This is a genomic window from Pseudoalteromonas sp. S3785, assembly GCF_005887365.1.
GTDB lineage: Bacteria > Pseudomonadota > Gammaproteobacteria > Enterobacterales > Alteromonadaceae > Pseudoalteromonas.
Genome location: NZ_PNCT01000004.1, coordinates 1 through 57,671, shown reverse-complemented (window position 1 = coordinate 57,671; position 57,671 = coordinate 1). Strand labels below are relative to the sequence as shown.

Genomic DNA, 57,671 nt, shown 5'->3' with positions numbered 1-57,671 from the left:
AGTGGGTAAAAAGACCACCCTAATGACGCTGTTATATTGGTGGTTTTACCGTTCGGTAGTTGAAACGAATTTAATGCAATTGCTTGGCATAAATCAGAGGCATAACTGTCAATCATGTTGCACTTAAAGTCGCGCAGTAATAATAAAAATTCATCCCCACTCCAGCGTGCTACATAATCAGAGCCTTGGGTACGCGAATTAAGTAACGCTGCCATTTGTTGTAAGCAGCTATCCCCTGCGATTGGTCCATATGCATCGTTTATACGGCTGAAATTATCAAAGTTAATAATAAGCAGCACAAGTGACTTGCCTTGCGCTTGTAAAGACTGCGCATTACGTTGAAAGTGCTCAATATCTTTAGGAAGCTGATCAAATAAGAAGCGACGGCTACGAAGCCCTGTAAGCTCATCTGAGTGACTAACAAGTTTAAGTTGTGAGTTTACTTGGCCCAGCTTGTCATTGGCTTGGCGCAGCTCTAATGTACGCTCTGTAACCAGGGCTTCGAGTACTTCTTGCTTGCGTCGCTCTTGCGCTCTAAATACCCAAAAAATAAAGTAAAATAGTAAAATAAAGCCACTAACAATGAGTAGCCTAAAGTAAATAGTCTCGTCAAAACGCTGCGGTACAACAAATGCGTACTCGGCAGTTTGTGCTCTATCCCAATCTTCGCCTTGACGTTTTGCCTCAAGTTCGAATAAAAAAGCCCCTGCAGGTAAATTTGTATAAATGGCCTCTCGGCGTGCATTAGCATAGCGCCAATCGCTATCTAAACCACTTAACTTATATCTGAACTCAATACTGTTTGGTGCATAATAATCGATGGCGGTGTACTTTAACGTTATATCGCGCTCATCGGTATCTAGCAGAGGTTTTTCGCCTAATGCAGCGGTAGTTAACGCACGCAGTGGTGTGGTTAGTGTTTCTACTTTAGGCTTTAATACATTTAAGCCAAATAGCTCGGTATTTTTAGGTATTTCTACAATGCCTTGTAAGCTTGGGTACCAAATTGAATAATCTGTCATGGCAACAGCATCATGCCCTAAACCGTTACAACATTGGCTTGCTTTACCATCAAGTTGCCTGTCAAAAGAAGAAATAACCTCTTCCACTTTTAGGCTCGACACATCACCTTTAAATTGCGCTACTGGCATACGGTAAACACCTTTCATGGTACTTACCCATACACGCTTGTAGTTTTCGTCATACTCTAAGCTAAAAATAGAACCATAGGGTAAGCCGTTGGCTGCATCTAACTGTCGCCAATACCCTTGTAAACTTCTGTAAAATAGGCCGTCGTTAAGCGAGCCTATTAAAATACCTACCCCATCTATGTGTAATACGCTGGTGATGTATGCACTTTCGAGCGAGGTTTGGTCACCTATTTTTTCAATGCCACGGTCGGTAAAGTAATACGCGCCTTTACTGGTACCTATTACACCAAAGTTTGCTTTATCAAGCACATAAGTTATAAATTTACTGCCTAAAAAGGCATTGTATGCAAAGGGTGTTAACCCGCCATAACTCAGCCTATACAAGCCACGCCCTGTACCTATCCAAAAGCCCCCTTTGCTTGATGGACTAATAGCAAATACAGGGTTGTCGCGCAGGGCTCTGCCCGGAAAACTGTATAGTTTATCTTGCTCGTAAAAAAACAGCCCTCGTCCGGTTGCGATATATAAACGTGAGCCATCAAACTGTAAATCGTGTACGGTTGCACGCCCAAATTGCGCGCTGGGTATTTTATTGACAAAGTTTTTATTTAAATCGAAATACCCAATACCACTTTTATTTGCCACCCATAAATTACCATCGGGCGCTTGGCTGATTGCCATAACGGCCTCAGTCATTTGCGATAAAGCAGAGTGGCGTTCTATACGCCCTTCGTGTGCAAGCCATAAGCCTTCGCTAAAACTTGCAAGCCAAATATTATTTTGGCTATCGCGGTAAATATCGGCAAACCAAATACTTTGATCAAGCTGACTTGGCTCAACCCATTGCCACTCACCCGACTTAGCTCTAAAAAGCAGTCGTCCATACGTAGAAACCCATAAGCCACCATTGGTGTCGCTCATAAATTTATACACAGCTGAGTTATTCGCATTCGGCAGCGGGAAAGGTCTTAGCTCATCGTCTAAATCTAAAAAGTAGGCACCCAGTTCAGAGGCTAAGTATAAGTTACCATTTAAAAAAGACAGATCATGAACAATGGTTTGTGCTAACCGCTCTGGCAATGATACCTTGGCTGTTAACTCCAACCTGAGTTTTGAAAAATCAGAGGCGCTTTTAGTTAAGCGTAGTAAATGACGGTCGTTAACCAGCCAAATCCCCTCTGGAGAAAGCGCCATTTGACTAACCGACCCCACTATTTGGGTGATCACGGTGGCATTAACAATAGGAACGAGTTCGTTCGCTTTATCACGTAAATCGACTTGGTTGCGGTCTACATAATAAAGCCCATTAGCTGCAATCCAAATGCTGCCTTTGGCATCTTCTAATATGTCTCTAACTGGGCCTTTAATATTAAATTCTTGTGCGGCAAGCGTTTGCGGGTTTATAACCACCAAGCCACTTTTAGTGCCTACCCATAAATAGCCATTACTATCTATGAGCAATTTATTAATACCATTACTTGGTAAAAAAGGACTATTTTGTGTGTTGTAATTAGTAAAAGTTGTGCCGTCAAAACGGCTAAGACCAAATTGCGTTCCGACCCACATATAGCCTTGCTGATCTTGCACAACACTTTTAAGCGATTGCGAGGGCAAACCATCTTTAATATTCCATTGCTTAACAACGTAATCAGTAATAGAAGCCCAACTTGGCATGGCACACAACATAAGTACACATACCAGTAAAAATCGCATCATTTTGCTGCCACCTAATTAAACAAATAAAACACAAAAATTAAAAGGGTAGTAAACCTGCTTTTATTAACGCTTGCAAACAAATAAGTGAAAAAATACCGGCAAGTACATCATCAGCCATTATACCCACACCACCGTCCATTCGCTTATCGAGCGTTTTAATCGGGCCTGGTTTGGCAATATCAAAAAATCTAAATAATAAAAAGCCTACAAGCAAGGTTTGCCAACTAAGCGCTGCGCCGATCATCGTAATGTAATAACCTGCAACTTCATCCCACACTATGGCTGGGTGGTCGTGCACACCTAAATCATCGGCGGTTTTGCCACACGCCCAAATACCAAAAATACTAATAACCACAGCAAACACGATTTGTAGCCAAAGCGGAAAATACATGGTCATAAAAATAAATGGCAAAGCAGCAAATGTACCAAAGGTGCCTGGCGCAACAGGCGCAAGGCCAGTGCCAAACCCTAGGCCAAATAACTGGTGTGGGCGCTTTAAATTAAACTGTTTTTTGCTAGTCAAACCTGCTCCTTGGCAAAGTGCTCAAAGCCCTGTTGCTCAAAATTAAATTTTTCACCGTGGTGCAAAAGCTCAATGTGCCCTTCGCCACTTTTTATTTGCCCTATGCACGTTGCTTCTACGCCATATTGGCGTAATTTAAGCTCCAACATGCTTTTATTATCTTCAGAGACAGTAAAAAGTAATTCGTAGTCATCGCCATAGCCTAAAGTATACGGCAATTGCGCCTCAAAGCTCAGGCTTGAACGCATAGCGTCTGAGGTTGGGATGTTTTCGATATTTATACTGGCACTGACTTGTGACATATCAAGTATGTGGGTTAAATCCGCTATAAGGCCATCAGACACATCAATGGCTGATGAAGCAAGGCCTCGTAATACTTGCCCTGCAGCAACACGCGGCGTTGGGTAATCAAAGCGGCTATTTATGTACTTTAAGTGCTCAGGCTCAATACTAAGGCCACGCTTGCGAGATTCAATAGCCAAACCTGCATCACCTAGTGTGCCGGTTACACATACCCAGTCGCCCACTTTAGCACCTGCACGGCGTAAAGCTTTGCCCTCTGGCACTGTGCCTTTAGCGCATATAGTAACGGTTAAAGGGCCCTGTGTAGTATCGCCACCAATTATTTGTACATTAAAGTACTCAGCAATTTCGTGCATTCCCTCAGTAAATTCTTCAATCCACTGCTGGTTAATATTTGGTAGGGTTAATGCCACCGACACCCAAGTAGGCTCTGCTCCCATGGCTGCTAAATCACTTAGATTTACGGCCAGTGCTCGGTGTCCTAATGCTCGGGGAGAAATGTCATCAAAAAAATGAACACCCGATACAAGCGTATCAGTTGTTACTGCCAGTTGGCAGTTTTGCGGAACGGTAACTAATGCACAGTCGTCCCCTATTCCTAGGCTTACATCACGACGAGTTATACCACGACCTTTAAAGTAGCGGTTTATTAATTCAAATTCCTTCATACACAAAAAAGCCGACCTATGCCGGCTCTCCTTTTTAACGTGTACTAACTGTTAAAGCTAAGCTCTTAAGTAGAGCGCTTTAGCAAAGTTAGTATTACTTGCGTAAATGCTTAACAGCTTTATCAAGTACACCGTTTACAAATTTATGGCTGTCTTCAGCGCCAAATATTTTAGCAAGCTCAATGCCTTCATTGATTGCTACTTTGTATGGCACATCTTCGCGGAATTTAAGCTCATACGCGCTTAAACGTAAAATTGCACGCTCTACCATATCTAAATCATCAAATGGACGTGTTAAATGCGGAGAGACAGCTTCATCTAGTTGCTTATAATTAACGGCAACGCCACGCGCTAAATCTTTAAAGTATTCAACATCAATTTTAGTCACGTCGTTTTCGATCAACATTTGTTGCTCGATATCGGCAATTAAATTGCCACTTAATTGCCAAGAATAAACGGCTTGAAGTGCTAAGATACGTGCTTTACGTCTTGCTGCTGGTTTCACAAAAATTCCTTAAACTTAAATTTTATCTAACACATTAACCATTTCAAGCGCGCCTAATGCCGCTTCGCCGCCTTTGTTACCCATTTTGGTACCAGCGCGTTCAATTGCTTGTTCAATGCTTTCTGTGGTTAATACGCCAAATGCAACCGGGATATCATACTCAAGCGATACATTCGCAAGGCCTTTGTTAGATTCGCCAGCAACGAGGTCAAAGTGTGGTGTACCGCCTCTGATCACTACGCCTAATGCGATGATTGCATCATACTCTTTTTTTGCCGCAATGCGTTTTGCCGCTAAAGGTAACTCTACTGCACCGGGTACATACACAACGGTAATGTCATCATCGGCTACGCCACCAGTACGCTTTAGTTCATCAACAGCACCTTCAAGTAGGCTGCTACCAATAAAATCGTTAAAACGAGAAATAACAATAGCGAATTTTTTGCCTGGAGCGTACTTATTACCTTCAATAATTTTCATTTGATAACCCTAAAAATATGTTCAAGCGGTTGCGATTGCGCAAAAATTGCTGCGCATCATACCATAAAAATAAAAAAATAGACTAGTTAAAAGCACAGCCCTTATTGTGGCTCAACGTAATCAACCACTTCTAAATGAAAGCCCGAAAGTGCATGGTACTTTTTAGGACGGCTCATTAAGCGCATTTGCTTAATACCTAAATCAGCCAGTATTTGCGAGCCCACACCAACAGTACGTGATGTGCCTTTAAATTTACGCGGCGTAACATTCTCACCAGCGTCGGCAGCAGCAAATGCTTTTACCGTGGCCTCTAACTCTTCGGTGCTTTCTTGCTTGCCTAAAATAACCAATGCACCATTGTTTTGTGCAATGTGCGCCATTGCATCTGAAAGCCCCCAACTACGATCCGCACTTCTGTCCGAGAGTAAAATATCGTTAAAGGTACTTTGTAAGTGTACACGCACAAGAGTTGGCTCGTTTTCTTTAATTTCGCCTTTTAACAATACGTAATGCAGTTGGCCGTCAATGGTGTCTTTGTAAGTTACTAAATCAAACTCGCCGTGCTCGGTGGGCAACTTACACTTCGCCACTTGCTCTATGGTGGTTTCGTTAAGGTTTCGGTACTCAATTAAATCTGCAATCGTGCCAATTTTAATACCATGCTCTTTAGCAAAGACTTCTAAATCAGGGCGACGTGCCATAGTGCCATCGGCATTGAGAATTTCGACAATAACCGATGAGGCTTCAAGGCCCGCTAACCGTGCTAAATCACAACCGGCTTCGGTATGGCCTGCGCGCGTTAAAACACCACCAGGTTGCGCCATAATAGGAAAAATATGTCCTGGTTGTACTATATCGCTAGGTACAGCGCCTTTTGCTATTGCCGCTTGAACTGTACGCGCTCTATCAGCTGCCGATATACCGGTTGTTACGCCTTTGGCTGCTTCAATCGACATAGTAAAATTAGTAGAAAACGCAGCACCATTATTTTTTACCATTAATGGTAAATCAAGCTGTTGGCAGCGCTCTTGTGTCATGGTTAAACAAATTAAGCCACGGCCATGAGTGGCCATAAAATTAATGGCTTCGGCGCTAATATGCTCCGCAGCAATGATTAAATCGCCTTCGTTTTCTCTGTCTTCGTCATCCATTAAAATAACCATTTTACCGGCTTTAATGTCATCGATGATTTCTTGTGCGCTGTGTAAGTTCATAAATTTGCTCGTGTAAGTTATCAGTGTCGTTATTTAACAAAACCAGCTTTAGCTAGTAAGCTCATTGAAATGTCTGAGCCCGTTGGCTGCTCAGCCCCTTTAATAAGGCGCTCTAAATAACGTGCAATTTGGTCAACTTCTAAATTAACGCGTGTGCCCACTTTAAAATCAGCAATGGTAGTTTGCTCGCTTGTGTGCGGCACTATGGTTAATTTAAATTCATTACCTTGGACAGCGTTTACTGTCAGGCTTATACCATCTATACATACAGACCCTTTATAAGGTATGTACTTCATTAAGTTTTCATCTGTGCTTAACCAGTACTCTGTTGCGCGCGCATTACTCGTAATAGCGGTAATGGTGGCAATGCCATCAACATGACCAGAGACCAAGTGCCCCCCTAAACGCGAAACCGGCTGCATGGCTTTTTCTAGATTAACTGTTTGGCCAATATTATAATTTGCAAACCCAGTGAGGCTGATAGTTTCATTTGATAAGTCGGCACTAAAGCCATCAATGTGCTTATCGACTACGGTTAAGCATACACCGTTAGTGGCAATGCTATCACCTAGCTTTACATCGCTCATATCAAGGTTAGCGCTTTGAATGCGAATGGCTAAATCGCCTTGTTTTTTTTGTAATAGCGCAATTTTGCCTGTGGCTTCAATTATTCCAGTAAACATAGCCCTACTCTTTAAATTAAGTGGTTGGAATGTGTTTTATAGCGGTTATACGTAAGTCATCGCCTATTTTTACACACTCTGTAAACGTCAAATTAACGGTATTTTGCATATCTGTCAGCGGTGCAAAATTAACTAAGCTTTTTGCATCGCCCCCCATTAATTTTGGCGCTAGATAAAATATATATTCGTCTATTAAATTAAGCTCTGTCATTTTACCGGCAAGTGTAGCACCCGCTTCTAAATAAACATGATTAAATTGCAATTTAGCAAGGTGCGCTAAAACAGACGTTAAATTAACTTTGTTATTGTGCTGTGGCACTTCTATATGCCTTACAAAATGTGGCCATTGCGCTGATTTATCAACCTTGGTAGTAAATATTATTATATCACTTTGAGTATTGAATAATGCCAACTCTGGTGTAAGCCTATTTTGCGAGTCAATGATAACACGCACAGGTTGGCGAAGAGGTAATTCGGTAGGTAAAGCCTCTGGGAGTTCGTTTAACCTTACATTAAGTTTAGCATCATCCGTAATAACCGTATCGGCGCCGGTTAAAATAGCGCAACTTTGTGCTCGGTGTAACTGAACATCTTGTCGCGCAGCTGAGCCAGTAATCCACTTACTTTGTCCATTTTTAAGCGCAGTTTTACCATCAATACTAGCGGCCATTTTACACGTTACGTACGGCAGCCCCTGCTCCATACGCTTAAAAAACCCCAAATTAAGTGCGCGTGCTTGCTTCTCTAACAGCCCAAAAGCAACCTCAATACCAGCATCGCTAAGTATTTTAAGCCCCTTGCCTGCTACTTGCGGGTTAGTATCGACCATCGCAGCAATCACCTTTACTACACCTGCCGATTTTAAAGCTTCTGCGCAAGGAGGAGTCCGCCCGAAGTGACTACACGGTTCAAGCGTGACATAAGCTATTGCGCCTTTTGCATTTTCACCTGCTACAGCAAGCGCATTAACCTCAGCATGTCCCTGCCCCGCTAATTGATGAAACCCCTCACCAATTATGTGGTTATCTTTAACTAAAACACACCCTACATTGGGGTTCGGGGTAGTTGTAAATCGCCCTTTTTTCGCAAGTTCGATGGCCCGCGCCATATACATTTCATCTTGTTCGGTAAACGGTATTTGGCTTTGCATTACTACTCCCCTAAACGGGCAATTTCTTCACCAAATTCGCGTATATCTTCAAACGAGCGATACACAGAGGCAAACCGCACGTAGGCGACTTTATCAAGCTTTTTAAGCGCCTCCATTATGCACTCCCCCACCAAGTGGCTCGATATTTCTCGCTCACCGGTAGCACGCAACTGCGATTTGATAATATTAACCACTTCATCTACTTGCTCAGTACTTACAGGGCGTTTTTCTAGGGCGCGATTAAGGCCATTTAGTAGCTTGTCTTCGTTAAATGGTTCTCGGCTACCGTCTTGTTTAATCACACGAGGCATAACTAACTCGGCGCCTTCAAAGGTAGTAAATCGCTCGTGACACTCGTTACATTCACGACGACGGCGAACTTGGTGGCCTCCGCCAACAAGGCGAGAATCAATAACTTTAGTATCTTTTGCGGTACAAAATGGGCAATGCATAACTAGGTACTTCCGTTTTAAACAAAAAAGGCCGCTATTTAGCGGCCTTTTATCTTAGCAAAAAACTAAGTGGTTGTGATCTAAATTACTGCTGCTTATGCAATTAAGCGTATACAGGTAGTTTTGCACAAATTGCTTTAACTTTTTCTTTAACTTGCGCTTGTACTGACTCATCGTTGATGTTGTCTAACACGTCACAAATCCAGCCAGCAAGCTCTTTAGACTCAGCTTCTTTAAAGCCACGACGGGTAATTGCAGGTGAACCAATACGTAAACCAGAAGTAACAAACGGTGAGCGAGGATCGTTTGGTACAGAGTTTTTGTTCACGGTAATGTTTGCATTACCAAGCGCTGCGTCTGCATCTTTACCTGTGATATCTTTATCGATTAAATCAAGTAAGAATAAGTGGTTTTCTGTTTTATCTGAAACGATTTTGTAGCCGCGCTCTTGCATAACAGCAACCATAGCTTGTGCATTTTTAACAACTTGTGCTTGGTATGTTTTAAACTCTGGTTGTAGTGCTTCTTTAAATGCCACTGCTTTTGCAGCAATAATGTGACACAAAGGTCCACCTTGACCGCCAGGGAATACAGCGCTGTTAAGCTTTTTGTAAATTGCTTCGTCACCACATGCAGAAATAATTAAGCCACCACGAGGGCCTGCTAATGTTTTGTGGGTTGTTGTTGTTACAACATGCGCATGAGGTACTGGGCTTGGGTAAACACCCGCGGCAATTAAACCTGCAACGTGAGCCATATCAACAAATAAGTAAGCACCTACTTTATCAGCAATTTCACGGAATTTAGCCCAATCAACAATACCTGAGTATGCAGAAAAACCACCAATAATCATTTTTGGTTTATGCTCTAGTGCTAGCGCTTCTACCTGTACGTAATCAATTTCGCCGGTTACTTCATCTAGCCCATATTGGATAGCATTATATAGCTTACCAGAGAAACTTACGTGTGAACCATGCGTTAAGTGACCACCATGAGCTAAGCTCATACCAAGTACAGTGTCACCGGCTTCTAATAACGCTAAAAAAACAGCGGCATTAGCTTGAGAGCCTGCATGAGGCTGAACGTTCGCATAGTCAGAACCAAATAACTCGTTCGCACGATCGATTGCAAGTTGCTCAACAACGTCTACGTGCTCACAACCGCCATAGTAACGTTTGCCCGGGTAACCTTCTGCGTATTTGTTTGTAAGCTGTGAACCCTGCGCTTCTAGTACGCGTGGGCTACAGTAGTTCTCTGATGCAATTAATTCAATGTGCTCTTCTTGGCGAGCAGTTTCTTTGTTTATCGCGTCAAATAACTCTGGATCAAAATCCGAAATATTCATGCTACGTTCTAACATTGGGGTCTCCTAGGGCAACGTGTATGGTGTTTTTTAGAGGCTTTATTGTACGCTTTAAACAACGCTTTGCCTACGCTCTTAAGTTGAGGATATTTAAACAGGGATTGAATCTATTTCACAGCATTTTTAAGATGATATTTTTTTATAAATTCATTAATAATTTAAATGACTTTTAATTTTTACATTTAATTAGTTAATGACAGTAGTTTTATAGACTGTATTTAAAACACAAGAAAAGCGGCCAAAGCCGCTTTTTTAACACTAAGTTAGTTAGCCCAACTTAGTGAGTATTTCAGTACGTAACGCGTCGTAATCAGCGTTAATGTCCTTTGCTAAACAAGGTTTTGCAAGTGCGTCGCTAAGTGGTTTTGGCATATCAAGTTCAATATTTAGAATCTCTTCTACGCTTTCTTTAAACTTGGCGGGGTGAGCAGTTGCTAAAAAGATACCTGCTGCGCCGGGTGCTTTATTCTCTACAAGACCTTGGTATGCAATAGCGGTATGGGGCTCTGCAACATAACCAGTTTGTTGAATATTTTTCATCACTGCTTGCGTATTTTCTTCGCTCACGCTGGTTGAGTAAAAATTATCGTAGCTAAACCAGTTATTATCTAACATTGTTTGCACACGTGGCCAGTTATTTGGCTTGCTCACATCCATCGCATTTGAAAGCGACTCAAGTGTGGCATTTGGCGACCAATTTTTATCAAGCATGTAACGTGGCACGGTATCGTTTTGGTTCGTCGTTGCGCTTAGTTTACCCACCGGCAAACCGATTACAGCACCAATCATGGCGGCACATACATTACCAAAGTTACCACTAGGGACCGAAATATGCGCGGTAGCACGCTTTTCTTTTGGTAGCTGAGCAATGGCTTCAAAGTAATAACATACTTGTGCCACTAGGCGGCTAATGTTGATTGAGTTAGCTGAATTAAGACCAAGTGTAGATTTAACTTCGTCATCTAAAAATGACTTTTTAACCAGCTCTTGGCAATCATCAAAACTGCCATCAACTGCGTAACAATGAATGTTGTTACCAAGCGTAGTAAATAGCTTTTGCTGAGCAAGCGAAATTTTGCCTTTAGGATATAGAATAACAACATCTATATTTGGCTTGTTGTAAAACGCATGCGCTACAGCAGCGCCAGTATCGCCAGAGGTTGCCGTTAAAATCGTGACTTTTTCGCCTTTGTTAAACTGTGCTAAACACTCAGCCATAAAGCGTCCACCAAAGTCTTTAAACGCAAGCGTAGGACCGTGAAAAAGCTCTAAACAATAGTTATTGTCTTCAACCTCTACCAATTTTACAGGAAAATTAAACGCATTTTTAACCATTTGAGCAACAGTATCAGCGGGCAGTTCACCGCTAATAAGGTGCGATAAAATTTTGCTACTGCGGGTAACAAAATCCATATCTAATAACGCATCTACATCGGCGAGTGGCGCTAAGCTTTCAGGGAAAAATACCCCCTGATTGCGCCCAAGCCCTGTTTTTACCGCTTCAACAAACGACACTTTTTGAGAATTTTCTTTTAAATTATGTAATTGCATAAATGCCTATCCTATAAAACTGTTAATTGACGCGTGCCGTCGTTATCTAATTTACAAATGTGGCAAAAGCCCTGCTCATTTATATAGTTTTGCGCTAACCACTGCGCACATTTTTCAGCCGCTTCTAATGTTTTACACACTGTAAATAACGTAGGGCCGGCACCTGAAATACTGACAACTTCAGCGCCTAATGCTGGAAGGTTCGCTTTTGCCTCACTGAAGCCGGCAATTAAAGGCGCTCGGTACGGCTCTGCAATATCGTCTTGCATAATGCTTAGTGCATCATCAAAACGCTGCGTTAATAACAAGCTGCTAAATGCAGATAAACGCTGAGCAAACTCAACCCCCGCATGCATACTTAACTCTTTTGGTAATACCGAGCGAGCCTTTGCGGTATTAAGCGAAAAACCAGGGAACGCCGCTACGTAGTACCAGTTTTCATCAACTGGTAAAGCAATTGACTTATCAGGAATTAAATCGCCTGTAAGCTGTAAGCCCCCTAAATAACACGGGGTGATGTTGTCGTAATGACGCCCACCACTGACTATCGCTTCAAAATCAGCCATTAACTCAATCAGCTCAACTTGGCTTAAATTGGTTTGAGCAAACTTATCAAGCGCAGCAAAGGTTGCGACCACCGAGCACGCACTCGAACCTAGCCCTGAGCCAATTGGTAAGTTCTTTTTAAGTTCTAATTTTACACTTGGCATATCTGGCGCCACGTGCGCTCTAAAATGCACTAAACACTGATATGCTAGGTTTTCGCTCGCATCGCTTGGTAACTTATGCGCGTATTCGCCTGAGCAAACAAACTCATCACTTTGAGCGGCGCTTACTACGGCTACATCACCTAATAAACTACCATCAATAGGCGCAAGCGCTGCGCCTAGTGCGTCAAAGCCGACTGCAAAATTACCTATAGACGCCGGAGCATATACTTCTATCATTTTTAACTCCTAGCGCGATAACGTTTTTAATACGTCGGCAAATACACCGGCAGCGGTTACTGCAGAGCCTGCGCCGTAACCACGTATTACAAACGGGCGTGGTTGATAATACTGACTTAAAATAGCTAACGCGTTTTCACCATCACGAATAACATTTAATGCATGCGATGAATCGACCGCTTCAATACCTACTTTACAGTGGCCTTCTTTAATTGTACCTACATAACGAAGTACTTTACCCTCTGCTGCGGCACTTTGAATACGGTCGTTAAACTCAGCGTCTAAACTTGGTAGTTTAGCCATAAATTCATCTACGCTGTCGTCTTGTGCAAAACCTTGTGGCAATACCGACTCCACTTCTATATCGCTAAGCTCTAATTTCATGCCGGCTTCGCGAGCAATAATCAGTAATTTACGTGCTACATCAGTACCCGATAAATCATCGCGTGGGTCTGGCTCTGTAAAACCGCTTTCTTTTGCTTTAATTGTTGCCTCAGAAAGTGATAAACCATCTTCTAGTGCACCAAACATGTACGACAGTGAGCCTGATAAAATACCGCTAAACTCGAGTAACTCATCACCTGCACCAAATAACGACTGTAAGTTATCGATTACCGGTAAGCCTGCACCTACGTTTGTTTCGTATAAAAATTTGCGGTTATTTTTTTGTGTTGCTGCAATTAAGTTTTGGTAATAATCGTACGAGCTGGTTGTTGCTTTTTTATTAGCGGCCACCACATGGAAGCCCGCATTTAAAAAATCCACATACTGAGCGGCTAGCGCATCAGAAGACGTACAATCTACAAGCACTGGGTTTACTAAGTGATTTTGTTTTACAAACTGCTCAACTAAATTTAAGTCAAACGCTTGCTCTGATGCTGCTAGCTTTTGCTGCCAGTCATCAAATGCAATACCTTCGCTGTCTAAATGCAATTGACGAGAATTAGCAACGCCATATAGGTTTAATTTAATATTTCGTTTTTCAAGCCACGCTTGTTGGCGTTCTAACTGAGAAATAAGCTCTTGGCCTACTAAGCCACAGCCAAGTAAAAATACGTCAATTGAAGGGACGTGAGTAAAAAAGTTTTCGTGGCATATTTTTACTGCATCGTTACACAGCTCACCGTCAATAACCGCCGAAATAGCACTTTCTGTAGAATCCTGCGCAATGGCTACAATGTTTACTTGGGCCTGTGCAAGAGAAGCAAAAAACTGCGCAGCTAAACCTTTGTGTGCACGCATGTTATCGCCCACTAAAGTAACAATGGCAAGGTTACGTTGTACGTTTACCGGCTCAATTAAGCCTGCTTGTAATTCAAGCTCAAATGCACTTTGCAAGGCCTCTAGCGCTAGCGCTAAATCGCTTTCGTGCACACAAAAGCTAATACTAAACTCGCACGATGATTGCGTAATTAACACAATCGATACGTTATCGTGCGCAAGAGCATTAAATACTTTAGAGGCCATACCCACCTTACCTTTCATGCCAGGGCCTGACACGGTAAGCATTGCTAGGTCTTGCAAGCTAGAAAGCGCTTTTACAGGTTCATCCGATGAATAATCGTTACCAATTAATGAGCCTTGAGCATCTGGGTTATGGGTATTTTTAATTTCGCACGGTACACCCGCTTTGGCGCACGGTAAAATGGTTTTAGGATGAAGTACTTTAGCGCCAAAATAAGAAAGTTCCATTGCTTCTTTATAAGATAAAAAGTCAACTTTAGTCGCTTTTTTGATGTAACGCGGATCGGCGCTGTACACCCCATCAACATCTGTCCAAATTTGACATACCTCAGCATCTAAACATGCAGCAGCAATTGCCGCTGAGTAGTCAGAGCCGTTACGACCAAGCGTAGTGAGTTCACCTTGCTCATTGCTGGCAGTAAATCCTGGCATAATATAAATAGTGGCTGGGTTTTCTTTAAGTACTGCTTGAAAACGTGCTTTACTCGTTACTAAGTCGGCTTCAGCATCAATGTAACCCCCTGTAGAGGCAACACAGCGTGTTGCTTCTAGGTATTGTGCATTGTGCGAGCTTAATAAACTTTGCATAAGCGATACACTTACTCGCTCACCAAAACTAATTACAAAAGCACGAATTTGATCTGGGCAGCATTTAATAAGCGCCACACCATCTAGCTTATTTTTAAGCTCATGAAAATCTGGCCAGTTTGCGACTTCGCCACTGCTTTTTTCTACTTCTGCTTTTAATGTTTCGCATCGGCTTAGTAAAGCTTGCCATTGCTGTGAAAAGTCCTGACCTTGCTCTGCGGCACTTGCCAGCGCAACTAATGAGTCAGTCATACCACCGGGTGCAGAAAGCACCAGTAACATTTCATCTTTTAACTGTGCCTTGACAAGTTGAGCTACTTGCTGCAAACAGGCAAAGTCAGCAAGCGAAGAGCCTCCAAATTTTAAAACGCGCATTATTTATGTTCCTCATCCCATAAAACGAAAAAAGGCCTGTGTTCTTAGTGAACACAGGCCTTTAAATTTGTTGCACCGACCTATGCCACTATCCAGTAAGAATGGTGGTTGTAATAATAATGGTCAGTACGCGATTAATTGTTTTCATAACGCTAAGACTGCCTTAACAAAGGCTATGCTGTCAACCCCAAATTAAAAGATAAAACAGCCTTTTTTAACATGAAAAAACCTAATGAATGCCAAATTTATGCAAAACTTCGCTTAAAGCTGATTTGTTAATAGGTTTATTTATAAAGTCGATAGCACCTAACTGCGCCACCTTCTGCTTCATTTGTTGTTGAATATCAGCGGAGATCACCAATACAAAGCACTCTATTTTTTCTGCCTTAATACGCTCTAGCACCTGTACACCGTCAACTTCTGGCATGGTTAAGTCTAAACACAGAAGATCAAATTGCTGCAAGCGTAAAAGCTCAAGCGCATCGGCCCCGTTTGCGGCTTGTTGTATGTCGGCATTCACGCACTCATTTAAACAACGCACAACTTGTTTACGTGCAACAGTGGAATCATCACACACTAATATAGAAAATTTCATCATGTTTACTACTAAAATAACCTTCTAAAAATTATAAAAACGAGCCATCCGTTGGTTTTTTTCTATTCTAACACGTTCCTAAAACTCTAACACTTTGCTTGTTCGTATAGTGTGATACGGTAACCTTACAATAAAACTTTAACTATTATTAATAATTCCCCACCCAATCGATACTTATGTAACATAAGTGGGCATTTGGATTACTTTAAGTCAAATTAGTGCACTATTATTAAAACAAAACGACTCTCAAGAGTCAGTCTCTTTAAAATATAAGTTTTTTTATTTATTTTTAAGGTTTTATTGACTAACTTTTAGGGTAGAAATTGCAACTTAGATATAATTATACCGGATGAGTAAATCCCATATGTTACAAAAAAGCCTTTCTAAGAAATTGTTAACTAATGTTTTATCAGTTTATTTTTTACTCACCTTCGTGGTGACATGTGGACAAGTGCTTGCTGAATTTGTAAATACTAAAGACTACATTCGTGATGAACTCAGTACACTACAAAAAACCTTCAGTAGAAGCTTAACGCGCGCAATTTGGGAACTAAATACAAAGCAAACAATAACAACCGCAGAAGGCTTACTTGCCATCCCTATGGTGGAGGGCATTATTGTACGCGACGACAGCGGCGAAATTATTTCGCAACTGGGACGCTCTCTAGATATACATAAACTTTATAATCAACAACTTGTTCAGGAAGAAGTTATTATAGAGGACACTAAGTCAGGTCTATTTGGTTATACATTCCCACTCATTTTTGAGTTCTCCGGACGTGCTACGCAAGTGGGTGATGTAACCTTATTTTCGAGCCGCGACGTGGTGTTTAGCCGAATCATGGTATCTATTTACTTTTTAATTGGTAACGCCATGATCAAAACCACCTTTTTGATCATCTTGTTTTTAATGGCATTTAGAAAACTGCTCACCGACCCGTTAAACGAATTAACCGATCAAATAGAAAACCTTGAGCTTGATGACTTAGAAGGTCAACACATAGAAATTGAAACCGAAGAGCATAACGAACTAAACGTTATGGAGCAGTCTTTTAATAACTTAATAGATAAAGTAGTCCAATACAGAAAGGAGCTTGAACACACTCAACGTGAACTGATTGTTAGTAATGAAAAGCTCGACCAACACAATATACAACTTGAGCAAGATGTTGCTCGTAAAACGTCAAATTTAAGTCAAGCAATGATGGATTTACAGCAACAGAAGTACGAACTAGAAAAACAAAAGCTGGTACTAACCGAAGAGGTTGATTTACGTAGGCACACCGAAGAAGAGTTATTAACCAAACAAAAAGAGCTCGAACGCTATCTTGATGAGCTAAGCCTTGCTCAAGAGCGATTAGTTGGAACAGAAAAAATGGCCGCATTAGGCGGGCTTGTTGCTGGCATTACACATGACATAAATACGCCTATTGGTATCGGGGTAACCGCTATATCGTTCTTGCAAGAGCGTTTAAATACCTTAGAAAGCGCTTATAAAGAAAAAACTTTATCGCCCAAAGCATTAGAAGAATTTATAAACGAAGCTAAGCAAAGCACGAGCTTGCTTACAACCAACCTTGATAGAGCCTCTGAGCTCATTGCCAGCTTTAAACAAATAGCGGTAGATCAAGCCAGTGAAGCTGTAAGAACAATTAACTTTAAAGATTACTTAAACGAAGTGATTTTGTCGCTTCACCCTAAACTTAAGAAAACCAAGCACACCATCAACTTGCAGTGTCCAGATGATTTAGTTCTAAATTTACCTGCTGGGGCGATTAGCCAAATTTTTACCAACTTAATTATGAATTCAATTATTCATGGGTTTGATAACATTGCACAGGGCAATATTGATATAAATATTAGTGCCAATGACACACTCCTTGTGATTGACTACAAAGATAACGGTAACGGTGTAACAAAAGAGCAGTTAGCTAAATTGTTCGACCCCTTCTTTACTACAAAGCGCGACCAAGGCGGTAGTGGCTTGGGCACACATATAACCTTTAACTTAGTTAAGCAAACGCTCAGCGGCTCAATAGAGGCTAACAGTGAACCCGGTAAAGGGCTGCATTACCATATTGAGTTTCCTAAAAATATGCCAAAGCCATTATTTAATCAATAAAGGCTTTGGTTAAAATCAGCCATTTCGAGAACCCCATTTTATTGCTATGATTGAGCAAATTTATAAGATGGAAAAGTTACCTTATGTGGTTTAGTAACCTGATTTGTTATCGCTTTAAGCAAGATGTTTCGTACACTCAAGAAGAGTTTGAAAAAGCGTTAGAACAAGATGTATTTCGCCCGTGTGGCTCTCAAGACCTCTCTACATTTGGTTGGACAAAAGCATTTGGTAAGCATGGTGACTCGCTGGCGCATTTTTCACAAAAAAGCATTTTAGTGTGTGCCAAACGTGAAGAAAAAGTGCTACCTGCATCTGTTGTTAATGAAATGGTTGCCGAAAAAGTAGATCAAATAGAAGCGGAAGAAAACCGCCCGGTTAAAAAGAAAGAAAAAGACGAGTTAAAAGAAAACATTTTAACGACCTTATTACCTCAAGCGTTTAAAAAATCAAGCCTGCAGTTTGCCTTTATTGATCAAGAAAACGGGTGGGTTGTAGTAAACAGTGGCAGTTTTAATAAAGCAGAAGAGTTACTTGCATTGCTGCGTAAATCGCTGGGCACTTTACCGGTAGTTCCTGCGTTTGCAAACTACGACCTGGATGTATTTTTAACTGATTGGCTAACTAACTTCAGCACGCCAGAAAACTTTGCTATAGGGTTTGATGCAGAACTCGAAGAAGCCGATGACAGTGGCGCACAGGTTAAACTAAAAGGCCATGATTTATCATGTGATGAAGTTAAATCGCACCTAGAAAATGGTAAACGCGTGACTAAACTTGCGCTTGACTGGCAAGAACGCCTGAAGTTTATGCTGCAAAACGATGGTTCTATCAAGCGTTTAAGCTACTCAGAAACGTTAAAAGAAGAAAACGCCGATATTCCAAAAGAAGATATGGCGGTTAAACTAGATGCTGACTTTATTTTAGCCTCAGAAGAAATCAAGCTACTGCTTGAAGAGCTGACAGCCGGTTTAGGTGATGCAGAAGATTTATAAAACGCTAAAATTATAAGCGCTACTAAAACCAAAAAAGCACGACTCAGTCGTGCTTTTTGCTTTTACCTTTATAACTGCTAATTAGCTAAATGTGTCTTTCACGTTTTCAAGCATGTCGTTGTATTCGTCACTTGAAAATAGCTGCATAGATGGAATAACACCTTTATCTATGTAGGTTTGTAAAGCCGCTGATTTATCAGACACCTGTAATGTTCCCTCTAAAATAGCGCCAATACGAATAAAATCAACATAACCAATCTCTTCAGGGCGATATGTAGGGTCAGCCCAATGCCTAGCAACATTTACAAATTCAGGTGGGAACTCCCACGCGCCCATAATTGAGCCACCAATTTTACCACTGAGTTTTTGAATTGCATGCGCTAAAAAGCTTGGGTTAGCAAACACCTCTGGGTGGCGCTCAGCTTCGGTTAAAATAGGCAGTACACCAATGTTATATACCAACGACGCCAGCGTTATAGAGTCACTATTTAACGATGTGCGTTTATTATTTTGTAAATAAAACGCCATAAGCGTTATTGAGTGCCCCGCCACATTTAGCGTTTTTTGCCACGCTTTACTCATGTAGCCTTTTATTAGCTCATTATTAGAAACAAACAGCTGCTCCATTGCCATTGCGGTTGCTATATTTTTAATTTGGCGTAAGCCAATGCGAGTAACGGCTTGCTGTAAGTTAGATACCTTAACTGTACGACCCATAATTGCGCTGTTGGCAACTTTAATCATGCGCGCTGAAAGAGCTGGGTCTTGGCTAATGACCTCTGACATTTGCATTAGGTTTACATCTGGGTTGTCAGCCGCTTGACGCACTTTAATGGCGACTTCAGGTAAGGTAGGTAAAACCAAAGTATCGTTGTTGATTCTATCAACCAAAATCGTTAATAGTGCATTTTCTGTAGACATAGAACTGTCATCCTTTTGTTTCTGGGCCGCAATGCAACTGCTAACCTCGGATAAAATGAGTAATACAATGAGTAATACAATGGGTAATACAATGAGTATTATCTAACTTACCGATAAAGTTAAGAAAATTATATAAATTAATTGTTATTAATGTGCCTTCATCGCCCTAAGATGCTACACAACGCCAAACACTTGCTATTTACTATTTAGTTTTGTTTTAATGCAGTCACTATAAGGAAACGTTTGTATGCGCTAGCGTTCAGAGTTCGCCCATACAAATAATTAAACTTACTTTTTAACAGGCATTCAAATGATCTTAAACAAAATTAGCCAAGCAATTTTACTCTCTGGCGTCGTTTTTCTTAGTGCATGCTCAGAGCAAGCCCCTTCTTCGACCGAAGCCACAGGTGTAGAACTTGCTCAAAAAAGTGCCGCACAAGCTGGCCCAGAATTAGTTAACATTGATAATCAACGTTTAGATATTTACACCGACTTTAGCCTAGAAGCCGACCTATCTCATTTAAGTGAGAATCAAAAAGCCATGGTAGCTAAGCTTATCGATGCTTCTAAAATTATGGACGAGCTTTTTTGGAAGCAGGCTTTTGGCGATAATAAAGACGCTTTTTTAGCAAAGCTGAGTGATGAAAAAGTACGTAAATTTGCTGATATTAACTACGGCCCATGGGATCGTTTAAATGGTGATGAACCGTTTTTATCAGGTTACAAAGAAAAAGCCCTTGGCGCGCAATTCTACCCAGCCGACATAACAAAAGAAGAACTAAATAATGCCGACGTAGATGATAAAAAAGGCCTTTACTCATTAATCAAACGTGATGAGCAAGGTAATCTTTACAGTGTGCCTTATTCAAAAGAATACGCGCAAGAGTTAGCTAAAGCAGCTGACTTATTACGTGAAGCCAGTAAGCTTGCCGATGATAAAGAATTTGCCAATTACTTAAACCTACGTGCTGATGCACTTCAAAAAGATGATTTTCAGGGTTCTGACTTTGCTTGGATGGACATGAAAAACAACCCTGTTGATGTGGTTATTGGCCCAATTGAAACTTACGAAGATCAACTCTTTGGCTACCGCTCTGCTTATGAGTCGTATGTACTAATTAAAGATTTAAAATGGAGCGAGCGCCTTGCTAAATTTGCGGCCTTTTTACCAGAGCTGCAAAAAGGTTTACCGGTAGATACTAAATATAAGCAAGAAGTGCCAGGCTCAGACGCCGATTTAAATGCTTACGATGTGGTTTACTACGCAGGTCACTCAAATGCGGGCAGCAAAACTATTGCTATTAACTTACCAAACGATGAGCAAGTACAGCTTGAAAAAGGCACTCGTCGCCTGCAGCTTAAAAACGCAATGCGTGCAAAGTTTGATAAAATTTTAGTGCCGATTGCTGAGCAGTTAATTGTACCTGAGCAACGTAAGCATATTACTTTTAACGCCTTTTTTGCCAATACCATGTTCCACGAAGTCGCTCACGGCCTAGGTATTAAAAACACCATTACAAATAAAGGCACTGTGCGCCAATCATTACAAGAGCACGCAAGCGCACTTGAAGAAGGTAAAGCTGATATTTTAGGTTTATACATGGTTGAGCAGTTACTTAAAAAAGGTGAAATTACCGAAGGTACATTAGAAGATTACTACACCACCTTTATGGCGGGTATTTTCCGCTCAGTACGTTTTGGTGCATCAAGCGCACATGGTAAAGCGAACATGATCCGCTTTAACTTTTTTGCTCAAGAAGGCGCCTTTTCTAAAAACGAAGAAGGTTTCTACCGTGTCAATATGGAAAAAATGGGTGTGGCTATGGCTAAACTTTCGCGCTTAATTTTAACATTACAAGGTGACGGCGATTACGAAAAAGTAGATCAGCTAATTGCCACCCATGGCGATATTAAAGAAGAGCTTGCTAAAGACTTAGAAAAACTAAGCCAAGCTAATATCCCTGTAGATGTAACCTTTAAACAAGGTAAAGACGTGTTAGGCCTTAACTAACCCAACACGTAATACTTTGTAATAGATTAATGAAGCGCTGTGGTTTATAACTGCAGCGCTTTTTTTAGCGCTATTATTTGCTCATCTGTGTATGGTTTTGCAGGAAACTTACCCCACACCGGTGCAGGCCATGCAGCGTCAGTTGTAAAACGTGCAATATGATGAATATGTAATTGCGGCACCATGTTACCCAAAGCCGCCACGTTTAGTTTATCAGGGCTAAACACTTGCATAATAAGCTTGCTGAGTTTGGCCGACTCTTTTAAATATACAATTTGATCGCTCTGTGATAAGTCTATGATCTCTTTTAAATTGGCTTTTCTAGGCACCAATACAAACCAAGGGTATTGGCTGTCGTTAAGTAATAGCACTTTACACAAAGGCCAATCTGCCAGTTCTATACAATCGCGCTTAAGCTCTGGGGCAAGTTCAAAAGTGGGAGTTGTCATCATCATATCCTAGTTAGTCTTTAATAATGGCCACTTTATAGCATTTATTTGCAGTTGCACACGCTTAGCTTTACCATTTAATACACTATTTATAATAAGCTAAGGCAATCTTGTGCTAAAAAAAATAAAATACCTAACCCTCGCACTCCCACTTGCTGTTGGTGCACTGAGCGCGCAAGCAAAACCATTATCACTAGAGCGTATTTTTGACGACCCGAGCCTGTCGGGTAAAGCCCCCGTACAACTTAAATTTTCGCCTGACGGTACCCGCGTAACTTACCTGCAAGGCAAAACCGACGATTACAACCGTTATGATTTATGGGAATACAACTTAAAAGATAACACCAACAGAATACTGGTTGATTCTGCAAAGTTATTTTCAGGCCCTGAAAACCTCTCTGATGAAGAAAAAGCACGCCGCGAACGCCAACGTATTTTTGGTAAAGGTATTTTAGAATATAAATGGTCTAAAGACGGTAAAGCCCTGCTATTCCCACTCAATGGTGACTTATATTATTACGAGCTTGCATCTGGTAAAAGTAAAAAGCTTACCAATACAGAAGCGTTTGAAACCGATGCTCGCTTTTCACCTAAAGGTAACTATGTATCGTTTATTCGCGAGCAAAACCTTTACGCTTTAGCACTTGATTCTGGCAAGGAAATTCAACTAAGCAAAGATGGTGGTGGCGTAATTAAAAACGGCATGGCCGAATTTGTAGCACAAGAAGAAATGAGCCGCATGACTGGCTACTGGTGGGCTGGCGATGAATCTAAAATTGCATTTACCCGCGTAGATGAAACCCCAGTAAAAGAAGCCATTCGTAACGAAATATACGCTGACGAAGTAAAGCTATTTAATCAACGCTACCCATTTACGGGCACTGACAATGTTGAAATTCAACTGGGTGTTGTGTCTTTAAATAATCAAAGCGTTGACTGGATTGATTTAGGCGACGATAAAGATATTTACATTGCACGCGCTAAATGGCTAAAAGACAGCAACACCCTTTCGTATCAATGGCAAAATCGCTCACAACATAAGTTAGAACTACGTTTTTATAATAGCGATACTAAAACGCAAAAAGTAGCACTAACAGAAAACAGCGATACGTGGATCAATTTAAACTTTGATCTGCATTTCTTAAAAGACAAAAAGCATTTTGTATGGGCTTCTGAGCGCGATGGTTTTAAGCATCTTTATTTGTACCGCACCAATGGTCAGCTAGTTCGACAAATCACTTCTGGAGACTGGGTTGTTGATAGCTTAAAAGGCGTGGATGAGAAAAAAGGCATAGTGTACTTTGCTGGACGTAAAGACACCCCGCTTGAAAGCCATTTATACAGCGTGCCTCTGTTTAAAAAAGGCAATATTAAGCGCATTACCGAGCAAGGCCAATACCACAAAGTGGTAATGGCTAAAGACAGCAAAACATTCATTGATAATAGCTCATCGGTAAACAAGCCTAACTCGGCAGCACTACGTAAAGTAAATGGCGAATTTATCACATGGCTTGAACAAAATAAGCTCGATGATAGCCACCCATTAACCCCTTATTTAAGTGATTTAGCAACACCTGAGTACGGCACTATCAAAGCAGAAGATGGTCAAGTAATGCATTACCGCTTATTTAAACCAAGTAATATTGCAGACGGTAAAAAGCACCCAGTAATTGTTAACGTATACGGCGGCCCACATGCACAGCGCGTAACAAATAGCTGGCGCAGCAAAAACCTGTACTTTCAATATATGGCGCAGCAAGGTTATGTTATTTTTCAGCTCGATAACCGAGGCTCTTACAACCGCGGTAAAAAGTTTGAAGACGCCATTTACAAACATTTAGGCGTTGTAGAAGTGGCAGACCAAATTAAAGGCGTTGAGTTTTTACGTACGCTTGATTACGTAGACCCACAACGTATTGGTATTTATGGCCACAGCTACGGCGGCTATATGGCTCTTATGACCATGTTTAAAGCCGGTGATTACTTTCAAGCTGGTGTATCAGGTGCACCAGTTACCGACTGGGCACTTTACGACACCCATTACACTGAGCGTTACCTTGGGCACCCAAAAACGAATGCTAAAGGCTACGAAGACAGCGCAGTATTTCCATACGCTGACGGCTTAAAAGGCCCACTAATGATTTACCATGGCATGGCCGATGACAACGTGTTATTTACCCACGCCACTAAATTATTTAAACAACTCCAAGATAACGAAAAACAGTTTGAAATGATGACCTACCCGGGCTCAAAACACAGCCTACGTGGTAAACAGGTGCAAACACATTTACACCAAACCATCACTAACTTCTTTAATCGACATTTTGATGTTAAATAATCATATGACGACTAAATAAACTAAAGGCTGATTGAAAAATCAGCCTTTTTTTGTGTTAATAAGTTATTGAGCCTAGATTAAACGCTTTTTTTAGCTACGCTTACTCTATGCGCAAATGCGTACACTGATTGAGGAAAAGTAAATGCCTAACCTACGTAGTTTTAGTATTTCCCAGCGTTTTTCACTGTTAATCGCCATCGTTATAATTGGGCTTATCATACTTAGTATTTCGAGTTTAACTCATCAATACAGCTCACTTAAACATGAGCAATACATTAAAACACAGCATGTGGTAGAAACAGCATACAGTGTTATAGAGCATTACCACCAGCTTGAACAAAATAACACCCTCACACAAACACAAGCTAAAACACAAGCACTAGAGGCTGTAAAAGCCCTACGCTACGACAAAACCAATTATTTTTGGATAAACGACTACCAACCTGCAATGGTAATGCACCCGATAAAACCTGGGCTTAACGGCAAAGACCTTAGTAATAACAAAGACCCCGATGGCAAGGCACTGTTTGTCGAAATGGTGAGTATTGTAAAGCAACAAAAAGAAGGGGTTATTCCTTATAAGTGGCCAAAGCCAGGAAAAGACCAACCCGTAGATAAAGTCGCATTTGTTAAAGGGTTTAGCCCGTGGCAATGGGTTATAGGCTCTGGCGTATACCTAGACTCAATAGATGCAGCCTTTAGCGAGCAGCGTAATCTAATCATTATCAGTGCCTTAGTAATGATTATTGCTGTCATATTACTAAGCTACTTTATTGGAAAAAGTATACTCACTCCGACTCGCCTTGCTGCACAAATGATGAAAGATATATCGCAAGGCGAAGGTGACTTAACACGTACGCTAAACGAATCTGGCAATGATGAAATATCAGAGCTGTCACGTTCTTTTAATTTATTTGTTTTAAAAATGCGCGAGTCATTAGTGCATGTATCGCACAGTGCAGATGATGTAAGCAGACACGCGCACACGGTGGATGAGTCAAGTAAAACAAGCCACTCCTTCATTGAGCTACAAAACGACAGTTCCACACAAGTAGCCGCCGCCATGGAGCAAATGACGCACCAAATTCATGATGTAAGCCGTAATGCCGAAGCCGCTGAACAAGCAGCCAATGATGCAGCGCACAATGCCTCAACCGGTAAAAACGTGGTGGCCAGTACCATTACTGCCATAGAAACGCTCTCAAGTAATATAGAAACCGTGAGCCAAGTAACCGAAGATTTAGCAAACGAAAGTAACAACATAGGCTCTGTACTCGATGTGATCAGAAGTATATCGGAGCAAACAAATTTACTTGCACTTAATGCTGCTATAGAAGCGGCTCGTGCAGGAGAGCACGGCAGAGGATTTGCAGTTGTTGCCGATGAAGTGCGCACATTAGCGAGCAGAACTGGGCAAAGCACAGATGAAATTCAAACCATGATCACCAAATTGCAAGAAGGCGCTAAAGCGGCAGTAGAGGCCGTAAAATCAAGTCAAGCATTGTCGGTAACCACGGTAGAGCAGGTTTCATCTGCTGATACATCGCTCAATGAAATAGAAAGATTGGTGTCTATAATTACAGACATGAACAGCCAAATAGCTCGTGCCACCGAGCAACAAACACAAGCTGCTGACGAGGTTAATTTACGTATTAACGAGCTATCTCAATCAACCGAGCAGTCGTTAAATAATACCAAGCAGCTTACCGATGCCAGTGACAACCTTAAACAAAGTAGCCAAGGGCTTTCGAGTGTGGTTAATCGCTTTAAATTAAAATAATTAAAAAACAAAAGCCCTGAATTAACAGGGCTTTTTTATTACATAAGCGTTTTTAGCTTATACCATTTCGCATAATTAAGTGATCTATTTTTAGGATGGAAAAACGTGTTGATGGCTAGGCAAAAAAATTGCTATTTAGTTGTTCTAAATGAGAATTTTTTAACACAGATAGCGACACGTTTAGCCCCCAAAAAATGATTAAGTATTATTGCGGATTGGTATTACATACAGTAGCGTGCAAATAAGCTGGTTACCGATGCCGCGGTTGGCTTGCCATGCTGCCAATCTCCGCCTTCAACACCACTACCAGCAATATCCATATGCACATAAGGCAATGGCTGCTCAGAATCGTTACCGTGTTTATCAAGTCCGCCAACAACGGCTAAAAATGCCATAGGGAATTGATGCCCACGAGCTGTAACCGCAGAAGCCGCATTATTACTTGATAAAACATCATCAGCTAAGGTGCGCGGTTTTATAAAGTCGTAATCTTCACGACGAGAGCGAGAAACCTCTGCTGCATCTGCCCATAAATCACCACAATCCGCTATTTGACGAGACGTATTAGCACTGCGTGCTGGGCCGTTTTCAACATATGCACCGTAAGGTCCCATAGCACGTGCCGCATGGCCTGTAAGAGTGGCTACAGTAAATAGAGTTGGGTTAACTTGTGTTTTAGCCAAGTCTTTCATTTCGCTAAGAAGGTCACCCATAGCTAAGCGCCCTTCGGCATCGGTGTTACCAATGCGTACGCGTACGCCTTCACGACTAGTAATTATTTCATCAGGTACAAAACAATCTGAGCCAATTGAATTGCGAACCACCGCTAAATAAGAAATCACTTTAACGCCTTTAGGCTGATAATCAGCAACCGCTTTCATAAAGCCCGCTACAGATGCTGCACCGCCTTTATCGCGGCTCATACCTGCCATGTAACCGCCTACTTTTAAATCGGCGCCGCCGGTGTCGTATACTAAACCTTTACCCACAAACATTAGCGTACGCGTTACTTCACCCTCTGGTACGTACTCTAGTTTTACTATGCGTGGGTGGTGACGCTCAACCGCATAAGATGCGCGCGCAACGGTGCTAAGCATAGGGTAGTTTTTATCTATTGTGTCTATATCGTCAATCACATCAACTGCCACTGTAGAGCCTTTGAAAAGCTCAACACAGTAATCGGCAAAGCGTGGTGGCGCCATACGTTCAGGCTCAGTACCGCATAAATCGCGTGCAGCATATTGGCCTGCAGCAATTGCGTTAACTGCTTTTACTGTTTGCTCACTTGCATCAATTAAACCAATTTGCGTAATTGGCTCAATACTTTCACCGTGGTATTCACGCGCCTCTAAAGGTTGCCATAATGCTTGGCATGCACCTAAATATGCCACCTCTAATGCATGCTGGTAACGCGCATCCGTATGTAATTTAGGTAAATAAATAGCAGGGTTTACACTGCCCGCGGCTTTTGCTTCGTTAATCGCGAGTTTGGCGGCATCAAAGTAGCGTCTTACATCATCGTAATCGCGGTTAAGCGGCCCTGTAGGTGCTAAAACAACGCGTACATTATCAATTACTAAAAACGTAACTTGTTTACCAATACGAGAGTCTACTTTAGCCTGTGATTCAATGGCATCACGTAGTGAGTTATTCGGAAGTTGAGAAAAGTCATCACTAATTATAATAAGTGCATCGTGAGAAAATGCTGCAAAGCTTGCACTGAGTGATTGTGCAGCTATCGCTTGAGGATATGCCATAAGTAAAGCTCCTGTTAGAAAACATAAGGGGCTATTATCGTTGATATAAAAACACAAAACCAGCCACCTGCGATCAGCTCATTTTAATCTGGCAACTTGGTGTTACACTCAAGTACACTCTAATCTAGAATGCTCAATTGTAGATTTAAATTAGGTTCATTTTTAACTCCAACCCCTATGCCTAGTAAACGCACAGGTTGCTGCATACCCCGTTGATACGCTTTTGAAAGTAGCTCAGTAAAAATAGCTGTGTTTAATTGATGATGAGCTTGATCGGCACTGGTCACCACAAAATTTGCAAATTTCACTTTTACGCTTAATTTATTTATACGATTTTGTAGCTGTTGTTTATTAAGACGCGCTGTCAGCTCTTCCAGTAATTTAGGCAACTGATCTAGACACTCTTGTAAGCTATTTTTGTTGTATTCATAAGTATGCTCAACACTGAGTGATTTACGTACTCGCTCGGTTGTTACTTTACCAATGTATTCGCCAGCACATTTTTGATAAAGCGATACACCAAAATTCCCCACATGCTGTTGCATCCAATTAACGCCTTTCTCGCGAACATCTTTACCTGTGTACAATCCTTTTAAATTAAGCTTTTCAAGGGTGACCTTACCCACACCAGGTATTTTACCCAGCGGCAAATTATTTAAAAACGAATCAACTTCATCTGGTAATACAACGAACTGGCCATTGGGTTTGTTTTCATCGCTAGCAATTTTCGCAATAAACTTAATGGGAGCAACGCCTGCAGAGGCAGTGAGACCAGTAGCGTTGAAAATATCGGCTCTAATTTGTTGAGCAATAAGCGTAGCACTACCTTTAAATGCCGAGCTATTGGTGACGTCTAGGTAGGCTTCATCAAGCGACAAAGGCTCTATTAGGTCAGTATAACGTTTAAATACAGCCCGAATTTGCTGAGAAATTTCTTTATAAACAGCCATTCGCCCAGGCACAATAACTAAATCTGGGCATAATTGTTTGGCATGATAGTTAGACATAGCCGAGCGTACACCATATTCGCGCGCTATATAGTTTGCTGTAGAAAGCACGCCTCGGCGACTATTACCACCAATGGCTAAAGGCACATTGGCAAGATTGGGGTTATCGCGCATTTCAACCGCTGCATAAAAGCAGTCCATGTCGATATGAATAAACTTTTTCATTACCACATAACAACTGTTTATTTATACAGCCATTATTAAGGATTCACTTTCATTAAGCAAGGTTAATAAAGCCAGTTAACCTGCTAAAGTTAAATCGCTAGTAAGTTTGGCGTTTAAATTAAGCAAGCTTTATACAGCTTTTAAAACGGCAGCTTAAAGCGATTTTCTTTTTTAAAGCAATGTAGCCAAAAAACAAATTCCAATAAAAACCCCGCAGCTAAAAGCATGATACCGCCTGAAGCATTACCCATAGCGTAGCAAGCAAAAGATGCTATAAAAACTAAACTGGCTAAAGCCCAATTAATTATATTTTGCATGTGTGTTCTCGTGTGTGTGGCCTGTGTTATTTAACTGTAGTCCTAAAAATAAATAGGTACAATCATCTTATAAAAAAACATGGTATTTATTGTCTTGAGCTACAAACACCATATTGATAACCTGATTCATTTAAAACTAAGAGTACACATATATGCAAAGGTTCAAAGAACAGCACCCTATTCATACCGATATCACCGTCGCTTGGGCCGATATGGACGCCCTACAACATGTAAACAACGTGGTGTACTTGCGTTATTTTGAAATTGCGCGCATCGACTTTTTAAATAAAATAAACCAGTTTGATACGATAAAACCAGGTGACGTAGGTCCCGTTATTAGCGAAAACAACATTCGCTACAAGCGCCCTGTAACCTTTCCAGATACTTTAACCGTAGGTATTACAATTTCGGATATAAAAAGCGACCGCTTTATGATGAATTACTCTGTATATAGTCATGCACAGCAAGCTGTTACTACAACAGGCTACTCTCAAGTAGTTATGTTTGACTTTAAAACGGGGCAAAAGGCGGCGATCACTGAGCCATTATTATCGGCATTACACCAATTCGCTTAATTAAATAGTATGCGAGCTGGTATTGATAAGCCACACTCAAGATCTTACACAATTTAAGGATTTTACATGCAATACAGTCCGTTAGGCAGCAGCGGGGTTGATGTTTCAAGAGTATGCCTAGGTAGCATGACTTGGGGTAAACAAAATACCCAACAAGAGGCAGATGAGCAAATAGCCTATGCCTTAGCGCAAGGCGTTAATTTTATTGATACCGCCGAAATGTATGCCGTTCCTCCTTCACCAGACACTTACGGTAAAACAGAGCAAATTATTGGTAACTGGCTAAACCGCAACCAACAAAAACGTGGTGATATTGTATTGGCCACTAAAATTGCGGGCAACGGCTTGTCGTGGGTACGTGATGGCGGCGATATAACACGCAGCGCGGTTATTGAGGCTGTAGATAACTCCCTCAAACGCTTACAAACCGACTACATAGATTTATATCAATTGCACTGGCCTAATCGCTCTACCCCGCATTTTGGCAGGCAGTGGCCAGGTAAACTTACTTTTAGTGACGTAAATACCGAGCAGCAACAAGCTGGCATGCTAGATATTTTAGAAGGCCTTAATGAGTGTGTTAAAGCCGGAAAAATAAAATTTTGTGGTCTTTCAGATGACACGCCATGGGGCATTAGCCAATTTTTAAATTTAGCTAAAGCGCATAACTTACCGCGAATGGTCTCGATTCAGAATGAATTTAGCCTAGCGCATGCTAAAGATTGGCCCTACTTAATTGAGCAATGTATCCATGAAGACATTGCATATTTACCTTGGTCTCCACTTGCAGCGGGCTTGTTAACCGGTAAATATTTAAATGGCGCGCGACCTGCTGGATCGCGTTGGACATTCATGCAGCGAAATGGCATTTTCAGGGATACCCCTAACGCGCAAAAAGCAACGCAGCGCTATGTGGATTTGGCGCATGAAATTGGTATAACACCGGCACAATTAGCCCTTGCGTGGTGTAATCAAGTCGATGGCGTTACTTCATCAATTATTGGGGCGACTAATATGGCGCAATTAAAAGAAGATATTGACGCATTTAACTTAACTTTAAGCAATGACACCCTTGCTGAAATTGGCGCAATTTTTAAAGATTACCCGCAGCCATACTAAAGAAAAATAATAGGCGGTTTAATTACTGCCTATTCCGTTGTTAAATTTGAACATATACAAAGTAAAACTATACTAAAGTTAACTTAAATGGATTATTTTTAGTGAGTTATGCTTAAAAATATAGTTTTATTTTGCGTTGTACTGGGTGGTTTTTCACATTATGGGTACGCTGACAATACACACCCAATTGAAGAAATTGTGTGGTTACAAAGTTACACGCCTCCGTTTCATATAGATAAAGACTCACACGCCCCTCAGGGTGGGATTTGCGATAATCTCACCGAGCAACTCATCCAAACTATTGATGATGTAAAACACACGCGCTTAATTGTGCCGCAAGAGCGAATTAATAAGCACTTAAATGAAGGCGATAATGTGTGCTTTCCGTGTGTGATTCATAAAAAAACAGCTAATGATGCACTACAGTTTTCTACCCCAACAACGGTATACCCGCCCTTTTCGGTTTTAACCACGCAAAAACTGGCAGCAGAAATACAAGCTCAACACGGGAACCCTATTAAACTTATTCATTTATTGTCAGACGAGCAATATGTTTATGGTCAAGCGGCGGCGCGCAAGTTTACAACCAAAATTAATAAAATAATCGAAAATACCACGGTGTACCGTAAAGCATCGCTGAGCTGGAGTAGCGAAAATGAAAGCCAAGCAGTGATTGCTCGATTAAGCCGCGGCTTTATAGATTACACAATAGACTACCCGTTTCTGGGAGATTATTTTGTAAATCACAGTCGATTTAAAAATATCGTCAGTGTACCAATAGAAGAAGACTCTCGAAAATTTGTTTTAGGAGCGATAGGATGTGCTGTAAGAGCGCCAAATAACTTTGCTACCAAAGCGCTTGATAAAATAAATAAAGCGCTAGATAAGCAGGTATTACACTCGCCTGCTTATATAAATAGTCAGCGTTTTTGGTTAGAACAAAGCTTCCCACAGTTTTCTAAGTATTACCAACAGCAAATACTTAACACGACTGAACCTGCCAACGTTGAGATAACAAACACGCCGAATTAGCATATAGGCTAACTGTAAATACACTGTTTGCAGGCACTTCCCCAACGCCTGCAGGTGTTCCGGTCATTATTACATCGCCATTTTCTAAGTGCATAAACTCATTAATTTCACTTAAAATATCTTTAGGCTTGTGTATCATAAATTGTGTATCGCCTTGCTGAGTAACTTTATCGTCAATTTTAAGCTCAAACGTAAACGCCTGCTCAGCATCCGCAATACTTACAAAGGGCGTTAGTAATACCGAGCCGTCAAATGCCTTTGCGCGCTCCCACGGTAACCCTTTATTTTTAAGCTTACTTTGCACAGTACGTTTAGTTAAATCTAACCCTAAACCGACGCCGGCTAACTCATTATTTTTAATAATAAAACACAGCTCAGTTTCAAAATGCAGTGGCTCGTTATTATGCGTAGTAAATAAGGTATCCGTTATGGCACTATTTGGTTTATTAAACAATACCATTTGATCTGGTAGCTCATTATTAAGTTCGGCAATATGCGCGGTGTAATTACGCCCAACACACACTATTTTCGAGGGCGTTAATAACTCACTTTCTAGTTTTATTGACTGCATAAAATCACTTCTAAGTTACGAGCTGATCAAGGTTTCTAATAAGCTCAGGTTAATCGGTTTTAAAAGTACATGATTAATATTTAAATCTTTAATCTGCTTAGGATCAGGCTCTGCACCACTAACAATCACTAAGCTTAAGTTAGGGTAACGTTCATTAATTTGCTTCCCTAAATCTACACCACGGCCGTCAGGTAAATGCATATCAAGCAATACCTTATCAAATTGCTGGTCATGATTTAGGGTTTGTAAACACTGTGCACACGTTGAGGTGATCACAGTTTCTACCCCTAAGCTCTCTAGCAGTAACTGTGTAATTTGCGCAGCATCTTGGTCGTCTTCAACCAACAAAAATCGCTGTTTTTTCTCTATTACCGCTTTATCACTGTGAATGTTTTTAGCTTGAGGCGCGTACTCTGGAGATACTAAAAAATCTTGTAAACACTGATACAAAGAGGAGCTATCAACGGGCTTAGGTATTACATCGTTAAAGCCAAGCGCGGTAAGCTCTTCGTGTATGCCTTTCATTGTTGCGGCTGTAAGCGCAATAATTGGGCCTGTGTAGCCCATTTTTCTAAGCTCTATGGTGGCTTCTTTCCCCCCCATTACAGGCATATGGATATCAATGAAGATGATATCGTATGGGGAGCGATACGCTTGTGCGATTCTTACTTTTTCAAGTGCTTGTTGGCCATGCTCTGCATAATCTACACGCGCACCACACGTGCTAATCATATGACCAACTAACATCCGTAAATCGCGTAAATCATCAACCACTAATACGCGGCCTGTTACTTTACACGGTGCAGATTTTGTCTGTAACTGCGAGCCACTACTAAAGTTTAATACTTGGCGTTCCACTTCACTAATATCGCCTGGGTACACTGAAATAGTAAAAGTAGAGCCTTCCCCCATTCTCGAGGTTAAATCAATACTGCCGTGCATACGCGTTAATAGCTCAGCACAAATAGCGAGCCCTAAACCAGCGCCGCCAACAGATCGAGATTCAACATCGGCTATTTGCTCAAAAGGTTTAAAAATGAGTGCTTGTTTTTCAGGGGCAATCCCCATACCTGAGTCTTTAATACTAAAAAATAGCATCTCTTGCCCTTCAACCCACTCGGTCCAGGCACTAACTACAATTTCGCCTTTTTCAGTAAACTTAACCGCATTATTGATTAGATTAATGAGTATTTGACGTACGCGGGTCGCATCTAGTCTCACAATAAGCGGTAAAGGCTGTAGAGACTCAAAGCGAAGCTTTAAGCCTTTATCAAGCACAGATACACGCATTAAGGTGTAAACATCAGCAAGCATGCTATCTAAGTTTACTTCACTTAATGTAAGCTCTAATTTGTCAGCAGCAATTTTAGATAAATCGAGCACGTCATTTAACAAGCTCAGTAGGTGTTTACCGTTTCGGTAAATAACCCCTAATTCGTTCTCGGCCTGTTTGCTAAAGTCACTTTGCAGCAATAGCTCTGTGTAACCTAATATAGATGAAAGCGGGGTACGTAATTCGTGGCTTAAGTGGGCTAAAAATCTATCTTTTGAGCGGTTTTCAGCTTCGGCTTTTAAACGCTCTACTCGCTCGCCTTCAACATCTTTACGTGCCAGCGCATAACGTATAGCACGGGCAAAACGGCTCGAGCTCATTTCTGTTTTTATAAGGTAATCTACAGCACCGGCATCCAGCGCTGCGGAGTCTAATTCATCATTAGATTGCCCCGTAAGCATAATAATTGGCCCGCTAAACCCATTAGCAATGGCTTTTTTTAATACACTTAGCCCATTTGAGGCACCTAATCGGTAGTCAAGCAAGCATATATCGTGCTCGTTTTTACTTAATATGCTTATTGCCTGCTCAGGAGAGCTTATCCAATCTATGTCAAATGTATGTGAATCTAACTGGTCTAAGTAGTCGCGAGTAAGGATGTAATCATCTTCATCATCTTCTACTAAAAGTAAGCGAGTCACTTTATCTAACATGCTATCTCCTTTTAATGGCATTTAATAAGCCCCTATTTAGGGGCTTATTCTTGCTACTTATACCAATTCGTATGATTAAGTATTATTGCGCAATGGTATTATTTAGTCGTTAAACGTTGTTGGCAGCTCTACAAATTCAACCCAGTATTTTCCTAGGGTTTTCATTAAATCAACCAAGCCATCAAACGTTACCGGTTTCGTTATGTATGAAGCTGCGCCTAGATTGTACCCTTTAACCATGTCTTCTTCTTGCTTAGAGGTGGTTAAAATAACAACAGGTATGCCTTTAAGGTTAGGGTTTGCTTTAATAGCCTCAAGTGCTTCACGGCCATCCATGCGCGGCATGTTTAAATCAAGCAAAATCAGACCAGGGCGTGGCGATGAGCTTTTATCTTCAAACTTACCCTTTCGCTCTAAGTACTCTAATAATTCAACCCCATCTTCCACAAAATGCAGCTCGTTTAGTACACGGCTTTCAGCCAGCGCATCTTGCGTAAGTAGGCGATCGTCCTCGTCATCATCAGCCATTAATATTGTAATAGGTTTCACTTTTGAATACGGCATCTAAGCCTCTCCTTGAAGTGTGAAAAGCGTTGTTTCCACAGGTAATTTTATTATGAAGGTTGCCCCTTCACCGTCTTTACTATGAGCGGTAATTATCCCACCATGCCGCTCAACTATACGCCTACAAACTGAAAGCCCAATCCCTGTGCCTTTATATTCCGAGCGCCCATGCAAGCGCTGAAATGGTACAAATATTTTATCAGCATACTCTTGTGAGAAACCAATACCATTATCTTTTATAGTGATAATTTGCCAGCCCACTTTTTCGTTATGATCTTCGCTAAACTCGTCTTTATACTCGTACGTTACGCTTATATGTGGCTCTTTACCTGGTTTTCTAAACTTAACAGCGTTAGATAGTAAGTTTAAAAACAGCTGCTGCATTTGGCTTTTATCGGCCTGAATAACCGGTAGTTCGCCCACCTCTATTTGCGCATTACTTTCATTTATGGCGACCTCTAAATCACTTAAAATATCGTTCACTACGCCTTTTAAGTCAGTGTCATCAAAGTCTTTACCTCGCGTTGTTACCCGCGAAAACTCTAGCAAGTCGTTAATAAGATTAGACATACGTTGTGCTGCATTTTTCATACGGCCTATATAATCGATGCCTTTTTCGCCCAGCTCATCTTTAAACATAGTTTCTAGGCGATCACTAAATGCTTGAATTTTTCGTAGTGGTTCTTGTAAGTCATGGCTGGCAACAAAAGCAAACTCTTCAAGCTCACGGTTTGAGCGGCTAAGCTCATCTGAATATAAGGTAAGCTCTTGGGTACGCTCAGACACTTTGCTCGCAAGTGTTTCGTTTTGCCTTTCAAGTTCTTCGCGATATTTAGCCGCATTTCTTAAATTTAGCCGTGTTAAAATAAACATACCTATAATAAGCAGTGCACTTGTCACCGCGGTTATTACAAAGGTGATTTTCGCCTCATTTTTTATTTGCGCCAGCTTCGAAAAATGACTCACCTTAAACAACAGTTCTCGGTCTTGAATATCATTAACTTTAGCGCGAATATCTTTGTACAGCTCTCGCCCTTTATGTGTGTTTAATAAATACAACGCACGGCGTTCTTTATCGTTAGTGGCAAGTGTAACCGTTTTTTTAAGCTCGTTAATTTTAGCTTCGGTTAACACTAACAACTGTGCAATTCGCTCAGCTTGCCCATCAATTTCAGAATGCAGAGACTTTACATGCTGTATTTGCGATTCTATTTGCCCTATCGCATCGTAATAGGGCATTAAGTAGTCATCTTCTTCGGTGAGTAAGTAGCCGCGCTGGCCAGATTCTGCCTGCACAATTGATAAATGGAGGCGCTCAATAGCATCGGCTAATAAGCTGGTATTATCCAAACTTTTTTGTGTTTGCGTTAATCCTTGAATAGTACTTAATGCTAAAAATGCATTACCTACCACTATGCATAGTACTATCGCGATAAAAGCGGCCCACGTTATATTCGTTTTACCCTGCTGCTTTTGCTTACTCATTATATGTAAATACCTAATTATAAATGGCTACTTATTATTAAAATCAGTAATGTTTTGTAAGCTTTCGCTACATTGCTGACAGTTTGAAATTATTTTATCGAGTGCTGCTAACGCTTTGTCTTTTGGCATATCGTTTTCTAACACCAGCTTAATAAGCTCTGCATTCATAGAAATTCTATTTAGCGGCGCTCTTGCATCGTGTACCAATTTATTTAGCGTATTTACTTCTTTTTCCTCACTCATATTACTTCCTATACTTTTTTAACCTGAACTCTGGTTAACAGACTTACTAAAATATTAAATTACAGTAATCTCCAAATTTACTTTCTCTAGCCAAAGATTTTCAATGAAAACAAGGCAAATTTACGCGTCAATAGCTGGCCTATTGCAAAAAATTTCAACGTAGTTAACGTTGAAAATAGCTGCTAGAGATAAGTTTAATATTCACAGTTCAGGTTATTTATATTCTCCAATTCCGCCGTATGCGTTTAATCGGTTATACAACGTTTTTGTACTGATCCCGAGCATTTGCGCAGCGAGCGTTTTATTACCTTGCACTTTATCTAGCGTGGCGTGAATTAGTTCTTTTTCAACTTCTTCGATTGTTTGCCCTGCCGAAACATGGTTGTCTGCTGCTTGCGTATTTACCCGCGAAAACGGCGACTCTAAGCTATCTGGTAAGGTAATTTCACTTGTCTGCGGATCGCTCATAATAAAGGCACGATGAATAGCATGGCGCAGCTCACGTACATTACCCGGCCACTCGTATTGCTGAAGCTCTTTGAGTTGCTCATTATGCCAATAAAACGCAGTGCCATTTTCATCGTTAAGCTGTTCTAAAAAAGCTTTAGCAAGCAATGGTATATCTTCTTTTCGTTCACGCAGCGCGGGTATATCTATAGGGAAAACCGCAAGTCTAAAATAAATATCTTCACGAATAACATTATTTTGTGCCAGATCAGTCAGAGAACGGTTAGTAGCAGAAATAACGCGGCAGTTTATAGGCAATTCACGATTGCCACCTACGCGTGTTACCTTTTTAGTTTCAAGTACACGCAGTAAGTTTGGCTGCATATCAATAGGCATTTCAGTCACTTCATCTAAAAATAATGTGCCGCCATCAGCTTGCTCAAATACCCCTTCTTTACGGGCAATTGCCCCCGTAAACGCCCCTTTTTCATGGCCGAATAGTTCACTACCAATTAGTTCTTTAGATAAAGCACCACAGTTGCTTGCCACTAAAGGCCCCTCGCATTGGCTAGCATTATGAATAGCCTGCGCAACCACCTCTTTACCAGCACCGCTTTCACCCATTAGCATTACGTTAGCATTGGTTTTAGCTACACGCTCAATCATGGTGTAAAGCTTTTGCATTGGCGCTGATTCACCAATTAAACTATTAAAGTGGCGTGTAATAGCTGGAGCTTTTGTCTTTTTAACTGTTTTTTTAGGGCCGTTTAATACCAGCTCTAGGTCTTCGCGTTGCAGTGGCTTTAATAAATGCCCAACATCTTGCTCGCACATATCTGCCAAAATCCCTTTTACTGAAGGGTGGCCAGAAATAAGCGTTACTTTAGGAGACTGCCCAATCATTTTTAAATGATCAAGCAAATGAAGACCACTGCCATCTGGCAGCATAAAATCGAGTAATACGTGATCAAAGGTATTATTTTCAAACCATTGATGCGCTTCTTTTAAGCTAGTTGCAGTACAAATGTTGTGCCCGAGGAATTCGACAATGTGGCAAACAACGTCACTAAATTCAACGTCATCGTCGACTAAAAGTATGTTTAACATGATAAATCCCTATGCTTTTTTTGTTATTCTACGCCCCCTAAATTATAAATAAAGGGCAGAACTAGAATCTCTTAAAAATGATTAAACTATTGAGTCTTTTAACGTTTAATTTTAACAACCAATTATTTACGTACACTTAAGCCATATCGATCATAATTTTTTTAGAAATTATAATTATTTTCATTACTCACCCATTATACCAGCTGATACAATTTTAACGTCATAAAAAGGAGACAAAATGCAATTATTAAAAACCATGGTTCATCCTGGTATAAATTTAAACCAAGGCACTCAATTTACTCGCCGTACAGGCCGTGCCATTGTGATTAAAGATGCACATATTTTATTAATGTATACCCGTCGCTACGAAGACTACAGCTTACCCGGCGGCGGTGTGGATGAAGGTGAAACCCTAGAGCAAGGGTTAATAAGGGAGCTTAGCGAAGAAACTGGCGCGCAAAATATACAAATTATTAAACCGTTTGGGTTATACGAAGAATACCGCCCTTGGTATAAAGACGACTTTGATATTATACATATTCAGTCGTATTGCTATCTATGCGATGCAGATAAAGCACTTGGTAAAGCACAGCTTGAACATTACGAGCAACAAAATGGTATGACGCCTAAATGGGTTAATATTCACGACGCCATTGCACACAACGAGCGCACAATGAGCCTTAGCGACAAACAAGGGTTGTCTATCATTCGTGAAACGTACCTACTAAAACAAATAGCACAGCAACTGTTTAACTAAGGCTGTAAAAATTGCATAAAGCAGTATTTTTTACTGCTTGCTCATTACTTAGTTTTAATTTTCGCCACATCATAAAACTTAAAGTCATTACTATTCAAATACTTAAACTAATTTTGCTTTATAAAACAAACTGGCTTTGTGTTTGCACCCTTACCGATAACTAATTTGTAAGGAGATAAAAATGAGTAACACAGTTAAAACGATTAATCCCGCAACTGAGCAAACCATTGATACCTACACACTGCTTTCTCAAGAAGAAGCTGAACAGATAGTCGAAAAATCTCACGAAACATATTTAAAATGGCGTCAAACTTCATTTACCGAACGTGCTAAATATTTAAATAAATTAGCCTCTTTATTTGAAGAGCAAAAAGAATCTATTGCTAAATTAATGACCGAAGAAATGGGTAAAGTGTACGAGCAGGGCTTTCAAGAAATTGAACTGTGCGCTGGTATTTGTCGTTACACAGCCGAAAACGGCCCACAAGTACTTGGCGATGAAGAGCGCGATATGGACGGCGGCCGCGCTATTATTAGCTACCAGCCAACGGGTGTTTTATTAGGTATTCAGCCTTGGAACTTTCCGCTTTATCAAGTAATCCGTTACAGTGCCGCTAACATTATGGCCGGTAATACCACCGTACTTAAACATGCGGGCAATGTATTTGGCATGGCAGAGAAAATCGATAGCTTATTTAAGCAAGCGGGCTTCCCTGACTATTGCTTTAGCAACTTACTGATTGATGGCAAAACTGCCAGCGCGCTTATTTCGCACAAAGCAATCAGCGGCGTAACCTTTACAGGCAGTGATGGCACGGGTAAAAAAGTAGCCGAAGAAGCCGGCAAGCACGTTAAAAAAACAGTGCTTGAGCTTGGCAGCAACGATGCCTACTTAGTTCTTGATGATGCAGATTTAGACCTTGCTGTTGAAACCTGTGTTACAGGGCGCATGATCAACAACGGCGAAACCTGTGTATCGGCAAAACGCTTTGTGGTTGTAGAGTCACTCTATGATGACTTTAAAGAAAAAATTAAAGCCCAATTTGAAGCATTAAAAATGGGTGACCCAATGGCTAATGATACAGACCTAGGCCCAATGGCTCGAGAAGATTTACGCGATAAAATTCACGACCAAGTAATGCAATCTGTTAAAGCCGGTGCAAATATAATTACAGGTGGCGAAGCACCTTCGCAAACGGGTTATTACTACCCACCTACTATTCTTGATAATTTATCGCCGGGCATGCCAGCATACGATGATGAGTTATTTGGCCCAGTAGCTTCGCTAATAAAAGCCAAAGATAACGACGATGCAATGCGCATCGCCAACGACTCTCGCTACGGTTTAGGCGGTGGTATTTTCTCTAAAGATGAGAAAAAAGCCATTGAACTAGCTAAAAAGCACTTTGATACCGGTATGATCAACATTAACGGTTACGGCCTTGCCCAACCCAACCTACCGTTTGGTGGTGTTAAAGAAAGTGGCTACGGCCGAGAGCACGGCGGCTTTGGTATGCGCGAATTTGTGAATATCAAATGTATTATGATTAATAGCTAATTTAGCTACACACCTGAGATAAACGTATTAGAAGAATATTTATACGTGTTTTAAAAATATTATTAAGCCTAAAGGTGAGCAATCACTTTTAGGCTTTTTTATGGGTATAGCTGCTAAGTGTAATGCGTTTAAGGGCTATATTTTCACTTTAAAATTCACACCTAAAACTTCACTTCCCAATTTAGGTTATTTAGTAAAAGCTCAGCCATGTTGTTTAAAATTGTGAGTTCAGATAGCTCGATAAACTCTACAAAACTTAGCGCTAAGATTTGATATATAGAAGCTGGTACAAAACCTAAAGATTTGATGGATAGACTAAAAATGACAGACAATAATGAGCGAGGAGCGTTCATTGAGACTAGCTAAACATCGACGTTAATAGATTGGTTAAACTGTTCTTTGCGCATATATTCATGAAAATGAGTGCTGCGCGCATATTGTTCTATTTATCTTTTCTTTAAAGTTTCAGAAAACTTAGTGATAGTAATGCCTTAGGTTATTTGCTAAAACTATATCATGCAGAGAAATGAGCGTAGCGTCGGCAGAAATATGCGCGATGAGCGCACTATTAAATTATTAGGCCTCAACGGGAAATCAATATAAGGAAGTTTTATGAGAATATGTGGTATTGAGCTTAAAGGAAGTGAAGCCAGATTGGCATTAGTTCAAAAAACAGGTCAAGGTATTGATAATGTCTTAATTGCGACTAAGAAAATCCCGCTCGTAGATGGTGAATGTTGTGTTCAGGTGAAAACATTTAAAGAAACGTTTGAAAGCTTTTGTCGCGAAAACTCGGTTGATAAGGTGGTCATAAAAAAGAGAGGTAAGAAAGGTGAGTACGCTGGCGGGGCTGATACTTTTAAGATGGAAGGTATTATACAAGTGTCTGATGCGCCAAACGTAATTTTGATTTCCCCCCAATCAATTTCCTCGATGCAAAAAAAATCTGATATTGAAATTCCTGATGAGCTTAATAAGTATCAGCATACTGCATACCTTGCGAGTGTAGTCGGGGCAAATAAGTAAATGGCAGAGCTCTATATTGATGGTTTGAGTGCACCAAATGAGATAAAAGCAGAATTAGTCAAACTATCAAAAACGTATACTTTTACTAAAGAAGTTGAAAAAGGTGCTAATGGCTACCTATTTTTTGGACGTAATCGAATTATGGCAACGGATGTTGCTGTAAAATTTTACTATTGGGGCGGTGATAAGGATTACCATGCAGAGCCTAGAAATTTAGCCGCAATTCATTGTGACAATATTTTATCCATATTGGACGCTTCGTTTATAGATAATGACTGGGCATATTTTGTTACGCCTTATTGTCAGAATGGGGATTTGGACGATTATATTGAACAAACTAACTTTGGTAACTTGCAAGCTATTGATTTTGTTAGTTCAGTTCTAAATGGGTTGTCACATCTTCATGCAGAGAGATTTCTGCATAGAGATATTAAACCTTCTAATATATACCTTAATGATGATAAGCAAGCTGTAATTGGTGATTTCGGCTCACTTAAAGTTGCCCCTGATGGAACTGATGAAATACCGTCCTCTAGCCATTCTATTTTGTATCGTCCACCTGAGTCGGTTCTGCATAATACCTATACTAGCAAAGGCGATATTTATCAAATGGGTATTGTTTTCTATCAGCTCCTAGGTGGGGCGCTGCCTTATGACGAGCATAGCTGGTTGAGTAAGGCAGAGCTTAAACACTTTAATAGCCTAAGCGATCATGTTGATAAGTCTATCTATGTGGATCAATGCATAAAAAATAAGATCACAAAAGGTAAAGCAGTCAATCTAAAGACTTTGCCACCATGGGTTTCGGAGAAAATGAAACGTGTCATAAGAAGAGCTATCAACCTAGACCCCTCCAAGCGGTATAAGAACGCTACTGAATTCAAAGCTGACCTTCATAAGATTCGGCCAACTATTTTAGATTGGTCTATTTGTGATGGTAATCCTCAACTGACATCTGACACGAGCTACCGTATAACTGCTAAAGATGGAATATTTTCCGTTCAAAAGAAAAAGAATGGAGACTGGAGAAACGATAAAACAGTTCACGGCACTAGCATTAATGAATTAGTGCAGCAAATTGAATCAAAGGCCTAACAAGTTGCTGCACTCAAAAATTACTCGCTGCGCTCCCAATTTTCTGGTGAGCAAGGCGTTATACGTTTCTCAAGCTCGGAGTCTTAAATGGATTTATCAGTACTCAAAGATATCATTATAAGCTTATGTGCTTTAGGTGGTTTGATCCTTGGTATTTACAATATGACTAAGGACAAGAAAAAAGAAGAAGTTACTGTTACAGTTAAACCTATTTCAATTCACAAAATGGGAGACGGCAAGAATTACGGTCATAGCGAAATTGAAATACAGAAAAACAGAGAATTTGTTACCTTGGGGCTTAAAGTAATTAACCTAAGTAAATTTGATATTAGTATTGTAGAGACTGGGTTTAAAATTTCGGATAATCCTGATGGAGAGCGCTTAGTGTTTCCCGAAGCTATGATTTTAGGCGAAGGCATTGAGTTACCATTTAGAATTCCTTCTAGAGAATCAATCACAATTGCCTTTAAACCAGAGCAATTACCGCCCGAGGGTTTAAGGAAACAGTTAGAGTCGGTTTTTGTTACTACCGCTTGTGAGCTTGAATTTGTTGGAACAAGTAATATCATCAGTGATTACAAAAACGTATAACAAGTCATTGAAGAAAGACTCGTCACGGCTTGATTGAGTTCCTTCGTCACTAAAGTTTAGCAAGCCTAAACTCGCTTTTTAATGAAGCGTTACCACTGTTTGCAATTGGCACTCTCCTGCCACTCGACAAAGGAACTTAAGGGGTCAAACTTAAGGGGTCAAATCTTGACTTCATACATCAAAGTTTAGCAATGACTGATCCAGCCACTCAACTGCATAAAATATTGATCATAAGGCAAGGTATTTTACTGTGTCGGATGGCGCTTCGCTTATCCGACCTACAAGCTGATGAAGTACCATGAGTTAAACTTGAGCGTTCAAGTTTAAACATATTCAACTAACAGCTAATAGCTAAAAACTAATAGCTATCACTTCTTCTCAAACCTTGGCACCTTGCGCTTATCGGCTTTGCTCATAGCTAGCTCTTGAATTTCTTCTTGCTTAAGCTCTTTTGGTTTATCTTCTAATGATTGCTGCTTGGCGTTTTCAAACACCAGTTCGGTAAGTAGTGCAAAATGATCAGAGCCATATTTAGCAAGGCGCTTAATGCGTTTTACTTTAAAGCCTTGGCTGTGAAATAAATGGTCAAGCGGCCAGCGCATAAAAAAGTAACTTGCATGAAAGGTGTTGTAAAAGCCACGGCCTTTGCGTGGGTCTAAAAAACCGCTTATTTGCATAAATAAACGCGTGCTGCGCGACCACGCTACGTCGTTTAAATCGCCGGCTACAATGGTCGGGCGTGATGGATTTTTAAGTGCTTTTGCCACCATTATGAGCTCTGAGTCGCGTGGGCGCGATGAGTCTTCCTCAGTGGGGCTTGGTGGCGCGGGGTGTATAAAGTGCCCTTGCATTTGCAGGCCTTCATCGTTTTCGAACAGGATATGAATTGAAGGAATATCATCTTCAATGAGCTCACATATTTGCGCATCAAGAATTTTAAATTTACTGTATAAATGCATGCCGTAGCGGTTATCTTTAGGGCATTCAATATAATAGGGGTAGTTTTTTTTAAGAACAGCTAATTTGTTTTCCCACCAGCTATCGCTTTCAAGAGTTATCAACAAATCAGGCTGGTGCTTATCAACCAGTGAGATTAGTTGCCCACTATTGTGGTTTGACATAAGTACATTAGCCGACATGATTCTCACACTGTGATCTTCGCTCACTGAGGCGGTTTTAACTTCTTTTTTAGCAAGCCAAGTGTAAGGAAATATCCATTTCCCTTGTAATATCATGATTAGTAATGCGGTTAAAGCAGTATACAAGTACCCGCTATTGCCGCTTTGCCACAGTAAATACAACGACACAACTGCAACTGCGCTGGCTATATAAAATACCTGAAGCCGGACAAAGTCGCAGCTGCGTACTAAATAGTGCTGACTGTACGACATAGGTAACAAGGTCACTAATAAAAAAAAGCCAATGATTAGAGCCAGTGCAATGAGCATTTAAATATCCTTATAAAGTGTACTTAACGAGTTAGAATTGAAAGTATTTCTCGGGTATCATGCACCATATGAATAATTGTACGGTCAATTTTTATACTTACTGTACCATTATCTCTGGAGCGTTCAATAACGCGGCCTTGTTTATATACGTTGCGATCTAGGTAATCGCCTTTGTGGTAACGCTTACTTAGCCCTGGTGGTGTCCAACCAGCACGTACTAATTTTTTGTGCTGCTTTTTAGATAGTTTATTGCTGCTTTTATAGTTGTGCTGCTGATGTTTATGGTGGCCGTTTTTATGGCCGTGATTGTCTTTATTGGGCTTTGCCTGGGCATTAATACTAACCAAGGCGCCTGCTAAAAATACAGTGAATAAAAACGCTTTCATAAATAATCTCTAATAAAGTTAATGACTAAAGATTATCAAACACGGCTGAACATCGTATGAAACTTAAAAATAGCTTTTATCGCTGCTTATACTGTGTTTTACAGTGGCTGCGCATTATGGCTGGGTCTCGTAATTTTAAATGCTTTGTTTTACGCCCTGCATGACGTTTACGCCACACTTTAAAACTGCCCTTTGAAATATGCCCTCTCATAAACGATACAAGCTGTGAATAATTAAGTCCGTATAACTGCTCTATAGCCTCAAAGGGAGTTCTGTCTTCCCACGCCATTTCTATGATTCGCGATTGTTGCTCTGCGTTAAACATGGTTGTCTCTTAAAAATTTAAACTTATACGAGAAGAAAAAATACATAGATCATCACCTCAAAACCGAATATCGCTGTATACTAAACACACTAGCATAAGAAAAAATTGGATTTATATGTATGCGCACATTACTGCTGCTTTTAGCTTTTAGTTTTTCTTCGCTATTATTAGCCGCGCCTAATAAAACGCTGCGCTGTGCAACTACCCATTACCCGCCTTTTACAATTTATGACGATGAAACACATACCTTTACGGGCATAGACATAGACTATTTAGCTTTTATAGAGCGTAATTTAGAAGTAACCATTGATCTGGTACATTTACCGTGGGCACGTATTAAAAAAGAAATGAAGTTAGGTTACTACGATTGCTACTTTGCGCTCGCTAATAATACCGAGCGAGCACAATATTTAGAATTTACTAATGAACCACTACACACCACCCAATTTGGTTTATTTAGCACAGAAAAAGCAAACCTTAATAATGACTTATCAAATTCACGTATTGCTATGCTAAGAGGCGTTAAATTACCCAGTGTACTGGCAAAAGAATATAATCTTAAACAAAGCAACTTTATGCATTCACTCTCCACTAAAGCCACGTTTGATTTGCTTGATAAACAGCGTGTTGACTACGCAATTACTAATTATCAAGCCGGTTTATGGTACTCAAAAGGCTATAAAAACATACATGCTAAGCAGCTTGAAGGGTACGCTCTACCTGTTTATATTGCTTTTAAGCATGGCGTGGTCGACACCGCACTCGTTGATGAGCAAATAAAGCGCTATAAAGCGCAATTCGGTGTGCATTAATAAGGTAGGCAATGTTAACTAAATTACCAAAATGGGTTGAGTATGGCGCGTTTGCACTCGCCTTCATAGCGGGCATTGTTAACGCTATTGGGTTATTAGGGTTTGAACATCAGGCTATTTCGCACCTTTCGGGCAGTGTAACGCTACTTGGTATTACATTAATGAGTAATGTCTCTAGCGCACTATTGCTATTGGCTGTAGTGCTGAGCTTTATGCTTGGCTCTGCCCTTTCTGGCTTTTTACTTACCGGCGGCTCGTTAAAGCTTGGGCGACATTACGACACCCTATTATTTATTGAAGGCCTATTACTACTTTTAAGCGCCTATTTACTCAGCCGCGCCCATGTTTATGGCATTACACTTGCCAGCGCTGCGTGTGGTTTACAAAACGCCCTTGCCACTAATTACAGCGGCGCAGTAGTGCGCACCACTCATTTAACCGGTATTTTTACCGACCTAGGTTTAATGATAGGCAAAGCGCTAAAAGGTGAACCCTTTGATACCCGCAAAGGCGTTATGTTTTTACTTATTATTTTTGGTTTTTTACTTGGCGGTATTACTGGGGTTATTTTATTTGAGTATTACTCAATACTTGCTTTAGTGGTGCCTGCGCTGGCGTGCTTTGTATTATCTGTAACGTATAAAATTTACAGAGTTCGCACACTTTAACGCAAGCGGTTTAAAAACGCTTTAAAACACCTTACCATGGTGCTAATAAAGCGTTATTCACCTTAAAGGAATGTATGAAACCTTATATTTTGCCGCTGTTATTGCCACTCAGCCACGTTACACTTGCTGATAATAAAAACGATGATGCAATAGAAACCATAACAACCACCGCATCACGTACAGAAGCACTGGCTACACCCTATCCGCTTACTATTAGTACCTTATCTGAGGCGCAATTAAATAGCATTGCGCCTACTCATGTTGAAGAGTCGTTACAACGTATTGCAGGTGCTAATGTACAGCGCGGAAATGGGCAAGAATACTTACCGGCACTTCGCTCGCCGGTGCTCTCGGGCGCAGCAGCCTGTGGCGGCATACTCACCCTTGAAGATGGCATACCGCTACGTGCTGCAGGCTTTTGTAATATAAACGAGCTATTTGAAGCGCATAGCGAAATGGCAAAGCGCATTGAAGTATTAAAAGGCCCGGGCTCTGCACTTTATGGCTCAAACGCCGTGCATGGTGTAATTAATGTAATAACGCCAGACACCACCCAAGGCGGCGGACTTTTTGGGCTTGATTATGGCTCATACGGGTATGCTCGTTATAAATTACGCGCAGGAAAAGACTACGGCAACAGTGGGATTGGCATTAATGCAAGTGTTACCGACGATACTGGTTACCGTGATGATGAAAGCGTTAAACAGCAAAAAGTAAATATTCGCCACCGCTTTGAAAACGATAACCTGTTACTGACCTCCGGCCTTACATACACAAATTTAGATCAGCAAACTGCAGGCTTTATAACGGGTTTTGAAAGCTATAAAAACGAAGACATAGCACAGCAAAACTTTGATCCCGATGCCTTTAGAAAAGCCCGCTCATTTAGAGCGTGGAGCAACGCCCAGTGGCAATTTAAAAATGGCAATGTGCTTTCTATAACGCCTTATGTGCGCGACCAAAGCATGGACTTTTTTAAGCATTTTTTACCTGGCACCCCGCTTGAAACCAACAGTCAAACAGGCATAGGTGTGCAATCGCTGTATCAACATAACTTGCAAAGCAATATAAAAGTAAACCTAGGGCTTGATGGCGAATACACTCGTAGCGACTTTACACAAAGCCAAAACGAGCCAACTCAGGGCTCTGCATTTTTAGTAGCCACAGTACCGCAAGGCAAACATTACGATTACGATGTAAACGCAACCCTGTATGCACCGTTTGCATCAGTTGAGTGGCAATTAAATAAATGGTTTATTAGCGCCGGCCTAAGATATGAGCACATGCAGTACGATTACACTAATAATATGCTGACTGGCCGCACAAAAGATGATGACACTGAATGTGGTTTTGGCGGATGCCGTTATAGCCGCCCAGCCAGTGTTAAAAACAGTTTTAGCAATACCTCACCTAAGCTTGGTGTAAGCTATAAGGTTAACAAAAACAATACACTATACGCTAACTTTTCGCGTGGCTACCGAGCGCCGCAAGCGGCAGAGCTTTACCAATTACAACGCGAGCAAACTACCGCTAATTTAAACCCCGAAATAGCCAATAATGCCGAGCTTGGCTTAAAAGGGTATTACACCGATGTGAGTTATGCATTGGCTGTGTATGCTATGAGCAAACACAACACTATTTATCGCGATAGCGACTTTTATAACGTTAATGATGGCCGTTCACGCCACCGAGGTATTGAGCTTGAAGTAGACTACGCATTAAGTAAAACACTTAACTTACAATTTGCAGGTACACATGCAGAGCACACATATACCAATAACCAGTTAATTAATGGGCTAAATATAAACGGTAACAACGTAGACACCGCGCCTCGAAATGTAGCTAACCTTGATTTAACCTGGCAAGCCTTTAATAACCTAGCGCTTGCACTGCAATGGCATAGCGTAAGTAGTTACTATACCGACCCAGAAAACCGTCATAGCTACGAGGGGCATGATATTTTAAGCTTGCGTGCAAAGTGGCAAGTTACCAAAAACCTAGAAGTGCTTGCACGTATAATTAACCTGACCGACGAAGCTTACGCAGAGCGTGCTGATTACACCAGCTTTACTGGCGATAGGTACTTTCCTGGTAAACCGCGTAACGCCATGATTTCAGCTACGTACACGTGGTAATGCGTTAACTTAAAGATTTAACTAATTTAAATCGCCCATGTATTTAGTGGGCGGTTTGCCCATAACCTTTTTAAACATAGTTATAAACGCACTCACCGATTCGTACCCTAATAACGCCGACACTTGTTGTACGCTTTGCCCACCTGACAATGCCTGCAGCGCTGTAATTATATGTAATTGCATTCGCCACTTACCAAAGGTCATACCGGTTTGCTTTTTTATAAGCCGTGCTAAGGTCCGCTCGGTTAAAGCAAAATCGTGTGCCCATTGCGCAAGGGTTTTGCGATTATTTGGCTGTGCGAGTAACTGCTGCCCCATCGTTTGAATAACCGCATGCTTAGAAAGCGCAAAGTCGAGCGGCTGGGCGGGCATTTCAATTAATAAATCAAACAGTACCTGAGCTAAGCGTGCTGTTTTAGAGTCTTCGTTATAGGCTTGGTGCTCGCTGGCGAGTTTTAGCATTAAACTTTTTACCAGCCCCGTTATTGCTAATGTACAGGTATGCTGTGGCATACCGTGCTTATTGGCATCAATAAATACAAAACATAATTTGGCGTTATCAGATGCGCGATTGCTGTGTAAGGTGTTTGCAGGTACCCAAATAGCGCTATGCGTTGGCACCATCCACATTTTATTAGCGGCTTCACAGGTTACATAACCATCAAGCGCTAATATTAATTGCCCTTTTGGATGTGTATGTAAAGGGTATTCTTTACTGCCTTGTGCGGTATCTACTTTGGCGATTATGGGCTGTACCATGTGCTCGTAGTTTTGTAGGTATCCCCACCCTTTAGGCTCAAACATATTTTGTCAGTTTTTAGTTATTTAATGTCAGTATAGCTAAATTATAATACTGCTGATTTGTTTATACTAGCGCCCATTATTAGCTAACATATTTTGTAATAATGACTCATACACCTAACAGTAATAGCGGTATGTCTCGCTTTTCAGGCGTATTACTTGTAATCGGTATTTTACTTATTGCTGCCAATTTACGTGCGCCTTTTACAGGGGTTGCCCCTGTGCTTGAACAAATAATCGCGCACTTTAATTTAACCGCTTCGCAAGCAGGCTTTATTACCACGTTACCGCTAATTGCCTTTGCCATTATATCGCCTATGGCTGCAAGCCTGGCTGAGCGCCAAGGGCTTGAGCGCACATTGTTTTTTGCTGTATTTTTAATATTACTGGGTATTGCTGCGCGCGTGATTGATTCAGCCATTATGCTATTTGTTGGCACCGCCATAATAGGCGCCGGTATTGCCATAGCTAATGTACTCCTACCGAGTTTAATAAAACGCGACTTTCCAGCAAAAGTTGCGGTAATGACCTCTGCTTATGTACTCACCATGGGCGTTGTATCTGGTGGTTTTTCAACGATAGTTTATCCGCTTAGCCAATATGAAGGCTTAGGCTGGCAGTTTGCTTTAGGGGCAAGTGCACTTATTACACTTACCACGTTAGTTATATGGATGGCGCAATTAAATAAACACACAAAACCGACACAAACAACGCATACCTCAGCACTTACTAAAAGCATTTGGCGTTATGCACTTGCATGGCAAATTACACTATTGTTAGGTTTAAATTCGTTTTTAAACTACATCATCATTACGTGGCTACCCAGCATACTCACCGAAGCGGGGCAAAGTGCAACGCAAGCAGGTGCCTACCATGGGGCTTTTCAAATTGCGACCGCCATACCTGGACTGGTACTTATACCGTTACTTGCCAAGCTCAAAGATCAAAGTGCGCTTAGTTTTATACTTGCATCACTCAGTGCAACCTGTGCGCTTGGTTTGTTATATATGCCAAGCTTTGCATTGATATGGACACTACTACTTGGTTTTAGCTCTGGCGCGTGTTTTATTTTAGGGTTATCGTTTATTAGCTTACGTACCGATAACTCAACACAAGCGGCCTCACTGTCGGGTATGTCACAAAGTATTGGCTATTTACTGGCGGCTATTGGCCCTATGATAGCTGGGGCGCTACATACAAGCACTGGCAGCTGGAGTGCGCCACTTTGGCTATGTGCAGGTGCGGGCGTGCTATGTGCTACATGTGGCTGGTTTAGCGGAAAAAATACCACGCTTAATAATAGCTAGCTTATCAACTGGCGTAACCATGCTAACAAGCCTGTCGCTGGCTTTTTTACTGATAAGTGCTTTTTCTCAAAGCGCTTATTTGTGGCTTCGCGTTGTGCGCGGCGCTCCTGTGCTAAATTAGCTTTTGCAGCAAAACGCAGGCGCTGCTCTTGAGTTAGGTCGTCATTAAAGTTAATGGCTGACTTTTTAACGGCTCGGCTAGTTTTAGGTGAACTACACATATATTTCTCCACATGACGGTCCTATAAATAGACAGTCATGTAGGAAAAAAAATTTCAATAATCGTTTGTCATATCCATTGCTTGTTTCGCTTTTAGCATTTAACGCACCTAATTTAATACGGCGAGGTAGAGCGGCACGCTTCTATTTCATTGGTGGTCGGTTTTTTTAAAAATTTAACGCTGTGGCTCTTTTCGTCAATTTCAACAATATCCATAGCGGCCATTTTTTTTAGCCAACCAAACATAGGTAAAAATTGCCACTTTTTTGCAAATGTATTGGCGTTGTTACAAATATCTTCGGCGTAATTTAAAGGTGGCGTAAACTTATCGTGGTACTGGTGCAATACCCAATCATCAATGTAATTAAGCTTTATATTGCTTACTTTGCACTGCATTGCAAAGTCGGTGTCTTCTGCGCCGTAGCCAATAAACTGCTCATCAAAACCATTAACTTTATTAAAGTCACGTTTATTAATCACAAAAATTAAAGACCAAAAAGTTAAAAAATCTACCTCTTCGTTTGTAGGTAAGTTTTTGCGTTTAGGGTGATCAACAGCTTCCTCCACTAATAATTCATAGTTACTGCTTTTGGGCACATACGGTAAATACTTTGCTTTAGCACTGACCACTAATCCGTGGGTTAGTTTAGCAAGTAAACTTTCAAAAAGTGTTGGGGAGCAAATGCAATCTACGTCTATAAATATAACGTCGTTTTGCTGCGCATTTTTAACCCCCGTGTTGCGCGCTTTAGCAAGGGGTAAGCCGTTTTCTTGTATGTACACATTTTTGGTCACAAAAGACGTGTTTGGGGTAACATTATGGCTGTTTTTTTCATCCATCCACACCACCACCATATCAGATGGGCGAAGCGTGCTATTTTCTATACTGTGGATAAGGTTAGCAAGCTGCTGGTGGCGGCCTTTTACAATAGTAACGATTGAAAAATTATGACTCAATTGCAACCTCCTTAACTAATTCTACAAACTCGCTGGTAAACTGTTCTGTAGCATTTATTATTTGTGTTTTACTTGTTTGGGTTTTTCTTACATTAACCAACGCAGCCTCTATTTGGGCATTGTTGTGCTGTAAAAACGCTGAAAAAGGCAAATGCACTGCGAGGTTATTTTTAGCTAACATGCGCGCTTTTTCATCTTGCTCTTGGTAGGGTCGGTTTTCGGGTATAACAATTAGCTTTTTCCCCAGTGATAACAACTGTGATACTGCGTTATTGCCACCACTTGTTACAACCACATTTGCTGAAATCACTTGATCTATATTGCTCACTTTGCCTTTGTAGGTTACTCCTTCAATGGCTTCACCTTGGCAACCAATAACCTCAACGTGTTCGGTGTACTTAATCAGTGTACGGGCAATTAATGCCCCGCTCTGGGCATCGGTCATTAGCAAAGTAATACAGCTGCCAAAATCTGTATTGGTGGCGCTTTTACAACTTGTGTATTTTGATATAAATCCTAAATAATGAGTTTTATTAAAATAGCTGTAGTGAGGTGTTTCTAGCTGCTTTGGGTACGGGGCATATAGTTTAGTCGCGCATTCGTAAGCAAACACTTGCGTGGGATCGCCACTAATATCACCCGAATGGCGCTGCATTAAAACAGGTAAACCAATACTTCTGGCCATAATAGTCAGTTCGGCCGATACATCACTGATAAATAGTACCGGTTTGTATTGCTGCGCCAATAGGTTAAAGGTTATGGAGCGTTCAAGTGGCGCTTCGCTATATTCGATTCCTTCAAATGCAGTGTTATAGCTTCTTTGTACAGCGCTTTGGCCTGCCCATTTTGAAGGTAGCTTTTCAAAAATACTCCGCTTACACACTTTATTCAAAGCAATTTTTACGTTTAAATCGCCATAAAGCACCACTACGTTATAGCTATTTTGTAACTTAGTAATAAGTAACTCAGCACGTGTAATGTGGCCCGCGCCATGATGGTGAACATAAAAAAATACAGTCGGTAAATTTGGCTCATATAAGTGCTGCATATTCGGCCTCATAATTTGAAACAGTCACGTTAAAGTCGAAGTTTTTAGCAAAAGATTGGCACGCTTGCGGCGATACTTTGCCTAGCTTTTTAATGGCAGATACAGCTTCATCCACATTGTTTAGTGCAGTACACACGTTAGAAAATCGTAGTTCTTCTGGTATGGCTGTTTTAAAGCCTACAACAGGTATACCATGAGCAAGCGCTTCAATAGTGGTTAGGCCAAAAGGTTCGTTCCACTTAGAGGTAGCTAAAAACAAACAAGATTTAGCAAGCTGTGTAAACAATTCATCGTGTTTTAAATGCCCAATATAATAAATGGAGTCTGTAAGAAGCGGTTCGACGTGAGCATTAAAGTATTCCCTATCCTCAACGGGGCCAGCTATGCATAATTTGCGCTGTAATTTTTGCGCTATTTTAATCGCCGATACTAGGTCTTTTTCGGCGTTAATACGTCCCATCCAAAATAAATCGTGGGTTTTATTAATTTTTTGCACACACTCACTTTTGGGTAGAGTAACGCCATTTGAAATCACTTTAATGGCACTACCTAGATGAGCCTCCCACTCTTTGCATAACCTGTTAGATACAGCAATATAGCGGTGTTCGCTACGCGCTTTATGCAGCTTATGTATTAAACCTAACTTTGGTGATACCGGGGCATGTAAAGTAATTACGCTTTTTATATTATGAAGTAATGCCACATCATAGAGTGCATGGTAGTAACTGTGGTAATGCACAACGTCGTAATACGAATTATCGATTAGCGCAAATTGGGCAGCTTGGTACAGCTTTTGGCCTTCTTCCTCTGTGGTTATGTTGTCTTTCATGCGTAGTGGGGATTCGTCTAACTGTAAAATGTTAAACTCGTTTTCTTCATCAGCATCTTTACACAACACATCAACAGTGTGGCCTTTTTTACAAAGTGCATTAGCTAAATTAGCAACAAAGGCTTCTGTGCCCCCTTTAAAGGGCTGTCGTAAAGAGACTATTGGGCTTGCGACCATCAGTATTCTCATGCAATTCTCCCCAGTATATTGCTATATTCGCTACACATTTTTGCAATAGGGAAATTACGAGCGCTTTTAATTACATCGCTTTGATTTAGTGAGAATGATGCTTCAAGCGCGGCGGCTAAACTATTTACATTATTGCCCTTAGCAAGCACACCTGCGCCTTCACTGACTATTTCGGCAAATGCACCGCGATTAAACGACACCACTGGCGTACCTGTTGCCATAGCTTCTAAAGTAGAAAGCCCAAAAGGCTCATCCCATCGGGTGCCAAATACTGCAGCTTTGGCATGAGCCAATTGGTGTTTGATACTATGGTGATCAAGGTGCCCTAAATAGGTATCGCAGGGTTTTAGTAAAGGCCGCACTACGTCATCCATATAGTGTTGATCGGCTATGGGGCCGGCAAATTTAATAGCAATCCCCATTTGTTGCGCTGTAGATATTGCTATATCAATGCCCTTACTTGGTAATATTCGGCCATACGTAAACACATAATCTTGCGGCTTTTTTGTTACCTGCCAGCGTTTAAGGTCTATACCATTGTAGGTCACTTCTACTTTATCGTTTATAAAAGGCTCCCACGCTTCTGCTAAAGAGTGCGAGACTGCGGTAAAGTGTATAAATGGCGAGTAAGAAGCCAGCCCTACCACCGCTTTTAATTTTGAGTAAGGCGGTGTGTGCAACGTGGTTAACATAGGAATATTATGTTTACTGGCCCACAGTATGGGAATCGGGTTAAGGGAGTTGTTATGCACTACGTCAAACTGCTCTTTAGTTATATCGTCCATTACCTTGAGCATAAAATCGTTTTCAACTATATCGGGGTATTGTTGATATTGGCTGTTATCTATCGGGAACGATTTTAATTTACAGTTAACCTCACTGTCTGGGTGAGCATATAAAGTAACCTCATAAACTGATTGGTAGTATTCAACTAATGCGCCAGTAAAAGCTTCTAACCCACCAGCATAGGGAGATTTAATAGGAAATCGGGGATGCGCTATTATTGCTAGTTTCATACAACAAGCTCCTCGCGACCATGCGGTTTTTTATACAAAAGAACGAGTGGCACTTCCTTTTTGCTTTTTGTAGCAAACATCTTTTTCATTAGCTGCCAATCGCTGCTTGGGGCTGTTTTAAAAGGTAAAAACGCTAATAATGAATTCTTTTTAAATACCAGGGTTTCTATCGGTCTTTGATAAGTGCGCTCTACTTTTTTTGTATTATCAAAGTAATAGGGAGTAAAAACAAAGTCCTCTTCAAAGCCTTCGTTTATTAGTTTAAAAGTGTGCTTTTCATCAAATACATCGTCGTCAGTACGAAAAACAACAAAATCACTCAACGTTGTTTGCAGCCCCACGTTATAAGCCGTAAACCGACAGTTTAGTGTGTGATCAATATAAATAATGTTGGGGTCAATCGCCTTTAATCTTAGGCGTAAGTTATACCTTTGTTTGTACTTTTGTGTTGAGTTATCAACAATCGTGATGATGTAATTACTGGCGTATTTTTGTATTTCTTTAACGCGCTCTATAACACCTTCATTGCAGTGGTAAGTTACTAGCACGATGGCCGTTTTACAGTACCTTTTGCTTTTCATTGTTTTTCCTTAGCCATATTATTTAAAACCGCTTAAACAAGGGGATTAATTTCCATATCTATTTACGCTAATAAATCAAACGCTAACTTTTGTATTCGTTAAAGTAAGCGCTTAGTTGTTTTAAGCGCAGCTCTAAGGCTAACTTTTCAGAGAGTTTCCAGTGGGGTAATTTTTTTAAACGTGATTTGGCTGCTTCTAATTCAGCCCCTACTTCGCTCGTGGATAAAATTCTCATTCGTTTCACCTCATCATTAATATGTAGTCCGTGGTGTTTATCAGCAATTAACAAGCCAAATAGGTACATATAAAAATAAACTTTATTTTTATAAATATCATAAACTTAAATACAAAAGCTGAGGTGAGCTACTACTACAAATGAGCATGTAGGCATATATTTCAATAAAATATGAAAATAATTCACAAAGTCATTTGGCCTAAAAATACTTTAATTTTATATAAAGAGGAGGTAAAGGAGGGAGTAAAATGCAGCTAGCGAGATTTTTCCCACTAGCAAAGCATAACTAATTAGCTATTTTATTTTCTCAACGCTAACAGCACTTATGATTGAGGTGTAGTTTCAAAAGCAGGCACTTGGTGTAAATCGTTTAGCCATTTAAGCGTTGATTGCGACCAAATTTGTGCAGCTGGGGTAAATTCATCTCGCTGATCAACAGCACCTATACGCAGGCCGTACACTCTATCGGCTTTAGCTTCATTAGTTGCGTAAAGTGTAGTGCCGCACGTACCACAAAAGCCTTGCGCACGTTTATTGCCGCTCTGTGCTGTTTTAACATACTCTTTTGGCTCGCCTTTAGTAAAAACGACTGAGTTAGGCTCAGCCATAATGACCGCTCTAAATGGCCCGCTAGACATGCGTTGGCAATCGCTACAATGACATACAAGTACGTTATTATTTTGCGACTGGGCTTGGTATTTAATTTCACCGCAGTAGCAGCTTCCAGTAATTTTCATTTTACTCTCCTTGAGCATGTTTAAAGGTGTTTAACCTAGGGCGTGTTGACCTTTGCGGATTGAAATTTGTTCAATCTAGGGGCGATTAAAATCGCGGCGCGAGGTTTGTAACCTAGTGGGCTAAGTAAAAACCGAGCAACAAAGAGTTTATCGCCCCTAGGCAGAACCCGCAGGGCAGCGCATGTTTGGCATTTATGCAGCGTTATCGCCTATTTATGGGGAATAACCACACTT

The 57,671-nt window shown here is 40.9% G+C and carries 54 protein-coding genes (1 of these 54 running past the window's edge); 17 read left to right on the top strand and 37 right to left on the bottom strand.

Annotation, left to right across the window (positions count from 1 at the left end; translation table 11 throughout):
* From CWC17_RS01410 to CWC17_RS01345, 14 genes are all read right to left on the bottom strand, one after another.
* Positions 1 to 2,867, bottom strand: the 5' portion of a protein-coding gene (locus CWC17_RS01410) for a ligand-binding sensor domain-containing diguanylate cyclase (RefSeq protein ID WP_138611898.1). 220 nt of this gene lie to the left of the window's left edge; 2,867 of the gene's 3,087 nt are visible here — the first part of the coding sequence; its start codon is at positions 2,865 to 2,867; its stop codon lies beyond the left edge, outside the window.
* A gap of 37 nt (positions 2,868 to 2,904) precedes the next feature.
* Positions 2,905 to 3,390 (bottom strand): phosphatidylglycerophosphatase A family protein, encoded by a 486-nt coding sequence (locus CWC17_RS01405; RefSeq protein ID WP_024031690.1) that lies wholly within the window; start codon positions 3,388 to 3,390, stop codon positions 2,905 to 2,907.
* On the bottom strand, positions 3,387 to 4,361 hold the full coding sequence (gene thiL, locus CWC17_RS01400; protein WP_138611897.1) for a thiamine-phosphate kinase: 975 nt from the start codon (positions 4,359 to 4,361) through the stop codon (positions 3,387 to 3,389). The genes CWC17_RS01405 and thiL overlap by 4 nt, the downstream gene beginning before the upstream one ends.
* 94 nt (positions 4,362 to 4,455) lie before the next feature.
* Positions 4,456 to 4,866 (bottom strand): transcription antitermination factor NusB, encoded by a 411-nt coding sequence (gene nusB / locus CWC17_RS01395; protein WP_004586866.1) that lies wholly within the window; start codon positions 4,864 to 4,866, stop codon positions 4,456 to 4,458.
* Positions 4,867 to 4,881: 15 nt separating this feature from the next.
* The gene (gene ribH / locus CWC17_RS01390) at positions 4,882 to 5,346 is read right to left on the bottom strand and encodes a 6,7-dimethyl-8-ribityllumazine synthase (protein WP_004586865.1); all 465 of its coding nucleotides are present in this window, start codon (positions 5,344 to 5,346) and stop codon (positions 4,882 to 4,884) included.
* Positions 5,347 to 5,447: 101 nt separating this feature from the next.
* Positions 5,448 to 6,560, bottom strand: a complete 1,113-nt coding sequence (ribBA, locus tag CWC17_RS01385; protein ID WP_138611896.1) for a bifunctional 3,4-dihydroxy-2-butanone-4-phosphate synthase/GTP cyclohydrolase II — start codon at positions 6,558 to 6,560, stop codon at positions 5,448 to 5,450.
* Between the two features lie 29 nt (positions 6,561 to 6,589).
* Complete coding sequence (locus tag CWC17_RS01380) at positions 6,590 to 7,243, bottom strand: riboflavin synthase (protein ID WP_055015326.1); 654 nt, start codon at positions 7,241 to 7,243, stop codon at positions 6,590 to 6,592.
* A gap of 16 nt (positions 7,244 to 7,259) precedes the next feature.
* Entirely contained in the window at positions 7,260 to 8,393 is a 1,134-nt protein-coding gene (gene ribD, locus CWC17_RS01375) for a bifunctional diaminohydroxyphosphoribosylaminopyrimidine deaminase/5-amino-6-(5-phosphoribosylamino)uracil reductase RibD (protein WP_138611895.1), read from the bottom strand.
* A 2-nt stretch (positions 8,394 to 8,395) separates the two neighbouring features.
* A complete protein-coding gene (gene nrdR / locus CWC17_RS01370) occupies positions 8,396 to 8,845 on the bottom strand; it encodes a transcriptional regulator NrdR (RefSeq protein WP_004586861.1) in 450 nt (149 codons plus the stop codon).
* A gap of 103 nt (positions 8,846 to 8,948) precedes the next feature.
* Positions 8,949 to 10,205 carry a serine hydroxymethyltransferase gene (gene glyA, locus CWC17_RS01365; RefSeq protein ID WP_138611894.1) on the bottom strand — a complete coding sequence of 419 codons (1,257 nt, stop codon included), beginning with the start codon at positions 10,203 to 10,205 and terminating at the stop codon, positions 8,949 to 8,951.
* Positions 10,206 to 10,475: 270 nt separating this feature from the next.
* Positions 10,476 to 11,759: a threonine synthase gene (thrC, locus tag CWC17_RS01360; protein WP_138611893.1), complete on the bottom strand. Its 1,284-nt coding sequence runs from the start codon at positions 11,757 to 11,759 to the stop codon at positions 10,476 to 10,478.
* Positions 11,760 to 11,770: 11 nt separating this feature from the next.
* A complete protein-coding gene (thrB, locus tag CWC17_RS01355; RefSeq protein ID WP_138540909.1) occupies positions 11,771 to 12,706 on the bottom strand; it encodes a homoserine kinase in 936 nt (311 codons plus the stop codon).
* Positions 12,707 to 12,715: 9 nt separating this feature from the next.
* Positions 12,716 to 15,133, bottom strand: a complete 2,418-nt coding sequence (gene thrA, locus CWC17_RS01350) for a bifunctional aspartate kinase/homoserine dehydrogenase I (protein WP_138540908.1) — start codon at positions 15,131 to 15,133, stop codon at positions 12,716 to 12,718.
* 229 nt (positions 15,134 to 15,362) lie between these two features.
* Complete coding sequence (locus CWC17_RS01345) at positions 15,363 to 15,731, bottom strand: response regulator (RefSeq protein WP_055015321.1); 369 nt, start codon at positions 15,729 to 15,731, stop codon at positions 15,363 to 15,365.
* A gap of 361 nt (positions 15,732 to 16,092) precedes the next feature.
* Here CWC17_RS01345 and CWC17_RS01340 point away from each other — a divergent pair, with 361 nt between their 5' ends.
* On the top strand, positions 16,093 to 17,850 hold the full coding sequence (locus CWC17_RS01340) for a HAMP domain-containing sensor histidine kinase (RefSeq protein WP_055015320.1): 1,758 nt from the start codon (positions 16,093 to 16,095) through the stop codon (positions 17,848 to 17,850).
* Positions 17,851 to 17,933: 83 nt separating this feature from the next.
* On the top strand, positions 17,934 to 18,842 hold the full coding sequence (gene rdgC, locus CWC17_RS01335; protein WP_004586854.1) for a recombination-associated protein RdgC: 909 nt from the start codon (positions 17,934 to 17,936) through the stop codon (positions 18,840 to 18,842).
* A gap of 81 nt (positions 18,843 to 18,923) precedes the next feature.
* Here the strand turns inward: rdgC and CWC17_RS01330 are convergent, their stop codons facing one another.
* Positions 18,924 to 19,763, bottom strand: a complete 840-nt coding sequence (locus CWC17_RS01330; protein ID WP_138611892.1) for an HDOD domain-containing protein — start codon at positions 19,761 to 19,763, stop codon at positions 18,924 to 18,926.
* Between the two features lie 310 nt (positions 19,764 to 20,073).
* On the opposite strand from CWC17_RS01330, the gene CWC17_RS01325 reads away from it, so the two are divergent.
* The gene (locus CWC17_RS01325; protein WP_138611891.1) at positions 20,074 to 21,774 is read left to right on the top strand and encodes a DUF8614 domain-containing protein; all 1,701 of its coding nucleotides are present in this window, start codon (positions 20,074 to 20,076) and stop codon (positions 21,772 to 21,774) included.
* 44 nt (positions 21,775 to 21,818) lie between these two features.
* On the opposite strand, the gene CWC17_RS01320 is transcribed toward CWC17_RS01325, so the two are convergent.
* Positions 21,819 to 22,223, bottom strand: coding sequence for an HIT domain-containing protein (locus CWC17_RS01320; protein WP_138611890.1), 405 nt, complete (start codon positions 22,221 to 22,223; stop codon positions 21,819 to 21,821).
* A 112-nt stretch (positions 22,224 to 22,335) separates the two neighbouring features.
* Here CWC17_RS01320 and CWC17_RS01315 point away from each other — a divergent pair, with 112 nt between their 5' ends.
* Complete coding sequence (locus CWC17_RS01315; protein WP_138540905.1) at positions 22,336 to 24,561, top strand: S9 family peptidase; 2,226 nt, start codon at positions 22,336 to 22,338, stop codon at positions 24,559 to 24,561.
* Positions 24,562 to 24,703: 142 nt separating this feature from the next.
* The gene (locus CWC17_RS01310; protein WP_138540904.1) at positions 24,704 to 26,341 is read left to right on the top strand and encodes a methyl-accepting chemotaxis protein; all 1,638 of its coding nucleotides are present in this window, start codon (positions 24,704 to 24,706) and stop codon (positions 26,339 to 26,341) included.
* A 221-nt stretch (positions 26,342 to 26,562) separates the two neighbouring features.
* On the opposite strand, the gene CWC17_RS01305 is transcribed toward CWC17_RS01310, so the two are convergent.
* The 3 genes from CWC17_RS01305 to CWC17_RS19325 form a co-directional block, all read right to left on the bottom strand.
* Positions 26,563 to 28,098, bottom strand: a complete 1,536-nt coding sequence (locus tag CWC17_RS01305) for a M17 family metallopeptidase (protein WP_138611889.1) — start codon at positions 28,096 to 28,098, stop codon at positions 26,563 to 26,565.
* A gap of 119 nt (positions 28,099 to 28,217) precedes the next feature.
* Positions 28,218 to 29,270 carry a DNA polymerase IV gene (gene dinB, locus CWC17_RS01300; RefSeq protein WP_138611888.1) on the bottom strand — a complete coding sequence of 351 codons (1,053 nt, stop codon included), beginning with the start codon at positions 29,268 to 29,270 and terminating at the stop codon, positions 28,218 to 28,220.
* 140 nt (positions 29,271 to 29,410) lie between these two features.
* A complete protein-coding gene (locus CWC17_RS19325; RefSeq protein WP_171042062.1) occupies positions 29,411 to 29,587 on the bottom strand; it encodes a hypothetical protein in 177 nt (58 codons plus the stop codon).
* A 152-nt stretch (positions 29,588 to 29,739) separates the two neighbouring features.
* Between CWC17_RS19325 and CWC17_RS01295 the strand changes: the two genes are divergently transcribed.
* The 3 genes from CWC17_RS01295 (at position 29,740) to CWC17_RS01285 (ending at position 32,313) form a co-directional block, all read left to right on the top strand.
* On the top strand, positions 29,740 to 30,162 hold the full coding sequence (locus CWC17_RS01295) for an acyl-CoA thioesterase (RefSeq protein WP_055018178.1): 423 nt from the start codon (positions 29,740 to 29,742) through the stop codon (positions 30,160 to 30,162).
* Positions 30,163 to 30,228: 66 nt separating this feature from the next.
* On the top strand, positions 30,229 to 31,281 hold the full coding sequence (locus tag CWC17_RS01290) for an aldo/keto reductase (RefSeq protein ID WP_138611887.1): 1,053 nt from the start codon (positions 30,229 to 30,231) through the stop codon (positions 31,279 to 31,281).
* Positions 31,282 to 31,389: 108 nt separating this feature from the next.
* Positions 31,390 to 32,313, top strand: a complete 924-nt coding sequence (locus tag CWC17_RS01285; RefSeq protein WP_138611886.1) for an ABC transporter substrate-binding protein — start codon at positions 31,390 to 31,392, stop codon at positions 32,311 to 32,313.
* Here CWC17_RS01285 and CWC17_RS01280 read toward each other — a convergent pair.
* From CWC17_RS01280 to CWC17_RS01255, 6 genes are all read right to left on the bottom strand, one after another.
* Positions 32,264 to 32,884, bottom strand: coding sequence for a fumarylacetoacetate hydrolase family protein (locus CWC17_RS01280; RefSeq protein ID WP_138611885.1), 621 nt, complete (start codon positions 32,882 to 32,884; stop codon positions 32,264 to 32,266). The genes CWC17_RS01285 and CWC17_RS01280 overlap by 50 nt on opposite strands.
* A 15-nt stretch (positions 32,885 to 32,899) precedes the next feature.
* The gene (locus tag CWC17_RS01275; protein WP_138611903.1) at positions 32,900 to 34,870 is read right to left on the bottom strand and encodes a hybrid sensor histidine kinase/response regulator; all 1,971 of its coding nucleotides are present in this window, start codon (positions 34,868 to 34,870) and stop codon (positions 32,900 to 32,902) included.
* A 102-nt stretch (positions 34,871 to 34,972) separates the two neighbouring features.
* Positions 34,973 to 35,434 (bottom strand): response regulator, encoded by a 462-nt coding sequence (locus CWC17_RS01270; protein WP_055015307.1) that lies wholly within the window; start codon positions 35,432 to 35,434, stop codon positions 34,973 to 34,975.
* The gene (locus CWC17_RS01265; RefSeq protein ID WP_138611884.1) at positions 35,435 to 36,919 is read right to left on the bottom strand and encodes a sensor histidine kinase; all 1,485 of its coding nucleotides are present in this window, start codon (positions 36,917 to 36,919) and stop codon (positions 35,435 to 35,437) included.
* A gap of 27 nt (positions 36,920 to 36,946) precedes the next feature.
* Positions 36,947 to 37,162, bottom strand: coding sequence for a histidine kinase (locus CWC17_RS01260; RefSeq protein ID WP_055015305.1), 216 nt, complete (start codon positions 37,160 to 37,162; stop codon positions 36,947 to 36,949).
* Between the two features lie 213 nt (positions 37,163 to 37,375).
* Positions 37,376 to 38,716 carry a sigma-54-dependent transcriptional regulator gene (locus CWC17_RS01255; RefSeq protein WP_055018182.1) on the bottom strand — a complete coding sequence of 447 codons (1,341 nt, stop codon included), beginning with the start codon at positions 38,714 to 38,716 and terminating at the stop codon, positions 37,376 to 37,378.
* Between the two features lie 238 nt (positions 38,717 to 38,954).
* Between CWC17_RS01255 and CWC17_RS01250 the strand changes: the two genes are divergently transcribed.
* The 5 genes from CWC17_RS01250 to CWC17_RS01230 all read left to right on the top strand — a co-directional run bounded on the left by CWC17_RS01250 (position 38,955) and on the right by CWC17_RS01230 (position 43,743).
* A complete protein-coding gene (locus CWC17_RS01250; RefSeq protein WP_138611883.1) occupies positions 38,955 to 39,473 on the top strand; it encodes an NUDIX hydrolase in 519 nt (172 codons plus the stop codon).
* A gap of 181 nt (positions 39,474 to 39,654) precedes the next feature.
* The gene (locus CWC17_RS01245; RefSeq protein WP_138611882.1) at positions 39,655 to 41,031 is read left to right on the top strand and encodes an NAD-dependent succinate-semialdehyde dehydrogenase; all 1,377 of its coding nucleotides are present in this window, start codon (positions 39,655 to 39,657) and stop codon (positions 41,029 to 41,031) included.
* 612 nt (positions 41,032 to 41,643) lie between these two features.
* A complete protein-coding gene (locus CWC17_RS01240) occupies positions 41,644 to 42,057 on the top strand; it encodes a DUF3010 family protein (RefSeq protein ID WP_138611881.1) in 414 nt (137 codons plus the stop codon).
* Positions 42,058 to 43,152 carry a serine/threonine-protein kinase gene (locus CWC17_RS01235; protein ID WP_138611880.1) on the top strand — a complete coding sequence of 365 codons (1,095 nt, stop codon included), beginning with the start codon at positions 42,058 to 42,060 and terminating at the stop codon, positions 43,150 to 43,152. It abuts the gene before it with no gap.
* Between the two features lie 87 nt (positions 43,153 to 43,239).
* Complete coding sequence (locus CWC17_RS01230; protein ID WP_138611879.1) at positions 43,240 to 43,743, top strand: hypothetical protein; 504 nt, start codon at positions 43,240 to 43,242, stop codon at positions 43,741 to 43,743.
* Between the two features lie 368 nt (positions 43,744 to 44,111).
* Here the strand turns inward: CWC17_RS01230 and CWC17_RS01225 are convergent, their stop codons facing one another.
* The 3 genes from CWC17_RS01225 to CWC17_RS01215 form a co-directional block, all read right to left on the bottom strand.
* Positions 44,112 to 45,191 carry an endonuclease/exonuclease/phosphatase family protein gene (locus CWC17_RS01225; RefSeq protein WP_138611878.1) on the bottom strand — a complete coding sequence of 360 codons (1,080 nt, stop codon included), beginning with the start codon at positions 45,189 to 45,191 and terminating at the stop codon, positions 44,112 to 44,114.
* A 23-nt stretch (positions 45,192 to 45,214) separates the two neighbouring features.
* Positions 45,215 to 45,577: a hypothetical protein gene (locus CWC17_RS01220; RefSeq protein WP_138611877.1), complete on the bottom strand. Its 363-nt coding sequence runs from the start codon at positions 45,575 to 45,577 to the stop codon at positions 45,215 to 45,217.
* Between the two features lie 76 nt (positions 45,578 to 45,653).
* A complete protein-coding gene (locus tag CWC17_RS01215; protein WP_055015297.1) occupies positions 45,654 to 45,902 on the bottom strand; it encodes a TIGR03643 family protein in 249 nt (82 codons plus the stop codon).
* A 119-nt stretch (positions 45,903 to 46,021) separates the two neighbouring features.
* Between CWC17_RS01215 and CWC17_RS01210 the strand changes: the two genes are divergently transcribed.
* The 3 genes from CWC17_RS01210 (at position 46,022) to CWC17_RS01200 (ending at position 49,517) form a co-directional block, all read left to right on the top strand.
* A complete protein-coding gene (locus CWC17_RS01210) occupies positions 46,022 to 46,714 on the top strand; it encodes a substrate-binding periplasmic protein (protein ID WP_138611876.1) in 693 nt (230 codons plus the stop codon).
* A gap of 11 nt (positions 46,715 to 46,725) precedes the next feature.
* Positions 46,726 to 47,382: a YoaK family protein gene (locus CWC17_RS01205; protein WP_138540888.1), complete on the top strand. Its 657-nt coding sequence runs from the start codon at positions 46,726 to 46,728 to the stop codon at positions 47,380 to 47,382.
* 74 nt (positions 47,383 to 47,456) lie between these two features.
* Positions 47,457 to 49,517 carry a TonB-dependent receptor gene (locus CWC17_RS01200; RefSeq protein ID WP_138611875.1) on the top strand — a complete coding sequence of 687 codons (2,061 nt, stop codon included), beginning with the start codon at positions 47,457 to 47,459 and terminating at the stop codon, positions 49,515 to 49,517.
* Between the two features lie 21 nt (positions 49,518 to 49,538).
* On the opposite strand, the gene CWC17_RS01195 is transcribed toward CWC17_RS01200, so the two are convergent.
* The gene (locus tag CWC17_RS01195) at positions 49,539 to 50,321 is read right to left on the bottom strand and encodes an AraC family transcriptional regulator (RefSeq protein ID WP_138611874.1); all 783 of its coding nucleotides are present in this window, start codon (positions 50,319 to 50,321) and stop codon (positions 49,539 to 49,541) included.
* Positions 50,322 to 50,452: 131 nt separating this feature from the next.
* Here CWC17_RS01195 and CWC17_RS01190 point away from each other — a divergent pair, with 131 nt between their 5' ends.
* Positions 50,453 to 51,625, top strand: coding sequence for an MFS transporter (locus CWC17_RS01190; protein WP_138611873.1), 1,173 nt, complete (start codon positions 50,453 to 50,455; stop codon positions 51,623 to 51,625).
* On the opposite strand, the gene CWC17_RS01185 is transcribed toward CWC17_RS01190, so the two are convergent.
* The 8 genes from CWC17_RS01185 to CWC17_RS01155 all read right to left on the bottom strand — a co-directional run bounded on the left by CWC17_RS01185 (position 51,622) and on the right by CWC17_RS01155 (position 57,437).
* A complete protein-coding gene (locus CWC17_RS01185) occupies positions 51,622 to 51,846 on the bottom strand; it encodes a hypothetical protein (protein WP_138611872.1) in 225 nt (74 codons plus the stop codon). The genes CWC17_RS01190 and CWC17_RS01185 overlap by 4 nt on opposite strands.
* 113 nt (positions 51,847 to 51,959) lie before the next feature.
* The gene (locus tag CWC17_RS01180) at positions 51,960 to 52,802 is read right to left on the bottom strand and encodes a glycosyltransferase family 2 protein (protein ID WP_171042061.1); all 843 of its coding nucleotides are present in this window, start codon (positions 52,800 to 52,802) and stop codon (positions 51,960 to 51,962) included.
* The gene (locus CWC17_RS01175) at positions 52,792 to 53,850 is read right to left on the bottom strand and encodes a glycosyltransferase (protein WP_171042060.1); all 1,059 of its coding nucleotides are present in this window, start codon (positions 53,848 to 53,850) and stop codon (positions 52,792 to 52,794) included. The genes CWC17_RS01180 and CWC17_RS01175 overlap by 11 nt, the downstream gene beginning before the upstream one ends.
* Positions 53,834 to 54,868, bottom strand: coding sequence for a glycosyltransferase (locus tag CWC17_RS01170; RefSeq protein ID WP_138611869.1), 1,035 nt, complete (start codon positions 54,866 to 54,868; stop codon positions 53,834 to 53,836). The genes CWC17_RS01175 and CWC17_RS01170 overlap by 17 nt, the downstream gene beginning before the upstream one ends.
* Complete coding sequence (locus CWC17_RS01165) at positions 54,865 to 55,884, bottom strand: glycosyltransferase (RefSeq protein ID WP_138540880.1); 1,020 nt, start codon at positions 55,882 to 55,884, stop codon at positions 54,865 to 54,867. Before CWC17_RS01165 ends, CWC17_RS01170 begins: the two co-directional genes overlap by 4 nt.
* Entirely contained in the window at positions 55,881 to 56,465 is a 585-nt protein-coding gene (locus CWC17_RS01160) for a glycosyltransferase (protein WP_138611868.1), read from the bottom strand. The genes CWC17_RS01165 and CWC17_RS01160 overlap by 4 nt, the downstream gene beginning before the upstream one ends.
* An 82-nt stretch (positions 56,466 to 56,547) precedes the next feature.
* Complete coding sequence (locus CWC17_RS19320; protein WP_160318638.1) at positions 56,548 to 56,700, bottom strand: hypothetical protein; 153 nt, start codon at positions 56,698 to 56,700, stop codon at positions 56,548 to 56,550.
* 323 nt (positions 56,701 to 57,023) lie between these two features.
* Positions 57,024 to 57,437 carry a GFA family protein gene (locus CWC17_RS01155; RefSeq protein WP_055015284.1) on the bottom strand — a complete coding sequence of 138 codons (414 nt, stop codon included), beginning with the start codon at positions 57,435 to 57,437 and terminating at the stop codon, positions 57,024 to 57,026.
* Positions 57,438 to 57,671 lie beyond the last annotated feature (234 nt).

Excerpts from the sequence above, each read along its gene's own strand:
- thiL (WP_138611897.1), bottom strand. The coding sequence starts at position 4,361 with ATGAAGGAATTTGAATTAATAAACCGCTACTTTAAAGGTCGTGGTATA.
- ribH (WP_004586865.1), bottom strand. The coding sequence starts at position 5,346 with ATGAAAATTATTGAAGGTAATAAGTACGCTCCAGGCAAAAAATTCGCT.
- ribBA (WP_138611896.1), bottom strand. The coding sequence starts at position 6,560 with ATGAACTTACACAGCGCACAAGAAATCATCGATGACATTAAAGCCGGT.
- CWC17_RS01380 (WP_055015326.1), bottom strand. The coding sequence starts at position 7,243 with ATGTTTACTGGAATAATTGAAGCCACAGGCAAAATTGCGCTATTACAA.
- ribD (WP_138611895.1), bottom strand. The coding sequence starts at position 8,393 with ATGCAAAGCCAAATACCGTTTACCGAACAAGATGAAATGTATATGGCG.
- nrdR (WP_004586861.1), bottom strand. The coding sequence starts at position 8,845 with ATGCATTGCCCATTTTGTACCGCAAAAGATACTAAAGTTATTGATTCT.
- glyA (WP_138611894.1), bottom strand. The coding sequence starts at position 10,205 with ATGTTAGAACGTAGCATGAATATTTCGGATTTTGATCCAGAGTTATTT.
- thrC (WP_138611893.1), bottom strand. The coding sequence starts at position 11,759 with ATGCAATTACATAATTTAAAAGAAAATTCTCAAAAAGTGTCGTTTGTT.
- thrB (WP_138540909.1), bottom strand. The coding sequence starts at position 12,706 with ATGATAGAAGTATATGCTCCGGCGTCTATAGGTAATTTTGCAGTCGGC.
- thrA (WP_138540908.1), bottom strand. The coding sequence starts at position 15,133 with ATGCGCGTTTTAAAATTTGGAGGCTCTTCGCTTGCTGACTTTGCCTGT.
- CWC17_RS01345 (WP_055015321.1), bottom strand. The coding sequence starts at position 15,731 with ATGATGAAATTTTCTATATTAGTGTGTGATGATTCCACTGTTGCACGT.
- CWC17_RS01340 (WP_055015320.1), top strand. The coding sequence starts at position 16,093 with ATGTTACAAAAAAGCCTTTCTAAGAAATTGTTAACTAATGTTTTATCA.
- rdgC (WP_004586854.1), top strand. The coding sequence starts at position 17,934 with ATGTGGTTTAGTAACCTGATTTGTTATCGCTTTAAGCAAGATGTTTCG.
- CWC17_RS01330 (WP_138611892.1), bottom strand. The coding sequence starts at position 19,763 with ATGTCTACAGAAAATGCACTATTAACGATTTTGGTTGATAGAATCAAC.
- CWC17_RS01325 (WP_138611891.1), top strand. The coding sequence starts at position 20,074 with ATGATCTTAAACAAAATTAGCCAAGCAATTTTACTCTCTGGCGTCGTT.
- CWC17_RS01320 (WP_138611890.1), bottom strand. The coding sequence starts at position 22,223 with ATGACAACTCCCACTTTTGAACTTGCCCCAGAGCTTAAGCGCGATTGT.
- CWC17_RS01310 (WP_138540904.1), top strand. The coding sequence starts at position 24,704 with ATGCCTAACCTACGTAGTTTTAGTATTTCCCAGCGTTTTTCACTGTTA.
- CWC17_RS01305 (WP_138611889.1), bottom strand. The coding sequence starts at position 28,098 with ATGGCATATCCTCAAGCGATAGCTGCACAATCACTCAGTGCAAGCTTT.
- dinB (WP_138611888.1), bottom strand. The coding sequence starts at position 29,270 with ATGAAAAAGTTTATTCATATCGACATGGACTGCTTTTATGCAGCGGTT.
- CWC17_RS19325 (WP_171042062.1), bottom strand. The coding sequence starts at position 29,587 with ATGCAAAATATAATTAATTGGGCTTTAGCCAGTTTAGTTTTTATAGCA.
- CWC17_RS01295 (WP_055018178.1), top strand. The coding sequence starts at position 29,740 with ATGCAAAGGTTCAAAGAACAGCACCCTATTCATACCGATATCACCGTC.
- CWC17_RS01290 (WP_138611887.1), top strand. The coding sequence starts at position 30,229 with ATGCAATACAGTCCGTTAGGCAGCAGCGGGGTTGATGTTTCAAGAGTA.
- CWC17_RS01285 (WP_138611886.1), top strand. The coding sequence starts at position 31,390 with ATGCTTAAAAATATAGTTTTATTTTGCGTTGTACTGGGTGGTTTTTCA.
- CWC17_RS01280 (WP_138611885.1), bottom strand. The coding sequence starts at position 32,884 with ATGCAGTCAATAAAACTAGAAAGTGAGTTATTAACGCCCTCGAAAATA.
- CWC17_RS01275 (WP_138611903.1), bottom strand. The coding sequence starts at position 34,870 with ATGTTAGATAAAGTGACTCGCTTACTTTTAGTAGAAGATGATGAAGAT.
- CWC17_RS01270 (WP_055015307.1), bottom strand. The coding sequence starts at position 35,434 with ATGCCGTATTCAAAAGTGAAACCTATTACAATATTAATGGCTGATGAT.
- CWC17_RS01265 (WP_138611884.1), bottom strand. The coding sequence starts at position 36,919 with ATGAGTAAGCAAAAGCAGCAGGGTAAAACGAATATAACGTGGGCCGCT.
- CWC17_RS01260 (WP_055015305.1), bottom strand. The coding sequence starts at position 37,162 with ATGAGTGAGGAAAAAGAAGTAAATACGCTAAATAAATTGGTACACGAT.
- CWC17_RS01255 (WP_055018182.1), bottom strand. The coding sequence starts at position 38,716 with ATGTTAAACATACTTTTAGTCGACGATGACGTTGAATTTAGTGACGTT.
- CWC17_RS01250 (WP_138611883.1), top strand. The coding sequence starts at position 38,955 with ATGCAATTATTAAAAACCATGGTTCATCCTGGTATAAATTTAAACCAA.
- CWC17_RS01245 (WP_138611882.1), top strand. The coding sequence starts at position 39,655 with ATGAGTAACACAGTTAAAACGATTAATCCCGCAACTGAGCAAACCATT.
- CWC17_RS01240 (WP_138611881.1), top strand. The coding sequence starts at position 41,644 with ATGAGAATATGTGGTATTGAGCTTAAAGGAAGTGAAGCCAGATTGGCA.
- CWC17_RS01235 (WP_138611880.1), top strand. The coding sequence starts at position 42,058 with ATGGCAGAGCTCTATATTGATGGTTTGAGTGCACCAAATGAGATAAAA.
- CWC17_RS01230 (WP_138611879.1), top strand. The coding sequence starts at position 43,240 with ATGGATTTATCAGTACTCAAAGATATCATTATAAGCTTATGTGCTTTA.
- CWC17_RS01225 (WP_138611878.1), bottom strand. The coding sequence starts at position 45,191 with ATGCTCATTGCACTGGCTCTAATCATTGGCTTTTTTTTATTAGTGACC.
- CWC17_RS01220 (WP_138611877.1), bottom strand. The coding sequence starts at position 45,577 with ATGAAAGCGTTTTTATTCACTGTATTTTTAGCAGGCGCCTTGGTTAGT.
- CWC17_RS01215 (WP_055015297.1), bottom strand. The coding sequence starts at position 45,902 with ATGTTTAACGCAGAGCAACAATCGCGAATCATAGAAATGGCGTGGGAA.
- CWC17_RS01210 (WP_138611876.1), top strand. The coding sequence starts at position 46,022 with ATGCGCACATTACTGCTGCTTTTAGCTTTTAGTTTTTCTTCGCTATTA.
- CWC17_RS01205 (WP_138540888.1), top strand. The coding sequence starts at position 46,726 with ATGTTAACTAAATTACCAAAATGGGTTGAGTATGGCGCGTTTGCACTC.
- CWC17_RS01200 (WP_138611875.1), top strand. The coding sequence starts at position 47,457 with ATGAAACCTTATATTTTGCCGCTGTTATTGCCACTCAGCCACGTTACA.
- CWC17_RS01195 (WP_138611874.1), bottom strand. The coding sequence starts at position 50,321 with ATGTTTGAGCCTAAAGGGTGGGGATACCTACAAAACTACGAGCACATG.
- CWC17_RS01190 (WP_138611873.1), top strand. The coding sequence starts at position 50,453 with ATGTCTCGCTTTTCAGGCGTATTACTTGTAATCGGTATTTTACTTATT.
- CWC17_RS01185 (WP_138611872.1), bottom strand. The coding sequence starts at position 51,846 with ATGTGTAGTTCACCTAAAACTAGCCGAGCCGTTAAAAAGTCAGCCATT.
- CWC17_RS01175 (WP_171042060.1), bottom strand. The coding sequence starts at position 53,850 with ATGCAGCACTTATATGAGCCAAATTTACCGACTGTATTTTTTTATGTT.
- CWC17_RS01170 (WP_138611869.1), bottom strand. The coding sequence starts at position 54,868 with ATGAGAATACTGATGGTCGCAAGCCCAATAGTCTCTTTACGACAGCCC.
- CWC17_RS01165 (WP_138540880.1), bottom strand. The coding sequence starts at position 55,884 with ATGAAACTAGCAATAATAGCGCATCCCCGATTTCCTATTAAATCTCCC.
- CWC17_RS01160 (WP_138611868.1), bottom strand. The coding sequence starts at position 56,465 with ATGAAAAGCAAAAGGTACTGTAAAACGGCCATCGTGCTAGTAACTTAC.
- CWC17_RS19320 (WP_160318638.1), bottom strand. The coding sequence starts at position 56,700 with ATGAGAATTTTATCCACGAGCGAAGTAGGGGCTGAATTAGAAGCAGCC.
- CWC17_RS01155 (WP_055015284.1), bottom strand. The coding sequence starts at position 57,437 with ATGAAAATTACTGGAAGCTGCTACTGCGGTGAAATTAAATACCAAGCC.